The sequence below is a fragment of the Exiguobacterium sp. KRL4 genome (genome assembly GCF_001870785.1).
Lineage (GTDB): Bacteria > Bacillota > Bacilli > Exiguobacteriales > Exiguobacteriaceae > Exiguobacterium_A.
The window spans coordinates 1-56,502 of the sequence record NZ_MOLV01000004.1 but is presented as its reverse complement, the minus strand read 5'-3'; the positions used below and the strand labels follow the sequence as shown (position 1 = coordinate 56,502).

The following is a 56,502-nucleotide window of genomic DNA, read 5'->3' as shown; positions in this document are numbered from 1 at the left end:
TCCGTACTGTGCCATGACGGCGATAAAGGCAATACCATAATTTTTTTTCAAGTAAACGAGCGTGACGGCAACGCAGAAGAATAAGAAGCTTGCCGCGAACCACCACCAGTTCCCGTTTAAGATATTCTCATAATGCCAGGCTGCTTGATTTTTTAAACCGAAGAAGACTAACGCACAGACGACGATGGTTGGAATACTCCAAAACAATGCCCATTTCCGGATGAGTGGTGTAGCATTTTCATCCTTCGCCTTGTCCGCATAAAACAAGAGGAACATGGCACTGATGTACAGGACGGAGACAATCGCAAGTGCGACGACCGTCCAAGAGTAAAAGTTCGTGAACAGTTTCGTTCCGAGGAACTCGACCGTTTCGTTTGTCTTACGAATAAAACCACCTTGACTGATCGTCAGCGTCGTGGACATCGCAGCTGGAATCAACAGGCCAGTTGCTCCGTACAAAAACGTATAGAACATGCTGTCGTTTGAGCCGTAGTTCGCAAAGGCATAAAAACTACCACGAATCGCAATTAAGACCAAGACGATTGATGCGGGAACAAGTAACGCTGTTCCATAATAATACGCCGTATCCGGGAAGAATCCGACGAGTCCGACAAAGAAGAAGACGAAAAAGACGTTCGTCACTTCCCAGACCGGCGAAAGGTAACGTAAAATCAGACGGTTCGTCAGATGATCACGTTTTGTATACTTTGAATAGAACGCATAAAAACCGGCACCGAAGTCAATTGAGGCAACGATGAGATATCCATAAAGGAACGTCCAAAGTACGGTTATTCCAAGTGTTTGAATGTCCAACTCGTTCCCTCCTTATTTATTGTCGTCTGCAAACATCGCTTCACCAGGTGTATGATGATCATCCGCGAGTTCTTTGCCGACAGGATTATTTTTAAACATCCGGAGCAGGACGATCGTACAGATCGTTCCAAGCAACAGGTAAAGCAAACTGAATAAGATGAGCATTGGTCCGACGGCAGTTGACGTCGTCGCCGCATCGGCCGTTCTCATAATACCATAGAGTGTCCATGGCTGGCGTCCGATTTCCGCATACATCCAACCGGCTTCGATCGAGACGATGGCGAGTGGTCCACCAATGAAAATACCACGTAATAACCACTTGTTATACGGATTCAATTTCTTGAGACGGAACGCTAAGACGAACAAGGCTGAAATCGCCGCCAAATACATCCCGATTGATACCATGATATCAAAGAAATAATGGACAAACAGTGGAGCTTGATCTTCTTTTGCAAACTCATTTAATCCGATGACTTCCGTGTCCGGTGCTCCACCTGCGAGAATCGATAACGCATATGGAATCTTGACGGCACCTTTGATTTCATAACTTCCATCGGCTTGTTCATCTAAAATACCACCAAATATCAGCTCAGCTTCGCTGGTCGTTTCAAAATGCCACTCCGCTGCTGCTAATTTTTCTGGTTGGTATTTCGCCAGGTATTTCCCTGAGAAATCACCTACGAGTGCTGTCGAGAAGGCAAAAATCAAACCAGCCATGACTGTTAAGCGAAGGGCTTTTTTGTGATACGCCGTTTCAGCCGCAGATAACGTTTTTTTACGCAATAAATGGAAGGCTGCAATCGCTGCCAAGATAAAGGCGACTGTCAAATAAGCAGAAACGATGACGTGTGTCGCTTTTGTAGGTGTCGCCGTATTGAACATCGCTTTTAATGGTTCGATTTGCGTCAATGTCCCATTGACGATTTTAAAGCCTTCTGGTGAATTCATGAACGAGTTGACCGTCGTAATGAAAAACGCAGAGGCTGTCGCACCGATGACGACCGGAATCCCGATTAACCAGTGTAACCACGGGTTTTTGAATCGATCCCATGTATACAAATAAATACCGAGGAAAATCGCTTCAAAGAAAAACGCGAACGTTTCCATGAATAATGGCAACGCAATCGTTTGACCAGCTACTTGCATCAAGGAAGGCCATAAAAGTGATAACTGCAATCCAATCGCGGTTCCTGTCACGACACCTACCGCTACTGTTACGATATAACCGCGCGTCCAGCGTCGAGCTAACAGAATATAATCTGGATCTTTTCGTTTAATTCCAATGTACTCGGCTGCGAGTACCATCAATGGAACCCCTACCCCAATCGTCGCAAAGATGATGTGGAATGCTAATGTGAGCCCTGTCAATAATCGACTGAGCATTACTGGATCATTGAACATGTGTATAGCCCCCTCTTTCTAAACGTACTTCTATATATTGTTTATATCCGTATCATAGAGAACATAATCATTTGTGTCTGTTCTTAATGTTTGATGTAACAAATTGTTCACATATACTCGTGATTTATTTCACAAAACGTTCGAAAACTATTCCATTCCATAAAATGAAAGCCCTTTATCCGTTTTTTCATGAATAAAGGGCTGCTTGTCACGTATTTTGTTTAGACATACTCTCTGAAATAATGATCCAACAAGTTGATCACAAACGGGATGGCTTCTTCATCCGGATTGAGCGTCGGCTGGTGCAGTCCAGACGTCGCATTGTTGACGCCAAGCCAAAACATCATTCCCGGCACTTCTTTTAACATGAAGCCGAAATCTTCTCCTGTCATCGCAGCATCGCATTCGATGTACGTTGCATTCATCTTCACAAATGATGAAAATTTATTGACGACATTTTGATCATTAACGACCTCATAATACCGATTACCGAACTGTAAATCGATTTTGACACCAAATGAGGCTTCGATGCCGCGAACGATTTCCCGCACACGTTGTTCTAATTTCTCCATGTCCGTTCCGTTTAACGCACGCATCGTGCCGTCTAATAGGGCACGACCAGCGATGACATTTTCCCGAATGCCCGCTTCGACCTTGCCAATCGTAATGACACTACAGTTCATCGGATTGATCGATCGACTGACAATCGTCTGCAATTGCATGATCAGAGCCGCTTGCGCGACGACGGTGTCAATGGTCAAGTGCGGAAACGCCGCATGACCACTTTGCCCATAAATCGTAATGTGGACTTCGCGTGCACTCGCAAACAAAACACCTGGGCGACTGGCTATCGTTCCAACTGGATATTCTGGTGCAACATGTAAACCGTACATTTCGCTCGGTCGATATTTTTCGAATAACGGACTTTTGATCATCGGTTCAGCTCCACCTGGTCCTTCTTCCGCCGGCTGAAACAAGAAGACGACATCATCCATGACCGGAAGTTCAACAATCCGGCGTAATAAACCTAATGCGATCGAGGCATGGATATCATGTCCACATGCATGCATGAACCCTGGATGCTCTGAGCAAAACGGAAGTCCGGTTGCTTCTTCAATCGGTAATCCGTCAATATCCGCACGATAGCCAATTGTCCGGTTCCCTGTTAATCCTTTGACCCGAACGAATACGCCTGTCTCGAACGTATCATAGCTGACTCGATTTTCCGGATAGGACCGGATTTGATTTAAAATGAAAGCTTGCGTTTTGAACTCCTTGAATCCAGGTTCCGGTATTTTATGAAGTTCACGGCGCATTTCAATTGCGTATTCCATCTGACCGACTTCCTCCTTCTTCTTTTACGATGTCCCAAAACGCCTGGACCTGTTTTAATTCAAGCATCGATTCCGTTGATAGAATCCATGTGTCCCGCTTTAGAATTTTCCCGGATGATGTTTTGAGTGGAATTTGCATCACTTCATTCGCTTCGTGGATCGTCGATTCCGGTAAGATGGCAAATCCAATTCCGTGGAGAGCCATCTGCTTACATGTCTCAATTTGATCGACGACAAGTGTCCGGGCTGGTGGACTGGAAAAACGATCTTGCCACCATTCTAAAATTTCCTGGTAATATGTCGAGTCACTCTTAAACTGAATGAAAGGACGTTCTGTTTTCCGGAGTTGCTCTAATGATGTCAGTTCGCTATCAACAAGATACAATGGATCAGAAAACAGGCGTTCCTTCACGCCTTTCCAGTCCGGATTCCCCCGGATGATGCCGATATGAAAATGTTCTTCTAACATATGACGCATCATCTCACTCGACCACCCCGTGACGAGTTGGATCCGCACATGGGGATACCGTTCGACAAACCGTTTCAGGACACGGGGGAGCCAATACTGCCCCATGATCGAGGCAACGGCGATTCGGAGCGTCCCATAGACGGCTCCTTCTTCTGCGGTCAGTTCACTTTTTAGTTCCAACTCTTTTCGGTTCATCTCTTTTGCAAGTCCGATGACCTTTTCCCCTTGAGGTGTGATACTTAATCCGCGAGACGAACGAATGAAAAGTTTCGTCGCCCAGCGTCGCTCGATCGCCACTAGCCGTTGGCTGAGGGCCGGTTGGGAGACGAAGAGACGTTCCGCTGCTCTTCGCATGTTCAATTCTTCCGATAACGTAATCAACATTTCCATTTCCGACACTTGCAATGTATGATTCGACTCCTCATGATATAAGATGGCATTAGTTTAACACGTTAGAGAGGAAGGTACATATGTCACGCTATCATTTTATGTTAATCGTCTCAACGATCGCGACTCTCGGGAGTCTATATTTTAGTGAGATTCGAGGTTTCATTCCCTGTCCGTTGTGTTGGTGGCAACGATTGTTCATGTATACGACGGCCATCTATTTACTCGTTTCGTTGTTCCGCAACCGACCAGTCGATGCCTTTTTCATCCGCTTGTATACGTTACTTGGTTTTGCGGTTGCGGCCTATCACGTCATATTGGAACGTTTGCCGGACGGAGAAGCCCTCTGTACGAATGGGTGTCTGATTAAATGGGTCAATTATTTTGGGTTCTTGACGATTCCGATGATGAGTCTGGTGGCATTTACGCTACTTGTCATCCTCGCCTTTTATCCCCAACAAAAAAACGCTCAATGAGCGTTTTTTTGTTCCCATGCGGTCGCCACGGTATAGGCGCTCGAAAAGGATAACTCCGATAATTGACCTTCTCCCTCACACCAGTCTCCGACGAAAGTAATCGTCCCTCCAGTGCCTTCGTTCATAAAACAAGGTAAAGCGATTTGTCCCATCTTCCATTTGATTTCTTGTACGATGGCCCGCTTCATTGTTCGCTCGACGGTTAACTGATCGCGCCATCCCGGATAATGTTGATCCAGCAAACGATGAATCTGTTTCACTTTTTTTGCGAGATAGTCTGGATTCCCGACATACTGATGCGCCAAATAAGCAACCACTTGTAAAACTTGTCCGTTTTTCGGTGCAATGCTTGGATCATAGTGGGATAAATCCGTTACGAATAGTTGATGCGTCCGGTCATAGACATATGAAAATGGTGTTTGGATATAAGGACTGAGACCAACATCATAGACCAATACTTCGACCGGTTCATAATAGGCGAACGGTTCGATGAAGGACTGAATCGGCGCCGGTAATGCCAATTTCCGCATATCGCGAGGCGGAAGGGCGAATATGACCCGATCAGCAGTCCACTCGTCTTTTTTTCGATCACGCAACAGATAACGTTGCTCAATTTCTTCAATCGCAGTAATTTTTGTTTTTCGATGGATCGTCCCCTCATTTTCTTGTAACACACGTTCCAGCTCAGTAATCAGTACTTGCCACCCCCCAGCAATGTATGAAACCGGTTTTCGCGTCCGAAATAGTTTCCGGTAATAATCAAAATAAACGACTGAAGGAATATTTTCCGGTTCTGTCGTAAAGAAATTACTTGAAGCTAAGTCAAGCATCAGACGCGAGACGTCCGCTTCTACGTTTTCTTGAGCCAACCATTGACCAATCGATACATCTGGTGTTCCCCGCTCGAGATGCAACACCGTTTTGACGACCTCCCATGTAAATCGGAGTTTATCCGTCCCACCGATGACTTCTGTTTTTAATAGTCCGATTGCATTCGCAGGCGCCGCCGTCAGATGACCTGCGAATTCATATTTCGCTTTGGTCGAAGAAAAATCGAGCCATGTGATCTCCAGCTTCAACGTCTTGATGATCGTCCGTAGGATGGACTGGTCACGCCCATAAATGGCATGGGCTCCGTAATTGAACGTAAAACCTTTGATGACTTGTGAGGTTGCCCGCCCGCCCAGTAGACCGGCATCATACAGATGGACCTGTTTTCCTTGACGCGCAAGTAACGCTGCAACTGATAAACCTGCTAACCCTCCACCGACAACAGCAATCGTCTCCACGTCCTTCACCTCCGACTTTCTCAACAGTTGTCTGATCTTGTAGTCCTTTTCCCGATTTTAGACGAAAAAAACGACAGCAGATGCTATCGTTTCTTACGTGATGTGACTTATTTCCACCATGTGTCGAGCGGTGAAACAGGCATATGATGTTTATGACCTACACGTTTATATTGTGCTTCTAATTTAGCTTGGCTTTCCGCTGAAATCTGCTTACCTTCCAAATAATCATCAATTTCATCGTATGTCATCCCTAAAGCTTGTTCATCCGGCAATCCTGGTTGATCGTCCTCCAAATCAGCTGTCGGCACTTTCTCAATCAATCCGTCAGGTGCTTTTAAATGACGTAGCAACTGTTTTCCTTGCCGTTTATTCAATCCTGTCAATGGCGTCAAGTCGCAGGCACCATCTCCATGTTTCGTATAGAATCCGGTCACGAATTCTGCTGCATGATCCGTCCCGACGACTAAACAACCGAAGTGTGCTGCTAAATCATACTGTGCCTTCATCCGTTCACGAGCTTTTGTATTTCCTTTACTGAAATCCGACAGAACCTGACCAGTTGCTTGTTCGAATGAAGCCATCGAGGCAGCGACGGCTGGTTTGATATCGACACGCAATGCGTGATCCGGTCGAATGAACGATAAAGCGAGTTGCGCATCGGATTCATCCTGCTGTTGACCGTGAGGCAGGCGGACGGCATAAAACTGATAGTCTCGCTCCGTCTCATCTCGTAACTCTTCGATCGCGAGCTGGCATAAACGTCCTGCTAATGATGAATCTTGTCCACCTGAAATCCCGAGCACAAACCCTTTTGCTCCCGTGTGCACAAGATACTCTTTTAAAAATTGAATCCGTTGTTTAATTTCGTCTTCAGCCATGATGACCGATTTGACTCCAGTCACTTGAATGATCTCCTGTTGCATGAAACCGTCACTCTCCTTCAGCGTTTGGCTTAACTTATTTTACAATTTCATTTTGACCCGTCGTAACCGATGCAGCCGCACCTTCCACCTGTCGAATCGTTGAGACCTCGATTTTTTCTGGATTACTTGAAGCCGGAAGTTCAATGCTTACTTCGTAACGCCTCGTCCCCAGTGCTTCAAAACGTTCCTGTTCAATCGCTTGGGTAAATACCTGTTCTTCTGAGAACGTATACAAAACTTTTTCGTTGTCATCTTTGACGATCAATTCAAATCGTTGGGATGTCGGAAACGTTATTGTCAGGTTCTCATCGTTAGGATTCTTCAACAACACGATTGCTTCCACTACTGTCGGCTTCGTTTGCTTTGCAGATACCGTGATTTCAACTGGTTGCTCCAAAACATCGCTTTTTGTCGTTTGTCCAGGCTGCTTCTGTTGTTCTTGCTGACTGCAGCCGACCATGATCAATGTCAGTATACATAAACAGGATAACCGGGTGATCCATTTCAAAACAACGCCCCCTTTCTACTTCTTCTACTGCCGATTTTAGCACAAAAAAGAGGTAGGATAAGGTTTGACCTTATCCTACCTCTTTGCTTCCTACGTTAGGCAACTGGAATCGTTACATTCGCTTTTGTCATGGAAAACAATTGTTCGATCCCCGTCACGAACAATTCGTCGCAAATCGCGTCCGTCGCAGTAGCTGGTGCGACAAGTGTGATCGTCCGACTGTCCATTGTTTCGATCGTCACGAATACACCTGTCGCCGTCCGTTCTTTGTATCCTACCGCTAAATCTGTTTCAGCAAAAAGTATCATATCCCCGAATCTCCTTTGTTATGTCAGATGTCAGTCAAACCAAAATAGCTGTTTGAAATCGAATCAGTTATTGTGATTTCACTTTATCAAACCGGTAAAAACATCAGGAAATTCTCGTTCGACATTTCGTGTCAAAACTTTATTACAAAAGATACAACCATTTTTTTACACATTCAATTAGTTGGCACATACATCTTAAAATTGGCGGTTTATCAACATATTTCAATTCCATTTCAAAACCATTACAAAATAATATTCATTTTTTTCCAATTATCTTAATCGACAGGGAAAATATACCTAGACAACCTATGTGTTATTTTGTCGAATGGTTCTTCTTACGCTCTTTTTTTCAAGTTCTCATGAACCTTCACCGGTCATTCGATTCATTTGTTGCCACACCGTCCCTAGTGCTTCTTCCCCACTCTCGATTCGAGCCAAAGCCAATTCAGCTTGTAGCGCCACTTCATATTCACGATCTTGAACCGCTTCCGTTAATCGTGGAATCGATTGTTCTGTCCCAACATCAAATAAAAAGCGTGCTGCTCGCCAACGCACTAATTTGTTTTTATCAGTCAGCGCCTCAATCATCATTGGTTCCGCTTCAGGTAACGCCCAGTCGGAAATCGTATCTCCAGCCGTTCGGCGCACACTACTTGACGGATCGTGTAACGCATTCGTGATGTATTCTAATAACTCAAGTCGACTCTCTTCAAACATCCCGAGCTTGACGACAGCCTGTCTTCTGATTTGCATTTTTTCATCCTGGAGCATTTTAGCGTAGGCAGGCACCCATTTCAGATCAATTGGTAACTCATCCAACGCTGCAAATCGTTGTTTCCAATCAGCTGAAGTTAACGTTTCCCCATCAAACGTCACTTCTTCTCCTGAAGCAATCGTTTTTAAGCGTTCAATTCGCTCCTGAGGGTAAGCCACTTCAATTTCTTGAGCGACTTCCGCTAAACTGTCATCTAAATCCCCATAGCGTGGTGCTTGCTCTACCCACCGACGATCGCTGATGACGTTTTTGACATAGGGTTGAACAAATAAAGCCGCTTCACGGAATCGTTCAGGTAAACCATGTCGTTTTTCTTCCAGACCTTTGACCCCTTTCAGTTGCATCGGGACACCTAAAATAAACTGGACGAATAAATGAACCGGTTCAAACGCTGCATCCGTTTCATGTTGTTCGACATCGCTGAGTACTTCGCCAAAGGCACGACGAATCTCAATGACAAGTGTTCGCCAGTCGTATTTCGGAAAACGTTCGACGGCTAAAAAGTCGCTCACCTGGTAGACCGATTTGATGCCTGGTATGTCCAGTAACTTTGCGATATGCTCTGGCGCTCCAAACGTATGTTCAAATGTTTGGCCCTTTTCAGAAAATGTCTCATCGACGATCACTTTCATATTGTTTGGACTTGGTGTTGGTTCGATTGCTATAATCTTCATCTTGATCCCTCCCCCATTCATCATTCAGAAATTCACTTCAAATTGCAACGTAAACGCTTTTCTACGCTGCGAGGTTTCGTGAACTACTCACCACTTATTTGCTTCACAAATTGAAGTGGGAGCTTCTTGGGAAGATCGTACTTTTACTAGCTACGGTTATTTACCAAGCTCATCGGGTGGTTCCCACCCTGAAGGGTTTTCAGTCTGCTAACAGCAACAAGTTGATACTCGCATTAATATCTCTGTCATGATGAGCGCCGCAAGTACACGTCCATTCGCGTACATCGATCGTTTTCTTCTCGCCTTTTACTCCACAAGAAGAACAGATTTGAGTAGAGGCGAACCATTGATCCGCTTTGATAAGTGTTCGTCCATAGAATGTGCATTTGTATTCTAACTGTCGGACTAACTCATACCAACTGACATCTCCAATCGATTTGGCGATCTTATGATTCTTCATCATGTTCTTCGACTTGAGCGTCTCGACGACGAGGACTTGGTTATCGTCAACGATCCGTTTCGACAGCTTATGAAGAAAATCTTTACGTTGATTTGCAATCTTTTCATGCTTCTTGGCGAGGATCCTCCTCGCCTTCTCTCGGTTCTTACTCCCGATTTTCTTGCGGGACAAGGCGCGTTGCGCCTTCTTTATCTTCTCTTCGGACTTTCGAAGGAAACGAGGATTGTCAACCTTCTCAGAAACCCACTCATCATTCGTCAGGATGGCGAAATGCTCCAAACCAAGGTCGATTCCTACTTTATTCTTGGCTGGAACCCACTGCTCTTCGGCTTGATCGACAAGGATAGAGATGAAGAATTTCCGGGTCTTCGTCATCGAGACCGTCGCGGACTTGATCACACCCTCGAACGGACGATGTTGCTTCAACTTCACAAAACCGATTTTAGGAAGTTTCACCTTACGATCTTCGATACGGATGCTACCCTTTAGATTGTTTGTTGTGTAAGATGCACGGTCGTTGTGCTTCGATTTGAATTTCGGAAACCCGACAGACTGATTTCGAAAAAAGTTGTGATACGCCCTGTTTAAGTCCATCTGAGCGTTCGCAAGAGAAAGACTGTCGACTTCTTTTAGGAAAGGGAATTCAGGCTTGTACTTTGCTGGGGTTGGGAGCTTCTGCTTCGCGTCAGGATTGAGCTTCGAATCTTCATACAATCGGATCCGCTCTTCGAGCATCTTATTGTAGACGAAACGGACACAACCGAACGTCTTCACGAAATATTCTTGTTGTGGTTTCGTCGGATAGAGTCGAAACTTGTACGCCTTCAGCAAAGCAATCACTCCTTTCCTTGTTTTTCGATATAGTGTCTGATGACGTCGATTGTCGCACCTCCGGTCGTCACTAGACAGTAATTTCGAGACCAGAACATTTCTTTCCATAGTTGTTTCTTGACATGCGGAAAGTCTCGTTTGATCAGTCGACTGCTTGCACTCTTGTAAGCGTTCAGAAACTTTGACATCTCCGTGTTCGGGTGTGCTTTGAACAGCACATGGATATGATCGCCGTCATGATGCCACTCGTTCAGCGTGATATGATACGACGCGCCGATTCGTTCGAACGTCTGTTTCGCGAACTCCGAGATGGCGTCATCGATCACTTTACGTCTGTATTTCACTACTAGGACAAGGTGATAATTCAGAAGGAAGACTGAATGTTTATTTGTGTCCATTTTCATTGATATATCAGTCCTTTTGGTTAGTCACACTGATTTTATCAAATGATTGCAGTCTTGCCAAGACGAGCGATTCATCTCCCACCTACGCTTGGCTTCGCCCCGGTACGCTTAGAGGTGGGAGAATTCTCGCTAAATTTAGTTAAAAAAGATAACGCCCACCCTTCGGTGAACGTTTGACTGTACGTTTAAAAAGAGGTTTATTGAGCAAACGCCTCTTCGACGATGTCACAAAAAGCGTCCGGTGTTTCCAGCATCCCCATATGACTGCTACTTGTCGAACGGAACATAATCCGATCACTTTGAGGGGCAAAGGCACTTGCTTCGGAAATCAAGGGATCGTTTGTACCATGAACGATCACACCACGGACCTTCGTTTGACGCAACGTATCTGTTAAATCTTTTCGATCCCGCATCGCAGCTAACGCCCGGATTGCCCCTTCGACAGTCATCATGTAACCGATCTCTTTTGCTTCCGAGATAATCATTGGGTCCGCATCTTCTGCGAACAGCCCAGGTACTAAACCGTCAACGAATTCACGAACACCGATACCTGACACCCGGTTGATGTTTTGATTTCGTTTTTGTTTTGCTTCTTCCGTATCTGCTTTTGCGGTCGAGTAGACTAAACCAAAACCAGATAGTTTTTCAGCATACATCTCGACAATCGACGCGACGATGTATCCACCAAACGAATGCCCGATTAAGATTGGTTGCTCAATCCCTCTTCGTTCCAAGTCTTTCATCACCCATGTCGCAAACCCTTCGATCGTATCTGGTCCAACCGATTCCCCTTCGTGTCCCGGTAATGCGAGTACAAGCACATCAAACGATAAGCGAAGTCGTGCTTCGACTCGGTTAAAATAATCAGTTCCTCCAGCAAATCCGTGTAATAAGACAAGTGTTTTTTTTGACATTCAACTAGTCATCCCTTCCATTCCGATGCAAGCATGCGGTAAATCGTTAAATCCATGAACCGTCCGTGACTGTACGCGTAGTCTTCAAGCAGTCCTTCTGCTTGAAATCCTAACTTTTGGACGAGTGCATTGGATGCAATATTTTCAGGTGCGACGAGGGCGCTGATTCGGTGCAAGGCGAAATCTTCGAATCCATGTGTCAGCACGGCACGAGCTGCTTCAGAAGCTACCCCTTGTTGCCAATACTCTTGGCTAACCTCAAATCCAATTTCTGCACGATGGTATTGGGTCAACCAATTGTGAAACCCAATCGTCCCTACTAATTGATTGGTCTCCTGATCGGCGATTGCCCATCGGATCGCCTTACCTTGCGTAAACTGTTCTTTAAAATAACTGATGACGTTTTTGGCTTCGTATACGGTGACTAATGGATCGGATCCATAATAATACATCACGTCATCATCTGATAAGATTTTAAATAAATCGCGCGCATCCCTGTTTTCTAACTCTCTTAAAATAAAACGTTCTGTTTTCAGTTCCGGGAATGGTTTTCGTAATCCCCACATACCCTATCACCTCTTTTTTATATTATGCCCGTTTTCAAAGGGAAATATCCTTTTCGCTCTATAGAAGTTTTGCTACTATTGAAATAATGAAGTTACTTATCAAGGAAGGAAGTTTCCTATCATGTCTAGTTCACTGCTCTACTTGTATGAAGATGCGGAAAACCACCGATTGACGATGTCCGGTGTTTCGTTTTCTGACTTTACCCTGTCTATCGACTCAAAACGTCCGCTACTCGTTTCGGGAGCGGCCTTCAAATCCGCTAAACAATCTTTCCGAACTGCTTTTCATTATGTCGAAGGGCACGAAGTCGAACAGTTTGCCCAATCGAGCGATGTCGAACGCTCTCCTTTGAGTACCATCGATATCCGTTCTTCACATTCACTCGACACATTAACAGACGTCGAAATCGCGGAACTGCTATTTTTAATGCATATGAAACGTGGTATGCCTAGTCCGTTCCTGGCATCCGTCGGAAACGAGTGGGCCTATTTCAGCGAACAAGACAGCATGCAAGCAACGGTTTACTTAAAAGACTGGTCTACGATCGAACATGTTCTCTCTTTACTAATCCAACGAAAAATCCGACGAGAATTCCGTGTTCTGTCTGCTTCTCCTCTCACTGCCGAAATCATCATCAACCTTCGTCATCTGCTGCATGAAGGCGTTTTGATTGATTTTGCGAACGTTAAACAGTCTGTGTTCACGCGACAAATCACCATTCCCGTTTATGTCGCCGGAAGATATGAAGATATGACGGTCTTAAAAGAAGATCTTGATACAAATAAAGAATCGATTGTAAAACGTGGTGAACTGATTCACCGTAAAAAAAACTGGATTTTTGAGTTACAATGACCCTTTGCATCTTCGTCGCTCCATGACAAGATGCTTTTTTCATATTTTTCTGAAGAGAGCTCCGCCTCATTTTTTGTCCAATCGTTTACATGACAATAACATTACCGAATCATTCGAATTTTCACATAAATTAAAGCTGGCATCTTGAGCAGACTTCGTTATAATGAGATTAACCTTTTGGAAGTTAGAAGTTGGAACGGTTTTTCTTACGATTTATTTCAGCAATGCATTAACCGAAGGAGGAATTTAGCATGGATCAGTTAAAAGTGAACGGAATCGGTTCATTCACCAAGTTTGCGACGAACGGAAACATTCTGAAGTTAAAGGATGCCGCGACAGGCGAACTGAAAGTGTCCTTGAATGAAGCGAGCTCAATGACTATTTCACCAATTGATGAAGAAACAGGATTATTCATTATCCGTGGTCAGCAACAGGAACCTTTAGTGGAACTGACCCTCCCTCGTCAATCGTGCGAAGTCGTTCACGCTTGGCTACTCCATAAATTGAGACGACAAAAGAAAGGTCGTTTCATGGCATCTAGCTAAATACTTGTTCCTCTAGTTTACCATGCGTCAATTGATTTGTTGCGTCCGTCCTCTTCATAAGTCAGGAGACTCTGGCTTGAAGAGGGCGTTTTTGTATGGCAAAATAGACGGCACCTGTTGAGGAATCGTCTACGTCATGATAGTCTTGCAAAATTAACAGTAAAAGAATTGACGACCCTCCATGAAAAAGTAGCTCCTTAAAGAAATGAATATTCTAAAAATTCTTTCATCACTTTTTAGCAAGTGGTATATTTGGATGAGATTATTGAAAAACAGGAGGTAACATATATGTTGAACCGAAAAGATATTTTTGCTTTAGGATTCATGATTTTCGCTTTATTTTTTGGTGCCGGTAACTTAATTTTCCCTCCTGAGCTTGGTGCCTTAGCGGGCACACAATTTTTACCAGCCATGCTCGGTTTTATCGTCACTGGTGTCGGATTGCCGTTAGTCGGATTAATTGCCGTCGCCTGGGTCGGCGGTGGGATCAGTACACTTGCAAATCCGTTGCCTAAATTCGTCGGCGCTTTATTGACATTTGCGCTGTATGTCGCCATCGGTCCGTTTTTCGGAATTCCACGGACTTCTGTCGTCACCTACGAGCTCGGTGTCGTCCCGTTTTTAAGTGGACCAAGCCAGACGAGTTTAATGGTTTCTTCTTCGCTCTTCTTTTTAGTGACGTTATACCTTGTCCTGAAACCCGGCAAGTTGCTTGATATCATCGGCCGGTTCATCACACCTTTGTTGCTTATCGCACTTGCCACGCTAAGTATTAGCAGTATCATAAACCCTTTGTCTACTGTTCAACGACCGGCACCGGGCTATGCTAGTTTTACAGACGCCTTTATCCAAGGATTCCTGCAAGGATATTTGACGCTTGACGCCTTAGGAGCACTCGTGTTCGGAGTGATTATCTTGCATACGTTACACGCGCGTGGTCTGAAACATCGGACGGCTCAGTTGAAGACAGTCACAAGAGCTGGTTTAATTGCTGCCGTATCACTGACTCTTGTCTACACCGGACTCGGATTCATCGGTCGAAACAGTTTTGGTGCCGTCGGGTCTGTCGATGGTCCGTCTTTGTTGCAACAATATGCCGATAATACGTTTGGGACGATTGGCCTGATTATTTTAGGAATCGCCATTTTACTCGCCTGTCTGACGACATCCGTGGGTCTTGTCACCGCTTTTTCTGAATACTTGATGTCATTCTCAAGTCGACTTTCGCTCCCCGTCACCGGAACCATTACGACCGTGTCAGGCTTTACGATCTCGATTTTCGGTCTTAACACGTTACTCACCATCGCAATCCCTGTATTGATGTTCCTTTATCCAATCGTCATCGTCTTGATCGGATTAACGTTCGTCCGCTCATTCTTAAAAAAAACATCACTCGTTTACCAAACGACTTTATTCGTGACTGCGTTGTTTTCGTTAGTGAGCGCCTTAACTTCTTTAAAGGTCTTACCGGGTATCTTGATTAATGTCTACAAAATTTTTCCGTTGACTGAACAAAATTTAGCTTGGCTTTTGCCCGCTTTAATTACATTTGCTATCAGTTCATCGATTGGACACGTTTCTAGTCATTCGATTCCTGAAAAACGTATTGGCTAGTGATGCCGCTTTCATCGCTATGGTATGATAAACAAAATGATTTTTTACTGGAGGCGTCGCTTTAATGGATAAGATCGCTTGGATTACCGATAGTATGGCTTTTTTCCCACCCGGGGAAGCAGAAAAAATCGGAATCCACGTAGTACCAACGTTAATCATCATCAATGGAGAATCCTATCGTGAATACGTTGATCTTTCAGTCGAACAACTTGATGCAAAGATGCGTCAAGATTCTTCCGTTGTCCCAACCACTTCACAACCTTCTTTTGGTGAGTTAGTCGAACTTTACGAACGCCTGCAGGCTGAAGGTTATGATTATGCCTATGCAGTACACATCACAAGTGGCTTAAGCGGGACATATGCTAGTTCTGTCGCCGCTGCAGATGCCGTCGGATTTAAACTGTATGCGGTTGATTCTTATACAGGTGGTGCCAATCAACAAGAAATGTTACGTATTTCGATGCAATTAGCTCAAGCCGGTAAACGACCAGAAGAAGTGATGGCTGTTTTGGATCAATTCAAGCATCAGTCCCATTTCTATTTGATCATCGGTAACATGGAGACGATGCGCCGAAGTGGTCGTGTCTCGAGCAGCCAGTTTTTGCTGGCAAATATGTTGAACATCAAGCCGATTGTCAAGTTCGACGAAGTCGGTAAACTTGTTCCTTTCAAGAAGGTTCGCTCTATCAAAAAAGCCTTTCATGAAATGACATCAGAAATCGTCACACAAGTGGAACGATCCGGTTTATACAAACAGACGCTTTATATCGGTCATACACTCGCCTTGTCTGCCGCTGAACAGCTGCGGGACACGATTCAGTCGAAGCTGCCACACCTCTCCATTGAAATCACACAATTTGGTCCTTCTATTTTGACTCATGCTGGATCGGAAACAGTTGGTGTCTTTTGGTTTGATGACATTCCTGTTTCGTTGTAATGAAAATCCCCCTCTACCGTCAGAATTGACTGGTCAAGGGGGATTTTGTTGTTTTTCTTAAGCATCCGTTTCCGCTTGAGATTGTCTAAACACTTCGTCAAGCATGCCAGCTTCATCGGTTGTCTGTTCAATCGGCTGATACGATTGCTTCATGCGTGGGCCCCAGACTTCCGCCGGGTAGACAGACCATGCTATCTGTTCAACTTCCTCTAGATAACTTAACGTGGTATCCAAGGAGGCTGTTTGTTGCTGTTGGCGCAACCAGTTCGTATAGCGTTTATCGGGTTTTCCTTCTTTTAATAAGAGGGTACCGCTTTCAAGGATTGCCCATTTCGGTTTAGCATCAATCTGAAACAGTTCAAGGTGTCGGAATTCGTCAAACGACCGGCATGTGAACGGAATCAGATAGTTTTTTTCAACGAGTCGTTTTAATCGTAGATGTGTTCGCATCGTCATAAATCGTTTTTCTTGACCGATTCGTTCCACCAATAGCGTCGGTACGGATAGTGTTTTCATCGTTTTCTCATCGATTAATAAACTGTGATCGATATCAATTAGTAACATATGGGTGCCCCTTTTTACGTCGAGACGAGATAAACGCATAAGATAAACCTAGTATAAACGCCGCAAAACAGAATCCACCGACGACATCTGAGAAATAATGTACGTTCAGAATGATTCGTGACGCACCCATCGCAAGAATCAACACACTTAATACTGTACCTAGTATGATTTTTCCGGCGCGATTTAAAAAGCGCCAACTGAGTATGAGAAAACCACCGTATACGGCAAATGCCATCGATGAATGACCGCTCGGAAAACTGTATCCCACTCCTCCGACCAGTTCATTAAGTGAAGGGCGGTCTCGGACAAAGATTACTTTCGCCACTTGGTTCAACACGGCTACTGCTGCAAATGACAACACGTACCAGATACTTCCGATCCGGTCGCGCCAGAGGTAGTAACTGATCAGCGTCAAGATTAATGTGACGGTCACTGCTCCAACCCCTGATCCTAACTGGGTGAACCAACTCACATAATCCGCCGGGACTTGTTTGGACATTATGTTTGATAACTGGGCGTCAAATAAAAAATAGCCGGTCAACCGAATCGAAATTGCAATACTGATGAAGATGACAAATGCGATTCCAGAAAGAACTAACGCATGCTGATTTAATTTCATTTAGTACGTGCCCTTTCGCTGTTCCAGCTCTTCTGCCGAGTAGTCTTCCTTGTCACGCAGTCGGTGTGCCAGTCGTCCGGACGCATTCGCAGCAATCGCAGCGACGATATCGTCCATGAACGTGTTGACTCGACCGTCATCCACTTTTGTATCCAGTTCTTTGATGATACCGATTTTTGCTTTATCCAGATATCCAAACGTCGTCACGGCGATTGATCCGTACGTGTTGACGGCACCGATTGCAATCGTCTCATCTACGCCAAACAGTCCTTCATCACTGCGGATGATCGATAGAAGAGGTTCAGATAACAACCCTTTTTCCGCTAAGATGTCCAGTTCCGCTCCTACGAGGATTGCATGTTGGAGTTCACGTTTCTCAAGAACACGTTCGACAGAACTGACACATGTTTCAAGTGTTAATTCAATCGTATACGGAGCCTGCATCTGGTAGACGATTTCAGCAATCGCATGAATCGTCACCCCTCGTTCATGCAGTTTATCAATCGCTGCTTGTTTGACTTCCTTTGAATGTGCTTTTTTTTTCATGACCAAATCCACCTCTCTGACAAAGTTCTTCACAAGTATACACGGATTCCTACACTCTCCTCAAACTTCTTTGACATCACGCAGATAATCAGTCATGATTATCCTGTAAAGCGTTATCATTTCAGGGGAAAGTAGGGGATTTTCGATGAACATCGGGGTAGTTTTGTTTCCATCGAAACAGATTCAAGATTTTGCGAACTCATACCGGAAACGGTACGATTCCAAGTATGCGTTAATCACACCACACATTACGATGCGGGAGCGGATCAGTGTCGACGATGCCGAGCTCGAAACGATTGTTGCTGCACTCAATGAGGTAGCTTCGCAAACAAAACCAGTCTCCCTTCATATCCAAGGAGCACGTTCTTTCCATCCAACGAATAATGTCTTATTTTTAAAAGTCATGCCGACGGATGAGCTGGAACAACTTCACCGGGCACTACATGCTGGTGATCTCGCGCATACACCAAAATACGATTTCTTGCCTCACATCACAATCGGTCAAGACTTATCCGACGTCGAATTATTTGATGTTCTCGAACGATTGAAAATGGAAGATATCCGTTTCCAAGAAGATGTCACCAAGATGGCTCTGCTTTATGAACTGGAAAACGGTTCATGGAGTGTGTACGAAACGTTCCGATTTACAGGTCAATAACATCAAACTTCCCGGTCGAACTTGCGACCGGGAAGTTTTAATTCAGGCAATACGCCATACGCATTTGCTTGTTCTTCTAATTCCTCATGATGTGGTTCCACATATTTGATTGGGTTGATGCGAGCGACCGGTTCTGTTTTCCGCTCCAAATCGACTCTGACTTGACGATTTACATATTGTACAACCGTAAAATCCACTTGATACATATGACTTCCCTCCCCTTCATCTTCAGCTTGTTATTGTCTTATTCCCAAAATATCTTCAAGAAAAACAAAAAAACCAAGGTTTCCCTTGGCTTTAGCTGATAAGTTAAGATTTTAGAGTGAGTTCGATCTTATTATAGGATATGGAATCCGCTATCGACGTGAAGAATTTCACCTGTCACACCACTCGACATTTGCGAAAGTAAGAACAATCCACTTTGACCGATCTGCTCTGTTGTGACGTTTCGATGAAGAGGTGCACGTTCTTCGATGCTCTCAAGAATCGAATTGAAATCACCGACTCCTTTTGCAGAAACCGTCCGAATCGGACCAGCTGAAATCGCATTGACACGAACGCCTTGTTTCCCGTACTCTGCTGCTAAGTAACGAACACTCGCATCAAGCGCTGCTTTAGCGACACCCATGACGTTATAATTCGGAACCATCTTTTCACCACCAAGATATGTCAACGTGATGACCGACGCATCTTCCGTGAAAAAGTCTTTTGCCGCTTTGACGACAGCTGTCAAACTAAACGCTGAGATATCAAGAGCTTGTGCAAACTGTTCGCGTGTGACAGATGAAAATTCGCCGCGTAAGGCTTCTTTGTCTGCAAACGCAATCGAATGTGCAATCCCGGAAATCTGCCCGTGATCCGCATGAATCGTCTGGAAGACCTGTTCGATTTCTTCATCACTCGTGACATCACATGTATAGTAAGTAGCCGGTCGTGAAAGTTCTTGACCTAACTTTTCGAGTGGTGCCTTGAAGCGCTCTCCGACGTACGTAAATGCAAGGCTTGCCCCTGCTGCATCAAGAGCACGTGCGATTCCCCACGCGATTGATCGTTGATTGATGACACCCATTACAACATACGTCTTCCCCTCAAGTGAAGGATAAATATTCATTATGAGTTCCCCCTTAAATTAGTACCTGGTAATAACACCTATGTCTAGGTTACAAAAACGTAACGCTTCTGTCAACCATCGCTCTTGATATTGCGATTTTGATAAATTACGGTAATATAGAAAGAGACAGAAAGTAGGGATGGAATGAACCGTTTTAAATCATTTACACAACGTTATGATAACACATTGCTTTTTTTGCTCGGTTGTTTGATGGTCATCAGCGTTCTGGCGATCTACACCGCTCAGCCGTTTTTGCAAGGAGCGATTAGTGAAATCAACTTTACCGCAAAACAAATTCAATGGTACGTGATCGGCTTCATCGCACTTTCCGTTGTCATCCTCATTGATTATGAGCAACTGAAGCGTTTTCACTGGTACTTATACGGTGCTGGGATCGTCTCCTTGATCGGTCTCGTCGTCTTACGTGGTACTCCTTTAGTCGCAAACATCAAAGGAGCGTATGGCTGGTATCAGTTTCCGGTCATCGGAACCGTTCAGCCGGCTGAATTCATGAAGTTTTTCCTGATCGTTACGCTAGCTGCGGTCATCTCGGAACACAATGCCCGTTACGTCCAGCATGAACGTGATTTATTACTGCTGATCAAGATGGTCGCGATCACCTTGCTTCCGTTAGCGTTGATCATCATTCAACCCGATCTAGGAATCGGCTTGATTTTGTGCGTTATCTTAGCCTGCGCGATGTTACTGTCCGGATTAAACTGGAAATGGTTACTTAGTATGTTCGGTTTGTTTGCCGTGGCGATCGTCGGCTTCTTTTATCTGTTTTATTTCCAAAATGATTTACTCGCAACATTTTTCCCTGGACACGCCATGAACCGCATCATGGCTTGGTTACAACCGTTTGAGTATGCAGATGACCTTTCCTACCAACTCGTTCAGTCGATTAATGCCATCGGTTCGGGACAGATGTTTGGTGTCGGATATGGGAAACTACAAGTTTCCGTACCAGAACTGCACACGGACTTTATCTTCACGGCCATCTCGGCCCACTATGGATTCATCGGAGCCGCTGTCGTCTTGATCATCCTGTTCTTATTCATCTACCGGTTGATTCAAATCGCACTCGAAACAGCCGATCCGTTTGGTACGTATATCGTGACCGGGTATGTCGCGATGTTTACATTCCAGATTTTCCAAAACATCGGGATGACGATGGGCGTGTTACCGATTACCGGTTTGCCACTTCCTTTCATCAGTTACGGAGGATCCACGATGATCGTCAACTTAGTTGGACTTGGTCTGATTATGGCGATTGCTTCTCAATCTCGTATCTCGATGTTTGATGAAGATTAAATCAAAAGAGTGGATTCCGAAATTGGAATCCACTCTTTTTCGTTTACAGACGTAAATCATCCGGTAAAGGGGCTTCAAACCGCATTACCTCTCCTGTTCTCGGATGGGGAAACGACGCTGACGCACTGTGTAAGGCTTGCCGTGGAATCAAGGGTGTTCCTTTGTACATCGTATCGCCGACTAACGGATGACCAAGAGCCGCCAGATGGACACGAATTTGATGGGTTCTCCCTGTCTCGAGTTTGATGGTCAGTTGAGACAATTCACGGGAAAAGGCAGACAGTGGTTCACTTGTTAAGATATGCGTGACGGCATGCTGACCATCTTCTCGAACCATTCGCTCCATGAACGAGTGATCGGTTTGTCCGATTGGAAGATTAATCGTTTGCGGCGTGATTTGTCCTTCGATCAACGCGATGTAACGTCGGTCAAGTAAACCCGTTTGTTGCATCTTACTTAATTGATGATGGGCAAGCGCATGTTTTGCAAAGACGACCAGTCCACTCGTGTCCCGGTCCAATCGATTGACGATATGAATCGCGTACGGTATCTGATGTTGTTGATAATACCCAAGTACAAAATTCGAAAGTGACCGTTCCGGATGAAGGCGTGACGGTATCGATGCCATGCCCGGTGGTTTATTGACGATCAGGAGCCAATCATCTTCGAACAAAATCTCTAGTTCCCCGCTTGTCGCGTGCATGTCGGATGCCGGAGCTTCCTCTGGAAATCGGACGTGAATCCGGTCTCCCGCATGAACGATTTCATTGACGATGACATGTTCGCCATTTCGTAGTATCTCACCATGATGCTTGATCGAAACAAGCATCTTTCGCGAAATATGCAGGCGGGTCGTACAAAAATGACCGACACTCCACCCGTCTTGCTGCTTTGTGACTTGTTCTTCTAATTGAAATGCCATAACGTTACCCCGTTTAGTTAACTTCCATCTTCTTCTAAAAATGATTCACGTACCCGTTGCCAAAATGGGAACGAGCGGAATCGTGCAAATTTTACTTTTTTATCGGAGACCCGACAACGAATCGATGTGACGTTTTGATGGACGATCGACGCATAATGATCATACGTCAATTGAAAATCAATCGGATTGACTGGTCGGATTTCGACATCATGATGTTTCGGCAACAACATCGGGGAACCAATCGTTCGATACACCCGGTTATTGATCGATGCCATCTCCGTAATTTGAATCGCCTCGAGTGCCGGGTGAACGATTGCCCCACCTAATGCTTTATTATATGCCGTTGAGCCGGACGGTGTGGAAATACATAGACCGTCTCCCCGAAACGTTTCAAAATACTCCCCACGAATCGATAAATCACAAACAAGCGTCTGATTAAAGCTTTTGATCGTACACTCGTTCAATGCCAACAATTTATTCGTTGATCCGTCAGCATAGTCAATCGATAGTTCAAGTAATGGGTATTCGACAGTTGCAATGTTGTTCGCTGCAATGTGTTGAATCAATTCGTCCATTTCTTCCGGTCGCCAGTCGGCGTAAAAACCAAGATGACCGGTATGGATCCCGACAAGTGTGATCTCTTCGACTTGATCTAAATAAGAATGAAAGGCTTGTAACATCGTCCCATCCCCACCGATTGAGATGACGATTTCCGGAGTAACGGTGTCTCGATGACTTCCCCGTTCAATTAACGCCTGTTCCAACTGTTCTTTTAGCATATGGGAACGTTCATCGCCCCGCGCCGTAACCGCAAAACGCATCGTCATCCTCCTACTCTTTTGATCGATTCTTTGCTTCGCTTGCTTGACGCTCGTGTAAGACGACTTGAGCATCTTGTATCTCAACCTTCAGTTGGCTCATCTCCGCATCAAGTAAAAAAGCTGCTTCAGCTGCGCGCCGCAACCGTTCTCTTGTTTCTTCCGGAATATTGCCTTGGTACTTATAGTTTAGCGAGTGTTCGATCGTCGCCCAAAAATTCATCGCGAGTGTCCGGATTTGAATCTCGACGAGCGTCGGAATTTCTCCTTCGATCGTTTGGACCGGATAGGCGATGATGATGTGGTATGAACGATACCCACTTTCTTTTTTTTGTGTTATATAGTTTCGTTCTTCGACGATCTTGAAGTCGCCCCGTGAACGCAACAATTCTAAGACATGGATGATATCATCTACGAATTGGCACATGATGCGTAGACCGGCGATATCTTGCATATCTTGTTCTAGTAGCTCGATATCAATTGCTTTTCGTTCCGCTTTTTGTAAGATGCTTTTTACAGGTTTGACACGTCCTGTGACAAATTCAATCGGTGAATGTTCCCCACGTTGTTGAAATTGTTTTCGAATGGCTTTTAATTTTACTTTCAGTTCATCCACTGCGATTTGATAAGGTGCGAGAAATAAGTCCCAATTTTCTTTTGTCATCGTCATTGTCACCACTTTTAGTCTAAATTGTTAGTTCGATTCGTTCCACTACACCATTCATGGTATCATATTTTCAAGCATTCAACTAGAAAGGTGTGGTCACAAATGAGACAAGAAATGGAAATTGAATTTAAAAATCTATTAGTCGAAACGGAATACCACCAGTTGATGGAGCGATACAGCACATCTGGATCATCCGTTTGGCAGGCAAATGATTATTTTGATACCCCGACATTCGAACTTCGAAGCCATGGTGCGGCATTACGTATCCGTGAAAAAAAATCAGGTCTCGTCTTGACCTTAAAAGAACCGAAAGACGATGGATTACTCGAAACCCACGTGACGTTGTCTGAAACAGAGGCTGAGGATCTATTTCAATATGGTCTCATCCACTCGAGTGCAATGAAACAACAATTAGAGAAATTTAATTTGACGACTTCCCTTGAACATTTAGGTCGTTTAGAAACAGAGCGGTTCGAGAAACAACTCGACACTGGACTGCTCGTCTTAGATAAAAGCCGCTACTTAGGCGTGACCGATTATGAACTTGAATTTGAAGTAACCGATTATACGGCAGGCAAACAAGCTTTTCATGAATTGCTTGAATCAAATGGGATTCCTACGCGTGAAACCAAAAATAAAATCGTCCGTTTCATGGACCTTAAAGCGCTTTCACGTTAATCGTGTAGAAATGTACAAGCAAAACCTTTGCTCTTTCTTTTTTTTCGTTGCTAAAATAGGGTAACGATATTAATAGAAAAGGGGTGAACGGATGGAACACGAACAATGCAACGGATCATATTGTTCATTGGACGAACCATCAATTCAACAACCGACGAAACCGCTAGAAATTTATCATTTTCTAGACGTCACACAAACGGATGGTTTACGGTTGATTCCCGTTCTCAAGAAATTAGAATTAGAATACGGTCATTTATTCCGTCTTCGGACGATCGCGACGATTCCTTGTGCCCCTTCACGATCAGCATGTGACATGTCACCACTGTTGATTTTAAAAGCGATTGAGTTACAAGGAAAAACATTCGGCATGCGTTTCATGCGTCGGTTACGTATGTTGCATAATGTCGAAGGTGAAAGTGCCTATTCACGCGCCTCTCTGATGCGTTTAGCGGAAGCCTTAACCGAATTTGGTCTGGATTTAGCGGAATTCCATCGTGACATCGAATCAGATACCATCCAATTGATGCTCGAAAAAGAAACGGAGCTCGTTACGGATTGGGATGTACGTATTCTCCCGACACTTGCTTTTGTTGGGGATGAGGAAGCGATTAAGGCGGAAGGCCATTATGAATATTTGATTTATGTATCGATTCTGAATGAATTGTTAGAACAACCGTTTGAGAAGCAGGCAAAACCTCCTCTCGAACAGTTCTTGAGACGGTATGATACAGCAACAACTTCTGAAATTGCCTTCATTTATGATGCAACAGAAGCTCAAGTGGAACATGAGTTAAAAAAATTAATGCTTCAGCAAAAATGTGTCTCCCTCACGTACTGTGATGGTAAAGTATGGCGTCATTTAAAAGACTCCGCCCATGCTTAACCTAAAAAAACCGTTTCCGCGATCAGAAATCGCGGAAACGGTTTTTTTATTTTATGACCACTGGATGGGGGAAAAAGAGAACCATCAGGGGAATGTGATCCTCTTCACATTCTCAGTATAAACCGGCTCTTCTGTTTTATCCAGCACTTTGTTCAAAAATTCACAAATTCGTCATTCTCCGAGCAACGCTTCGAATTCATCCAACACTCGCTCAAATTGGCGAAGAGCCGCTTCGACTGGGGCTTTTGTCGTCATATCGACTCCAGCCGCTTTTAAGACCTCAATCGGATAATCACTTGATCCTGCTTTTAGGAAATTGTTGATGTAACGATCAACAGCAGGCTGTCCTTCTTCTAGAATTTGTGATGTCAATGCTGCAGCGGCAGAGATGCCTGTCGCATATTGGTACACGTAATAGTTGTAGTAGAAATGCGGGATCCGCGCCCACTCTAAACCAATTTCTTCGTCTAGTACGATGCCATCACCAAAATATGTCTGATTGAGCGTATAATACGTTTTCGTCAAGAATTCTGGAGTCAACGCTTGTCCAAGACGTGCTGCTTCATGAATTTGATGTTCAAATTCAGCAAACATCGTCTGACGGAACAACGTACCACGGAACGTTTCCAACTGGTTGTTCAGCAAATACATTTTTTCATTTTTATCTGTGACTCGTTTCAATAAATAATCATTCAGCAACGCTTCATTTGTCGTAGAAGCCACTTCTGCCACAAAAATCGAGTAGTCTCCATACGCATATGGTTGGTTCTGACGCGTATAGTAACTATGAACGGAATGACCAAATTCATGCGCCAAGGTAAACAAGTTATTAACGTTGTCTTGCCAGTTCATCAAGATGAACGGTTGCGTATCGTAAGCTCCTGACGAGTATGCGCCACTCCGTTTACCACGTGTTTCACGTACATCGACCCATCGTTTTTCAAGACCATCTTCTAGAATATGCTTATATTCAGCGCCTAACGGGGCTAACCCTTCCACCATCAATTGTTTGGCTTCCTCATATGTGACCTTCATCTCGACTTCATTGACGAGTGGTGTATACATATCATAGACATGCAACTCATCCAGACCTAAAATCTGTTTCCGTAAGGCCACGTAACGATGGAGTAATGGCAGATGCTCATGGACCGCTTCGATCAAACCATCATAGACTTGTTCAGGAATCGTATTTCCGTGTAACGCTGATTCGCGTGCTGTTTTGAAATGGCGGACTTCTGCATAAAAGTTATCTTTTTTGATGGATCCTGCTAACGTCGAAGCCAAAGTATTCGTATACTGACCGTACGTACTATACATCGCTTTAAACGCCGCCTCACGAACGGAACGATCCTTCGACTCCATGAACGTGATGAACCGTCCGTGCGTCAATTCTGTTTCTATTCCATCTTCTCCCTTGATTTTCGGGAACTTCATGTCAGCATTATTGAGCATCCCAAACGTCGTTCCTGATTGACCCAGTACTTCTCCTGCTTTTGCGAGAATCGCTTCTTCCGCTTCCGACAGGACATGCTCACGTTCTCGGTTCAATTCGTCAAATGCATGACGATAGAGCGCAAGATCCGGATTTTTGTCTAAATACGAAGCGATCGTTTCTTCCGGGACTTCTAACAATTCCGGTGTCATGAAGGCTAACGTAGCACCGATTTGAGAAGCAAGTGTCCGAGCCCGATCATTCATCGCTTGATAAAAGCTATCCGCCGTATTCTCATCGTAACGCATGTGGGCGTATGTATAGAGCTTATGCAGGCGTCTTGAAATCTCATCACGTAATTGTAATCCTTCAAACAAAATTTTATCTGTCTGCGCAAGACGCCCTTTGTATTCGACAAGTAACGGTAACATCGCTTTGACCGATTCAAACTCCTCTTCCCATGCTTCGTTCGTTTCGTAAATGGATTCTAAATTCCACGTTTCTTCGACATTGACATCACTTCGTGTTAATACTTCTGCCATTTTAATCACTCCTTTACTTCATTTATACCTGTTTCCCTTTCGACAAACAAACGAAGCGCACCTGCTAACTTTTGATCTTCTGCCAAACGAACTGTCAAATCAGAAGGACGTTCCTCTAAAACTTCAGGAAGATAAAGTTGAACATATCGTATGCTTGCTGTCCACTCCTGAACAAGACGTTTCAATCGATTCTTGTCATATCGAATGCGACACAGATGAAAGCAGTTTTTCAGAAAAAGAGTCAGTCGTTCGGATGAATAGTCTCCATTCAAATGAACGTAGGCGGCAGTCTGGAGCTCAAACGGATGTACGTGGAGTGGCGTTAAGGAAGACAAAGGTAAAAAGCAGTAGGAAGGTAACGTAGAGACACAAAGGTGTGCACGATACATGGGAAGATGCAGAAAGGCACGAGGAAACGAAGAAAAAAAGGACGCATCCGATAATTTTTGATCAGTGTAGACCATAATCGTTCCGGGAACTTGCGGGGAGGAACATGTGGTGTTAAAAATTGTTGGCAGGTTAAAGGCACTTGTTGACAGAGTACGACTCGTCTGGAAAACGGTAGCGGATTCGTATACCGGACAATCCGTCCCTTCTCGATTACGTCAATGTAACCATGGACTGTGAAGGCTTCTTTCATCCATCCGTCCAGCTTAAGGAATGGTCCTTCCTTCTCACGAAAACCAATCCACCGGACTTCATATCCGTTGTCTGAATCAAGCATCAATCTTCGTATCCATTCATCGGCCGTCATCTTCGAACGTTGGATTTCAATTCCGATCGCCCCCGGCTGTAATAACAAATCAAATCGGCGTCGCCCGCGAATCGCTTCCAGTTCGACATCAAAATCCAGTTGCTCAAAATAACTCGCCAACCGTTTTTTCCAAGCAGCATGTTCGGACGACTCTCCTGTACATGCGGTCAAGTGGACAAAATGAAGCCGTTTATTCCCTTGCCGCACACGAAGTCGTGTCCGGCAATAAGGGCAAAACAGCTTTTTTGTCACTAACGTGTCTATCGTCTCCAACTGACTATTGATACGGTTTCCTTGCTCATCGATTGCTTCAAACATCTTTAGCCTCCCGATTGCTCAAATCCTTCAGAGTAACGGTGAAAATAAACGAGAAATCGATTCAATCAAACGTTGGCGAAAACTTCGTCGCATAAAGACGTTGCGTTCAACTTGAGTCGAGTTCGAAAAATCTTCATAAAAATCACGTGTGAGTTCATGAACGGAGTTTGTACCATATAAAAAGGCATTTACTTCAAAGTTCAGATGAAAACTTCTTAAGTCCATATTAGCTGTCCCAATCGTCGCAATCGCATCATCGACGACGATGACTTTCGAATGCATGAATCCTTTATTGTATTCATAGATTTTCACACCCGCTAACAAAAGGTCATCAAAATAAGAACGACTCGCATAAAAAACGATTTTATGATCAGGAAAACTCGGTAAAAGAATTCGAACATCGATACCAGACATCGCCGCTGTTTTTAACGCCGTCATCAAGTCTTCATCTGGAATCAAATATGGAGAAGCGATATAAACAGAGTGCCTTGCTTCCGTAATCAATCCAAAATATAACGATTTCATCGTTTCATGGGGTTCATCCGGTCCACTCGCGATGATTTGTACGCCTCCTGTTGCCTCCTCCATCACTTCAAGTGGTTTCATATAGTATGGGGTGAACAAACGCTCTCCGGTCATGTAGTACCAATCCTGAAGGAAAATCAACTGTAGTTCTGATACGGCTTCTCCACGAACAATCAGATGGGTATCGCGCCAAAAACCAAACGCTTTATCTTTACCCATGTATTCATCCCCTACGTTTATCCCCCCTGTAAAAGCAACCGTCCCATCGATGACCACGATTTTCCGGTGGTTCCGGTAATTGGATTTACTTGAGATGAAGGGTAGAACGACCGGGAAAAATGCATGCACTTCGACCCCTGCATCTTTCATCTTTTTGAAGTACGCTTTATCCGTCGAAAAACAACCTACTGCATCATACAAAAATCGAACTTCCACCCCAGCTTGGACACGCTCTATTAACGCCGCCTGTAATTCAAGCGCCAGTTCATCGTCACGGACAATATAATATTCCAAGTGAATGTGGTGTTCTGCCTGACGAATTTCTGCCAACAGTAACGGAAACTTTTCTTGACCGTTCGTCAGTACCTTCGTATGGGTATTATACGAAATTGGTAGTCGGCTGATGGAATCGATAAGTTTCACAACTTTTGCATAATGACCGTGTTTGAACACCGGATTGTGTACACCATGATCAAACTGGGTACGATACTTAATGTAAGACTCTTCATCGAGCATCGCTTTCAGACGAAACATTCTTTTTCGTCTATAATTTTGACCAAAGGTGAAATACACGAACACACCTACGACAGGAAGCGCCATCATGACAAGCGCCCAGACAAGAGTGCGTTCTGGATTTCGATTTTCAAGTAAAATGATGACGAAGACACTCAGGACGACCAGAATGATGACAAGGGATAACCACCCCACCATGTAGACACTCCAGTAGTAAGAAAGAAACCCGATCAGACTGACCGTTAAGAGTAACGTCATAAGTAATTGGACACGTCGTAACATGGTATCCCCTCCTTTGATTTGATCTTGTATACACTTTATGTAGAAGGGACGATTCAAAATGAAAACGTATCTAGTGACTGGTGCAACAAGTGGTATTGGTGAAGCGACAGCCTTACAACTGATTCAAGAAGGACATACGGTCCTTGCTCTCGGACGAAACGAAACAAAAGGACGCGACTTAGAAACAAACGGCCACGGACGACTTTTCTTTTTCCAAGTGGACTTGGCGGTTCCTTCTGAAATCGAACGCTTTTTTGAAACAACAAAAGAAGATTTCCCGACGATTGACGGAATCTTCAACAACGCGGGTACATTCGGAAAACCGGTCGCACCGGAACGTGTGACCGATCAACAAACAGAAGTCTTTCAAGTCAATTATCATGCGCCGGAACAAATCATTCAACGTGCCGCGAAACGGCTGAGTCGGGGTGCCTCGATCGTCAATAATAGCGCGATTGTCGGACACGTCAAATTTCCAGCGATGCTCTTACCTTATGCTTCCTCTAAAAGCGCCCTCTTAACCCTTACGAAAACGTACGCAGCTCGGTTTCATGGAAAGTATCGATTTAATGCCATTTGTCCGGGTCCTGTCGATACGAAGCTAAGCCATTCCCTTTATGGTGGAAAAGAGAAGTTTGACTTGGCGATGAAACATCATTTGCGTGGACATGCTGCCCATCCATCAGAAATTGCCGAAGTCGTCTGTTTTTTATTGTCGGACAAGGCCAGTTATATCAACGGACAAACATTAATCGTTGATGGCGGTTATACGTTAACTTAATACGACAGAAGAAAGGACTGCTTGCTGACGAATCAGAGCAGTCCTTTTTTTGTGTGTTGTTGTCAGTTCGGAAACTGTTTGCGGATGAACGTAAAGACATCGTTCGCCACAATCAATTTTCCATATTCCGCTACCGGATGGATTTTCTGTTCACTAAAGTTCAAGTACTCTGCAATCAAGCTCATCACATTTTCCTGTTCTTCCACTTCTGTTTCTTCTTTAAAGTGAAGGTGAAGCAGGTACAGTCCATCTTTTTGATAAAGGGACGTAGTGAGTTCTTCGAAGATCGGTGCTTCTGCATATTGGCTAAGGGCAATGATATGCTCGAAATCGGTTGTTTCAAATAAGACGTCTTGACTGAGTTCTGTTTCTTTCTCTTCCGCATCAGACATCGCGGAACGGAGTAGGGAATCCAGTTCCTCTTCATCAACCTGTTCACCGTCAACCGACGTTTTCGCGATTGTAACGGTTACTTCTAAACCTTTTTCAAATGCCTGTACTTGTATCCATAGTGGACCTTCGAAGGAGATGGACTCTTTTTCATTCGCTTCATCCATCATCTGCCAGAATAACTGTTCTCCACGCTCACGATTGTACCAAATCTCGTCCCGGGCAAAGCCGCGGCGTTCGATATCCGTGTACGTAATGAAGAACTTGACTGTGTTGTCATTGACGCGTTCGATTTTCAATATGTCCACTCCTTTCCTCTCGCTCTTATATATAGTATACGAACGAGCACTTCACATAGATTCAAAAGAATCACTAAAACATATAGGGTATATTCCTTTGTTATCTTTATTTTAACCTTTTTAGGCGGTAACAAAAAGCACACTGCTCAGAAAGCAGCGTGCTCGTTACAAATTACTCATTGACAAGGCGCTGAGCTTCTAGTAATTGGAAGGTGCGGACTTTTCGTGGCAAGAAGCGACGAATCTCATCCTCATTGTATCCAACTTGAAGACGCTTTTCGTCGATTAGAATTGGACGGCGTAACAAACCTGGATATTCTTGAATTAAATCATACAAGTGTTGTAACGATAAGTTTTCTACCGATACATCTAATTTTGAAAAGACTTTTGAACGGGTCGAGATAATTTCATCTGTTCCGTCCTCAGTCATACGAAGGATCTGTTTGATTTCATCAAGCGACAACGGTTCTGAGAAAATATTACGTTCCACAAATGGGATTTCATGTTCTTCAAGCCATGCGCGTGCTTTACGACAAGAAGTACAGCTTGGTGAAGTATAGAGTGTTACCATTGAAAAACATCCTCCCCCTGATTTACATCAAGTCTCCTGTGATGACACACAGCAGCTGATGATTCTATTACTTGATCGTCTACATGAATTTTTACTTAACAGCCAATATGTTTTGAGATGAAAGAACTTTTCGTAAAAAAACTTGCTGGAGCCACCAGGTGGCTTCAGCAAGCTGGCGTGTGATCAAAGGGTTGAGAAATCGTCTCTTTTGCTTTCGGGAGTTTAATTTCTTTTAGTTTCTTTTCGAAAATATCCCGCAAAAGGCGCTTTTTCAACTTTTTCTTTTTATCACGTTCTTTCATATCCGACACCTCACTCGGTCCGAAAAAAGAACAGTTAACCAACGAAAGCTAAATTATCATCTTCTACATTAATTAGTATACCACGTTTACCTATTTTCTATTCCTACTTCAAGCAATTAATTATGTGAGATTGTCGATTTCCATTATGTAAATAGTTGCAATTACTTGCAACATCCCGTAAAGTGTATAGAAATACTTACTCATGAAAGGAGTTTTTTCATCATGTCCGTTACACTCGTTACGATCATCGAACATCCGATTGCTCAAAAATATTTAGAACGATCTGGATTAAATCATGCAATCTCCGTCGCAGAACAGGCCCTGACGCTGGCTACGCAGCGTGGCTTAGACGCAGATACTGCGACGAAGGCTGCACTTCTTCATGACATCGGGCATTACGAATGGTATACAGACGGTACGTGGAACTACGACTTATATCGTCAAAACGATATCCATGCCATCAAAGGAGCAGAACGGGCTCATAAACTATTGATTCGTCTTGGAGAAGAACCAGAACGAGCAAAAGAAATTGCTCTTGCTGTCCTCTTACACACGGATTCATACTTGCCGCCCGGTACCATCAATCGGACCCCATTACAGCAACTCGTCCATGAGGCAGATACACTCGAAGAACAGCCTGGTGGTCTTCATCATTACGAAAAAATTTCTTTTGAAGAAGCCGTCCAACGACTTCATGCCATTGACTCTGTCGTTCACCGATTCAACAACCTTCCACGAATCGCTTCCGAAAATTAAAAAAAGGCATTCCCGAATAATTCAGGAATGCCTTTTGATTTGGTTTAAACGAGTTGGGCTTGATAGGCTTCGAGTTCAGCATCCGTCATCGAGACAAAATGACCCGGCTCGATTTCACGTAGTGGTGGGATACTCGAGTCTTCACTCGATTTCCCGACCGCACCACCTGTTGGGCGGTCATAGATGATCCGCTTACGTGTGCGCTCATGCTCCGGATCCGGAAGTGGAATCGCGGATAAAAGCGATTTCGTGTAGGCATGCACTGGATTTTCATAAAGACGATCCGCATCACATAACTCTACGAGGTGACCTTGATACATCACACCAATCCGGTCTGAGATATATTTGACCATCGATAAATCGTGGGCAATGAAAAGATACGTCAGACTACGATCACGTTGAAGCTGTTTCATCAAGTTGACGACCTGAGCTTGAATCGATACATCAAGTGCAGAGATCGGCTCATCGGCAATGATGAAATCTGGTTCGACTGCTAACGCACGGGCAATCCCGATCCGTTGGCGTTGTCCACCCGAAAATTCATGAGGATAACGGCTAGCGTGTTCTTTTGTCAGACCAACAGTTTCAAGTAAATCGTACACACGGTTATTCCGCTCATCTTTTGATGTAGCAAGACCATGAATATCGATTCCTTCAGCAATAATATCTCCGACCGTCATCCGTGGGTTTAACGATGCATATGGATCTTGGAAAATCATCTGCATCGAACGGTTGAATTTTAATTTTTCTTTGCGTGATTTTTTAGCGTGAACATTTTCACCTTTGAAAAGGACTTCTCCGTCTGTTGCATCGTACAGACCGATGATGGAACGTCCTGTCGTCGACTTACCACAACCGGACTCTCCAACAAGACCAAGTACTTCCCCTTCATAGATGTCAAACGATAATCCGTCGACAGCTTTGACGACACGACCGCGCCCGATGTTAAAGTGTTGTTTTAAGTTTTTTACTTCAAGTAATTTACTACGTTTCTCCATTACTTTAGACCGCCTTTCAGAAGCGATTTCGCGAATGTGCTATCTGGACGATATTTCAGCGCAAGATCGCGGATGGCTACTGGTGGTTCTACATAAGGTGCTTGTGGGTGTAACAACCACGTTGCTGCTTCATGTGTGTCAGTGATCGGGAAGAACGGAGGTTCTTTCTCGAAATCAATCTTCATCGCATATTGGTTACGTGGTGCAAAGGCATCGCCGACCGGTGGATGAAGTAAGTTTGGTGGTGTTCCAGGAATCGCCGGCAAGTCTTGCGAGCGATCGTCAGACGGACGGGGCATCGAACCGAGTAATCCCCATGTGTACGGATGACGCGGCTCATAGAAAATTTCATCGACCGTTCCTTTTTCAATCAATTTCCCTGCGTACATAACGGCTACACGGTCTGCCATGTTCGCCACGACACCAAGATCGTGTGTGATGAAGATGATAGCTGTACCCGTTTTTTGTTGAATGTCTTTTAACAATTCAAGAATCTGTGCTTGAATCGTTACATCCAGTGCTGTTGTTGGCTCATCGGCAATCAAGACCTTCGGATTACATGCTAACGCGATCGCGATTACGATCCGTTGACGCATACCACCTGATAGTTGGTGCGGATATTGCTTAAGGCGCGCTTCCGGATTCGGAATCCCGACGAGTGTCAATAACTCAAGTGTCCGTTTTTTTGCATCATCACCTGTCAAACCTTGGTGACGCTTCAATCCTTCAGCAATTTGTTTGTAGATCGTCATCGTTGGGTTAAGTGATGTCATCGGATCTTGGAAGATCATCGCAATATCACGCCCACGAACCTTTTGCATTTCTTTGTCTGATAACTTAACCAAGTCACGGCCTTCAAACATGATTTCACCTTTCGTGATCTCACCAGGAGGATTCGGAATCAAACGCATGATTGCTTTTGACGTAACCGATTTACCAGAACCTGATTCACCTACGATGGCAAGTGTTTCGCCCTTTTTTAAATCAAACGATACGCCACGGACGGCTTGAACCGTCCCAGCATACGTATGGAAAGCGACGGTCAAGTCGCGTACTGATAAAATAGTTTCCATTGTGGATGAACTCCTCTCTTATTTCCGTTAGCGACGTAGACGTGGATCAAACGCGTCACGTAATCCGTCTGCCAGCATGTTAAAGCTGATCATGACGAGTACGAGCACTGTCGATGGTATGACGAGCAAGTAAGGGAATGTTTTAAGTTCTTTATACCCTTCATTGATCAACGTACCAAGTGACGGTTGTGGTGGAGCGAGACCAAGTCCAATAAAGCTAAGGAAGGCTTCGAAGAAAATCGCACCAGGAATCGTGAACATCAGTGAAATGATGATCGTACCAAGAGTATTTGGAATCAAATGTTTGAATACTAAACGTGCGCTAGAAGCACCAAGTGTACGGGCTGCAAGAACAAATTCCTGGTTCTTAAGTTTCAGGATCTGTCCACGTACGAGTCGACTCATCCCAATCCAACCGGTAATCGTCATCGCGAGGATGATGGTCGTTATCCCCGGCTCAAGAATCAAGATGAACAAAATGATCAAGATCAAGTTTGGAATACCTGTCAAGATTTCAGCAATCCGTTGCATGATGTTATCTACTCGTCCACCATAATAAGCAGAAATCCCGCCGTACGTGACACCAACAATAACGTCAATAATCGCCGCTACGAGACCGATGAACAATGAAACACGTGTCCCTTCCCAGACACGTGACCATAAGTCACGTCCGAGATGGTCCGTACCAAACCAGAAGTTTTCTTCAACTTGTTTTGTTTCATAGAAGTCAATCGGCTTTTCACCAAGTGTTGCCATTCCGTCAAACCCGGCCCATTCGAGACCTGCGATTTTTGGCGGAAGTTTAGCTTGTGTGATCGTTTGTTCATATGCATCTCTACCAGAGATCATCGGTCCAAAGATCGCTAACAATCCAATGATGATGATGATTGCAAGGGACAGAATCGCCGCTTTGTTTTTACGAAGACGTGTCCAGGCATCCTGCCAGAAGTTTAAACTTTTCCCGGCAATTCGTTCTCCAGCTTGTTCATTAAATTCTACTGGTTGGAACAACGACGAGTCGAACTGTTCCGCTTTTGCGTTTGAATTTTGCTCTGCCATTATTCACTACCCCCCAAACGAATCCGTGGATCAACGACACCGTACAGAATATCGACGATCAAAATCATCAAGATGAACACTGCTGAGAAGAAGAGTGTCGTTCCCATGATGACTGTATAGTCATTTTGTGTGATGGATGATACGAACAACTCACCAAGACCTGGTACCGCAAAGATTTTCTCAATGACGAATGTCCCTGTAATCAAGGCTGCCGTCATTGGTCCAAGAATCGTGATTGCCGGGATCAAAGCGTTCCGTACCATGTGTTTCCATGTGATCGATTGGCCATCTAGGCCTTTTGCCCTAGCAAGCGTCACGTAATCTTGACCCGTGACCTCAAGCATTTCTGTCCGTACGAATCGTGCGATCGAGGCAGTTACGCCAAGCGACAAGGAGACCGTAGGAAGAATCGTATGTGCTGGACTTTCCCAGAAGGCAACTGGCAATACGCCCCATTTCACTCCGATATAATATTGAAGAAGTGACGCAAATACGAATGATGGCACTGAAATTCCGAGTACTGAGATGAACATCGCGCCGTAATCGACTGCTGTATTGTGGCGAAGTGCCGCAACAACACCTAGAACAAGACCGAGTAAGACACCTAAGACAAGTGCTTGGATACCTAATTGAGCAGATGGTCCGATACGTTCCATGATTAAGTCAGTCACTGGACGGCTATCGTACTTAAATGATACTCCAAGATCACCTTGGAATAAGTTAACCATGTACGATGCGTAGCGTTGTGGAAGCGGATCATTCAAGTTGTACTTATCCCGAAGGATATCTAACTGTTCAGGCGAAAGTTTCTCCTGGTTTTGGAACGGTGAACCCGGTAACAGATCCATTAGGAAGAAAGTGAACGAAGCGATGAGTAAAAACGTTAGTACGCCGTAAACAAGGCGTTGAGCTAAATAACGGCCCATAGATGGCACCCCCTATAAAGATTTTCTGTTTTTTTCGAAACATCAATAAAATCAGTATGACCCAAAATTGTCGGAACATTCAAGAATTTTGTCGTAAAAATTAAAATTCTTTTTATTTTGGTCTGATCGATGCCCCCCTGGCAGCTGTTTTTTCACAGTTAACCAATATTTCAGAATTTTTCGTTTGATTCCATTATACTTTGCTAACAAAGTAATTAGAACATCTTTTTTACGAAAAGTTCACATTTCCTTAAAAATGAGTTCCCATTCAGAAAAATTCGTATAAAACAGGAGCGTTCCTTGAATAGGTTTCAAGGACGCTCCAATTTTCAATTACTTCACATCAACATATTTGTACTGGAAATCAGCACCAAATACTTGGCGGTTGAAGTCTTTGACTGATGGACGACTCAAGTAAGCTGCACCTGCTTGGTAGATCGGTGCAATGGCTTGGTCTTTTTCAATCAATTGTGACTCAGCTTGTTTAAAGAGATCAAGACGTTTGGCGACATCTGATTCATCGTTGGCTGCATTTAACAATTTATCGTAAGCAGACGATTTATACTTGATGTCATTTTGACTGTTTGTTGACTCAAAAATCGACAAGTTTGACATTGGATCTTGATAATCCGGACCCCAAAGTGCATACGACATTTGGTAGTCGCCTTTTGCTTCTAGATCCAGCTTGTTTTTGAACGGTTGTTGTTTGATTGTAACCGTGACGTTTGGAAGGTTTTGTTCAATCTGACCTTTCATGTACTCACTGATTTTTTTCGCATCTTCGCTGTCGAATGACAAGAGCTCGATCGTTGCTTTTTTGTCTCCATTTGCTTTTTTCCAAAGATCAGCTGCTTCTTTTGCATCCCGATCAAACCAGTTGATGTCGCTTGTGTAGTCTTTACCGGCGTCATCTTTGATGAAATCTTTTGGAATGAAACTTGTTGTCGGAATCGAACCGTTCGCAAGAAGTGTGTCCGTGATGCCTTTTGGATCAATCGCACGTGCGATTGCTTTACGGGCATCGACATCTTTCATCGTCGCGTCTTCATTGTTGAATTTCAAGTACGCGATTGAAGAACGAAGCGCTGTCTTGAACTCAGGTTTTGATTCATACGTCGCGACTTGCTCGGATGTGAGTCCTGCATAATCAATCTCATCCGTATCATAAAGGTTAGCGACCGTCGATGTATCTTTGACGACACTGATTGAGACTTCATCTAATTTGACCGCATCTTTATCCCAGTAGTTTTCGTTTTTCGTCAGGACACGTTTTGAATCCGTTTTCCATGATGTCCAAACGAAAGGACCGTTGTAGAGCAATTTATCAGGTTGAAGCGAGAAATCTTTTTTATTTTTGTTGTAGAAGTCTTCACTGATTGGTGTATACGTTCCGAATGATGTGAGTGACAAGAAGTATGGTGCTGGACGTTCCAGTTTTACTTCAAGTGTCTTATCGTCAATCGCTTTGACACCTAGCTCGTCAACTGGTTTTTTACCTTGTGAGACATCTGAACCGTTTTTGACCGTATCAAAGATATAGGCATAACCTGAAGCTGTTTTTGGATCAACGGCACGTTTCCATGCAAATTCAAAATCTTGGGCTTTGACAGGTGTACCGTCTGACCATTTTGAATCACGAAGTGTAAACGTGTATGTGAGGTTATCACTTGAGATATCTGTTTTTTCTGCGAGTGCCGGAATCGCTTTACCGTCTTTATCTAATCGGTAGAGCCCCTCCATCGTGTTTCCGATCATGTTGAATGCGACAGCATCCGTTGCCTGTGCTGGGTCGACCGTCGTAATATCAGACGTATCTGTCAATCGTAAAACTTTTTTCCCTTCAGAAGAACCTGCATCTTTATCTCCGCTACCTGTCGAACATCCTGCAAGCACAACGCTTCCTGCAAGCATCACTGATACCGCGAGACCGACTGTTTTTTTATTCATCGGTGAGTCATCTCCTTTTTGATTTTAAAAACCGCTACAAATAGACGATTTTTTAAACATCTCGTCGAAACTGCCACAACGTTCCCCAAAACGCATTGACCTAGTTTCCAAAACTTAAACGAAGTGATAAATTGATTTTATGTGAGAATAACAATAACGTCAAGTGAATAGTCACACTATTTACTATTTTATATATTCTAAATAGTACATAGTCGTAACAAACTGTTGCTTTGCGTATAATGAAATTATCATCTTGGTGTAGGAGGTTCATCATGTCAGCTAAACTATTACGCCCGCTTTTAATTGCTTTGGTTTTAACAGCAGCCTATACGATTTGGGCCGTCGTCACGGATGCTACCCATTCATTTTTCTATCATTTGTCGGGTGGTTTGTTCATTTCTGGTTTTCTACTGCTCGCCATCGGCTTTTTCTCCAACATGTCGGCCAATGGTTTTTTTAAAGGCATAACAGCCGGCTTCAAAAAACAACGGGAAGCTAAATTACGCGAAGTGGATGGCGATTATTACGAAGACGAAGATGAAGAAGAGGAGCTTCTTCAAGAAAAACGAAAGCGGGCTTCAGGTCGGACAGCACCTTATTTATCGAGTGGGTTTATATGTATCCTCGTCTCCCTCCTATTATCATTTGTTTAATGGAATTTAGGATGACGACTGAAACGAAGATATGGTAAAGTAAGAGGAACGATATATGAGAACACAGAGAAGAAGAGTAGTAAATCCGGCAGTCACTTATAGAGAGTCCATGGATGGTGGAAATGGATAGTCGACGCGGATCGAATGGACTTCGGAGTGGCTGATTCGAAATGATGTAGAATCAGACGGGTTTGCCCGTTACAGCAAATGAGCGGCTAGTTTTCTAGCAACTTGGGTGGCAACGCGATGACTCGTCCCTTGAATAATTCAAGGGACGAGTCATCTTTTTTTATCTCAATTTTTGGAGGGATTTACATGAAAACGATTTTTTCAGGCATTAAACCAACTGGTACAGTGACACTTGGTAACTACATCGGAGCAATGAAACATTTTGTCAATTTACAAGACGAACATGACGCTTATTATTGTATCGTTGACCTTCATTCGATTACGGTCGAGATTGACCGGGTTGAATTGATGAACAACACACGTGCACTCGCTGCCCTCTATATCGCAAGCGGGCTCGACCCAGAGAAAGCAACGATTTTTGTCCAGTCGGAAGTCAAGGCACACGCTCAACTCGGTTGGATGTTGACATGCCTTTCCGGTATGGGTGAACTCGAACGGATGACACAATATAAGGACAAGTCGCAAGGTAAAGACCGGATTGGTGCGGGATTGTTTGTCTATCCGACCTTGATGGCAGCCGATATCCTCTTGTATGACGCGGAACTCGTTCCCGTGGGTGACGATCAAAAACAACATATTGAATTGACACGGGATTTGGCCCAACGTTTTAACAGTCGTTACTATGAGACCTTTAAAATGCCGGAGCCGGTCATCGCTGAAACCGGTGCCCGCATCATGAGCTTGACGACACCCGAGAAAAAGATGTCAAAAACGGATACGAATCCGAAAGGCTACATCTCGATGCTCGACGCACCGGACGTCATCCGCAAAAAAATTAAATCTGCCGTGACAGACTCGGAAGGCATCGTTCGATTCGATCGGGAACAGAAACCGGGTGTCTCCAACCTGCTTGAGATTTATTCATTACTCGCCGACATCCCAATCAAAGAGTTGGAAGCGAAGTATGACGGACTGAACTACGGTGTTTTCAAAGCAGATGTTGCAGAAGTCATCATCGCTGAACTCGAACCGATCCAAAAACGATACTATGACTTGATTGACTCGGAAGAACTCGACTTGATTTTAGATCAAGGACGGGATAAAGCAGAACTCGTCGCATCTCGGAAACTCGCAAAAGTCGAAAAAGCGATGGGCCTTCAACGCAAACGGGCAAAAGTTAAAAAATAATTTTTCTGACGTTGCTACTAACATCTCTTCTTATGTGTAAAGAAGAGATGTTTTTTCGTTCATGACAGACTAAAAAAACGCCCCCAAAAATGGGGACGCTCTTGTTTATTATTTCCCTTCGATTGAAGCCCATTTGTACGAGAAGTCTGCGCCGAAGTTATGTTCGACAATCCCTTTGACGTATGGTTTAACCATGAATGCACGTCCACGCTGATAAACAGGCGAGATCGCTGCAGAATCAAGAAGGATTTTCTCTGCTTCTTGAAGCTCAGACCAACGTTTTGTTGCATCTGTTTGTGTTTTCGCATCGTTGATGAGTTTGTCGTACTCTTTATCTGACCACTTACCACGGTTATATGGCCCGTCAGTCAAGAAGAGATCGAGGAACGTCATTGGATCTTGATAGTCAGGACCCCAGCCAGCGAATGAGAATTCAAAATCGCCTTTGTTTTCGAGATCCAGCTTGTTTTTGAACGGTTGTTGCTTGATTGTGACTTTCATACCTGCAAGGTTTTTCTCAAGCTCACCTTTCAAGAACTCACCGATTTTCTTCGCATCATCACTATCGTAGTTCAGAAGCTCAAGTTCAACCGATTTTTGACCGATTTCTTTTAAGCCCTCTTCCCACAGTTTTTTCGCTTCGTCTGCATTGTACTCATTGAATGTCGGGTACTTTTCACGGAAGTCTTTTCCGTCTTCATCCTTCGCGAAATCTTTTGGTACTAGGAAGTTTGCAGGGATTGAACCGTTCGCCAAGATGACGTCTGTGATTCCTTTTTTGTTGTAACCCATGTCGATCGCACGACGGATTTTTTCGTTGTTTAATGCTTTGACTTTCGTATTCAAGTAAAGGTAGAAGATTGTTGACTCACCTTTAGTTTTGAACTCTTCGTTATCTTGATACTGGGCAACGAACTCTGATGAAAGACCAGCACGGTCGATGTCACCTTTTTCGTAAAGATTGACGGCAGTTGATGTCTCTTTAACGACTTTTACGTTAATTGTGTTCAACTTGACGCTGTCTTTATCCCAGTAGTTATCGTTTTTGACCATTTTCCAGCCTTGTTCACGTGTCCACTCTGTTAATTTGAATGGTCCGTTGTAAAGTGATTTATCTGCAGTTGAACCGAAGTCCTTACCGATTTTCTTCGATAATTCTTCTGATTTCGGCATGAATGGACCGAATCCAGTTAACCCGAGGAAGTAATCAGCAGGTGCTTTCAATTTCACTTCGAATGTTTTATCGTCGACAGCTTTGACGCCGACTGCATCACGCTCGCCTTTTTTCGTGTTGTATTCTTCAGCACCATCGATGTTGTAGAAGACGTATGCATATTGAGAAGCGTTTTCTGGGTTCAGAACTTCTTTCCACGCATATTCGAAATCTTTAGCAGTGATCGGTGTACCGTCCGACCATTTTGCATCACGTAGCTTGAATGTGTACGTCAACTTATCGTCTGAAACCGTATGACTTTCTGCAATACCTGGTGTTGGTTGTTGCTTGTCATCCAAACGATAAAGACCTTCCATCGTGTTGTTCAAGACGTTGAACGACACGGCATCCGTAGAAGTTGTTGGGTTAAGTGTCGGAATATCCGCACTTTCAATCAAGTTTAGCGTCTGCTCACTTGATTTCTTGTCCGAACTCTTATCGCCCGATGATGTGTCATTTGAATCCGTCGTCGAACAAGCTGCGAGGAACGCGCTTGAAACGAGAGCTACAGATGTAGCCAGAGCAAAACTTTTCTTTTTCATGATACGATGACCCCCCCTAAAATTTCCAAAGCTAGCAATCTGAGGTTTTTGAACGAAAAAAAAAGTCGTTATCTCTATTCGAACAAAACCCTTCGTTACAAATAGTTTACAATGTTCTGATAATTTTGCAAACCTTTTATCCGATTTTTCTAAATATTTTTTTCAAAACGCCGTCAAAACCAGCTGCTATTTCATTTTTATTTTGCATTTTTTGAAAAACCCATAACCCTATTTCACTAAAAAAAAGCAATTTCAACGGTCGACTGAACCGTTAAAATCACTTTTTTGATCTTATGCATGATACCGTTTGAAAACAAGTGAAGCGTTATGTCCACCAAATCCTAACGAGTTACTGAGGGCATATTCAAGTTCCCATGCCCGGCTTCCTTCACGTACGTAATCAAGATCACAACCTTCACTAGGTTGTTCCAAGTGAATCGTCGGATGGATGGTTTGCTCTTGAAGCGATTTGATCGCCGCGATTGCTTCCACTCCGCCGGCCGCACCAAGCAAGTGACCAATCATCGATTTTGTCGAATTGATGGCTAGTTTTTTAGCATGTTCTCCAAATACCGTATGAATCGCCTTTGTTTCAAGCACATCATTCATCGGTGTGCTCGTGCCGTGCGCATTGATGTATTGAACTTCAAGCGGTTCGATACCGGCGTCTTGAATCGCCATCGCCATTGCGCGCGCTCCTCCGTCACCATCCGGGTCTGGTGCCGTGATATGGTAAGCATCTGCCGTCAGACCGTATCCGCTGACTTCTGCATAAATCGTTGCCCCACGAGCCATCGCATGCTCATATTCTTCAAGAACTAAGATTCCAGCCCCTTCGCCCATGACGAATCCGTCACGTCCTTCATCGAAGGGACGGCTGGCTGTATTCGGATCATGATTCGTCGACATCGCTTTATTGGCGCAAAAACCAGCAAACGATAGATTCGTGATCGGGGCTTCCGCTCCACCAGCAATCATCACGTCGGCGTCTCCCCGCTCGATGACACGTAACGCTTCCCCAATCGCATTTGTTCCTGAAGCACAGGCTGTAACCGAACAGTTATTTGGACCTTTTGCTCCTGTATAAATCGAGACTTGTCCACTCGCCATGTTCGGAATCATCATCGGAATGAAGAATGGGCTGACACGACGATGCCCGCGTTCAAAATAAATCTTTGCTTGTTTTTCAATCGTCTCGACTCCGCCAATTCCAGATCCGATCCAGACACCGATTCGTTCCGCATTGGCTTTGACGTCAAGACCAGAATCCTTAACGGCTTCCATACTCGCGACAAGCGAATAATGGACAAACCGATCCATCTTGCGTGCCTCTTTTGCTTCAATGAATTCTGTAATCTCAAACCCCTGTAATTCACCCGTCACTTTTGTTGGGTATTCATCGATATCCAACCGTTCCATTGGACGAATCCCGTTTTCTCCTGCTTTTAATGCCTGCCAAAATGTCTCGACATCATTTCCAATTGGTGTTAATGCGCCCATACCGGTTACTACTACACGCTTTCTCATCATCTTATGTGTTCTCCCCTTTAGTCCAAGTAATATAAGCAGCTCCCCAAGTCAATCCAGCACCAAACCCAGCCAGGACGAGTGTCGTCCCTGGTTGAAGTCGTCCTTGTCGACGCGCTTCTTCTAACGCAAGCGGAATCGATGCAGCAGATGTATTGGCATGTTCGTCAATCGTCACGATGACTTTCTGTTCCTCGATCCCTAACCGTTCACGTGCCGCTTCGATAATCCGTAAGTTCGCTTGATGCGGAATCAACAAATCGAGTTCTGCGAGTGACCCGTTTGCTTTATGAATGACTTTTTCGACGATGTCCGGTAATTTTCGTACCGCAAACTTAAAAACTTCCCGACCATTCATTTCAATTGGACCATCTAACTCTTTAAACAGAAGATGTGCCCCGCGACCATCTGTTCCAAGCTCAAAGGCATTTAAACCCTGTTGTTCTGTCGGACCGAGTACAACTGCTCCAGCACCATCCCCGAACAGAATCGCGGTCGATCGGTCTGACCAGTCGACGATACTCGACATCTTTTCTGCTCCGATGACGAGGGCATATTTCGACGTTGTCGCCGCCATCATACTCGCTGCCGTTTGTAAGGCAAAAATGAATCCGCTGCAAGCCGCGCTGATATCAAAGGCTGTTGCGCCTAACGCACCGATTCGGTCTTGGACGATACAAGCCGTCGAAGGAAATGCACGCCCTGTTGCCGTCCCGACTACGATCAATCCGATGTCATCTGCCGTCAAGTTCGCATCTGCCAATGCTTTTTGAGCTGCTTCCGTTGCAAGATCCGTTACATCTGTCGTTTCGTCGGCGATATGTCGTGCTCCGATTCCTGTTCGTGTCCGGATCCATTCATCACTCGTATCAAGCGTTGCCGCTAAATCATCATTGGTGATGCGACGTTCGGGTAACGAGGTCCCTAGTCCTACAATTCCAATATTCATGTAGTTGCTCCTTTAAAATTAGTATCTGGTACTAATATAAAGCGTTAATCTGATTTTGTCAAAGAGAAAAGAAGGTTCTGTTTCCAGAGGACCTTCTTTTCGGTAACGCTTATTGTTCTGAATCTGCTAACGTCCGGACGACTTCCATGACCATCTTCGCCGAATTGATCGAAGCAATCTCTAAAAATTCGTCAAACGATAAGGATGCTTCTTCATCGGCACTGTCCGAAATCGAACGTGTCACGACGAACGGCACATTGAATTGATGACAGACTTGCGCAATCGGTGCCGCTTCCATCTCGACTGCCGCGACATCCGGAAAGTTCGTTTTGATGGCGTTCGAGCGTTCCGTATCATGAATGAAGGAATCTCCCGTCACGATCAAACCATGTACGACACGAATCGCTTCCATCCGTTCAATGACGGCTTCTGCCGTCGCAATGAGTTTCGGATCTGCCGTATAGGCAGCAGGCATTCCTGGTACTTGCCCGTACTCATAACCAAATGCTGTCACATCGACGTCATGATGACGGACTTCTGTCGAGACGACGACATCGCCCACTTTCAGACCTGCTCTGAATCCCCCTGCTGATCCTGTGTTGATGACGGCACTTGGCTTGAAATGATCAAGTAACAGTGTGGTCCCGATCGCCGCATTGACTTTCCCAATACCGGACTTCAAGATGACGACGGGTACACTGTTCAGTAATCCCTCATAAAAATGATAATTGGCGATCACCGTATCTTTTCGTTCCGATAATTCATTACGAAGTAAGTTGACTTCCTCTTCCATCGCGCCGATGATTGCGATTGGCATGTCGATTCCCCCAGTCAAACAGAAAACCGGATTGCTCCGGCTCCTGTCAGTTCTTATTTATTTAATCGATGTGATTTTGACAGCAAAGTCTCCACCTGGTGCTTGAACGGATACTTTTTCACCTACGCTGTGACCAAATAAACTTTTGGCGATAGGTGATTCGTTTGAGATTTTTCCAGTGAATGGATCTGCTTCCGCACTCCCAACGATAGTATACGTCTCTTCTTCATCATCTTCCAAGATCAAGAATGTAACCGTCGTTCCAATACCCACGACAGAGATATCTTTTTCATCTTCTGAGATGATCGCGAAGTTCCGTAACATCTCTTCCAACTGAGCAATCCGTCCTTCAACCATCGCTTGTTCTTCTTTTGCTGAATCATATTCCGCGTTTTCCGACAAGTCACCAAATGAACGAGCAATCTTAATGTTTTCAACAACTTCTTTTCGGCGGACTGACTTCAATTCGTTTAATTCACTTTCAATCTTGGCTTTCCCTTCAAGCGTCATATAATACTGTTTTTCTGCCATTTTTGTCACGCTCCTTTTTATTCCACTAGTATAGTATATTCACATCTTTTTTGGAATCAATATCCTCTTTCGTCAAGTGCCGACCGGTAATCCAGAATCGCCCGGATCTTCGTGACGAGTAAATCGATGGCCACGTGGTTTTCTCCGCCTTCAGGAACGATGATATCCGCATACCGTTTTGTCGGTTCACAAAACTGAAGATGCATCGGACGAACGACTTTCGTATACTGTTCGACGACCGAGTCGATCGAACGGCCCCGTTCATTCATGTCACGTTGCATCCGACGGAGGATCCGAACATCTGCATCCGTGTCGACGAAAACTTTAATATCCATCAATTCCCGTAAACGTTCATCTTCAAGCGCTAAAATTCCTTCGACGATGATGACGTCACGGGGGTCAAGTGTGATCGTTTCTTCTGCTCGTGTATGTGCGACATAATCGTAGACCGGTTTTTCGACTGCCTGATTTTCGCGTAATGCTTTGATATGTTCGATCAATAAATCATTATCGAAGGCAAATGGATGATCATAGTTCGTTTGGTAACGTTCTTCCATGGATAACTCACTTTGGTCCTTATAGTAAGCATCTTGCTCAATCATGACGATGGATTCACTTGGAAATGCCTCGACAAGCGAACGTGCGACCGTCGTCTTCCCTGAACCTGTTCCTCCAGCCACACCAATTACAACCGGTTTTTGCATTGAATTCGTACCTCCATCATTCATTCCGACTTCACTTTCCGACTGACGGACACACCGTCTCCGAGTGGGAAAATCGTCGTATCATATTGGTCTTGCTCCATCATCCATGCCGTAAACTCTTTGACAAGACGAACCAGACGCCGTCTTCTCCGGTCAAAGGTTTTTGGATCCGTTTCGAGTACGTCACCATGCAAAAACAGATTATCCGTGTATAAAACTCCGCCTATTGGCACTAGTCGCCCATAACCGTTAAAGAATTTTTTATACTGTCCTTTGGCCGCATCGATGAATACGGCATCAAACTCCTGATCAAGTGTTTCGGCTAATTCTACTGCATCGGCAAAAACGATGTCAATCCGATCTGCGACATCCGACCGTTCAATGAACATTTTCGCTTCGGCATATCGTTTGGCATTTCGTTCAACCGTCGTGATGTGGGCATCCGGTAAGGCACGAGCCATCCGGATTGCACTGTAACCAATCGCTGTTCCGAGTTCGAGGATTCGTTTCGGTTGTTGTAACGTCAACAACGATAATAAGACTTCCGATCCCGTCAGTTCAATGATTGGAATGTGGTGCTCTTTCGCGTATGTTTCCATTTCCTGCAACAACGGATCACGTTGCCGGATCATTCCTTCGACATACGCTGTAAAATCATTCATTCAGAATTCACTCCTTCTGCGCATAAACAGGTTGACCGGGAACGAACATACCGTCCCCGATCAACCCCTGTTCACTGCTCTTTACTTGCTTCGTATTCGACCCATTCCGGTTTATACTTGACGACATTTCGTTGGTGCTCCTCGTATGTTTCTTCGTAGAGGATTTGACCACGTGGATTTTTATCACTTGGTGGTCGGGCGAAGAAGTAGACATATTTTGTCTCGTTTGGATTAAGAACGGCGAGGATTGAATCTTCGCTGACGGTCGATATCGGACCAATCGGAATACCTTCGTATTTATACGTATTGTATTTCGAATTGTTCTCAAGATCTTTTAACGTCGTCAGTGCTGTATTTTCTCCCGTACCGTACCAGACCGTTGGATCCGATTGGAGTTTCATTCCGTCGTTGAGGCGATTCGTGAAGACACCGGCAATTTCGCGACGATCGTCTGGCGTCGCCGCTTCCCGCTCGACCATTGATCCGAGACTCAACACTTCATGGAAGGTCATACCCGATTTGTTGATCGTATCCGCATTCGCATCATAAATCTTTTCCATCTCGTCTAACATCGTTTCTGCGATTTGATTGATACTCTTTCCTTTGTCGAACTCATATGTCGCTGGGAACAGGTATCCTTCTAACGAGTAGAGGACCCCTTCTTTCGTCACTTCATCCGTCAACATCGGATACTTTTCAATCAAACTTTTGATATACGCCTCATCCGTCAAGGATTTTCGAATCGAATCCGCCTTAAAGCCCGTCGCTTTTGCGATGATGGCAATTTGTCGGTCCATCGTAATCCCTTCAGGAATCGTTACTTTGACATCCGCTGCTTTCATGATTGTTCCGGTCTTCAACTCATTGATGATTTCGTCTGGTGTCATCGCTTGTGTCAAGGTATACGTCCCTGCTTGGAATGACGATTCATTCTTGTAGCGGACGTAATAACGGAAAATCGTTTCGTTAGCGATTAAATCCTTTTCTTTGAGAATACTTGAAATCGTACTTGTTCCGGCGCCAAGCGGAATTTCGACTTTGACGGACTTCGTCGCTCCTTCGTTGACCGGTTCAAGTGAACTCTTTAAAAAGATGTAGATGGCTGCTCCTGCTACTAAGAAAATCGTGAACAACACTGAAAGGATGATCAGCGTAATCCGGCGCGATGTCCGGCGGCGCTTCTGTTCTGTTTCAGCATTTTTCTTCCATTCATTCTCCATCGGTTCCTCCTTCTTCTCTTAAAACAAGGTGACATCGAAAGAGCATTGCTCTCACGACGTCACCTTATGCACGAGTCGGTTTAGTCAAGCTCGTCTTCTAATGTATTGAATACTTCTTCAATCTCATCCCATGTTTCTGCATCGTCTTCTGCGATCGGAACAAGATTAAAATCGTTATCTCCATCACCATATTCGTCTAGTTCATAGACAAAGATGTCGACTTCTTCTGCTTCATCATAATCCGCACCGATTGGCTCGAGGAAAATGTATGTTTTGTTCGAACGTGGACTTTCATAACGTAAACGCTCCGCAAACTCAAAATCATTACCTTCGCCATCGGGAATTACGTACCGTGTTGGTTCATTCTGTTGCATCATTCATCCGCTCCTTTAATGCAGTCTCGAGTTCGTCCCAAGTCTGCTCATCGTTTTCATCAATCAGGCTCAGCTCAAAATCGTCTTCGCCTTCTCCAAACTCGTCGATTTCACAGATGATCAGATCATCTGCGCCCTCTTCCGGGTGACCGATCATCTCAAGAAAGAGATACGTTTTACCGGTTCGTTCACTGACATAACGGTACCACTCTTCGAAAAGATGTTCGCCACCGTCTTCATCAGGAAAGAGATACTGCCGTTTTTCTTCCGACATCTCATTTCCTCCTTATCGATTTGCCCGATCCAAATAAGATTGTAGGATCATGACTGCCGCCATCTTATCGATGACGAGTTTCCGTTTTTTCCGACTGACATCTGCATCAATCAGCATACGTTCTGCCTGCATCGTCGTCAGCCGTTCATCGACGAGGACGCTCGCAAGACCAGTATGTGCCTCGATTTCACGCGCAAACGCTTCACTGGCCTCTGCTCGCGGTCCAATCGACCCATTCATGTTTTTAGGATGTCCGATGACGATGATTTCGACACCGTACTCCTTAATAATTACCTCGAGCCGTTTAAAGGCGACAGGATAGTCCGGCTCCGTCCATTTGATGGTCTCGATCCCTTGCGCCGTCCAGCCCATCAAATCACTTACCGCAACACCAATCGTCTTTGAACCGACATCAAGTCCGATCGCACGCTTCATTTTTTGTCTCCACTCTCCGATAAATAAGATTTCACGAGTTCTTCTAGTAGTTCATCACGTTCAATCTTTCGGATCATATTACGTGCATCGTTATGACGAGGAATGTAAGCAGGATCCCCGGAAAGAAGATATCCGACGATCTGGTTGATCGGATGATAGCCTTTTTCTTCTAAAGCATGATAGACCGTCAACAACACTTCACGTGTCGCTGCTTTACTATCGTCTTCTGGAAAATTAAATTTCATCGTTTGATCCATCTGACTCACGTTAATCACCTCTTTCATTTACACTACTTCTCTATTATGCCAGTGATTGCACGTAATGTGAAGTAAACGCAAGCGCTTCGTTCAATTTTGCAGGATCTTTTCCGCCCGCCTGTGCCATATCCGGACGGCCGCCGCCGCCGCCGCCGCAACGTGTTGCGACTTCCTTGATCAGTTTACCTGCGTGATACCCTTGATCGATCAAGTCTTTTGAGACACTCGCAACGAGATTGACCTTATCGCCTTGTGCACTTCCAAGAACGATGATTGCTGAACCGAGGCTACCTTTTAGTTCGTCCATCATGCCACGGAGAGCGTCCATGTCTTGGACGTCGACTTGTTTAGCAAGGACTTGAACGCCGTTGATTTGTTCGACATCACCTTTGAGTGACGCTGCTTCGATGTTCGACAACTTCGCTTGTAACGATTCGTTTGTGCGTTCCGTTTCACGAAGTTGGAGTTGGAGCGCTTCGATCCGTCCTGGAACTTCCGCTGTTTTCGTTTTCAGTACACGTGCCGCCTGCTCGAGTGTCTGCAAGTGACCGTTCATGACGTGATACGCACCTGCACCTGTGACCGCTTCGATCCGACGTGTCCCAGCACCGATACCGGACTCGGAAACAATCTTGAACAGACCAATTTCTGCTGTGTTCTTGACATGAATTCCGCCGCATAATTCGATCGAGTACGTTCCCGCTGAAACGACACGAACCGTCTCACCATATTTTTCACCAAACAAAGCCATTGCACCTTTTGCTTTTGCATCAGCAATATTCATCTCTTCGATTTCAACAGCGAGTGATGCCCAGATTGCTTGGTTGACATCTTGTTCGATCGTCGTTAATTCTTCTGCCGTCACTGCACCAAAATGCGAGAAATCAAAACGAAGACGTTCCGCTGATACAAGCGAACCCGCTTGATTGACGTGTGTACCAAGCGTATCCTTCAGGGCTTTATGCAACAAATGAGTCGCTGTGTGGTTTTTCGTGATTGCCTGACGTGACGAGGCTTCGACCGTTGCCCGGACCGTTGCATCAGCCAACGCGATCCCTGTCCGGACGATGACCGTATGCAAGTTTTGTCCATTTGGTGCTTTTTGAACATCTTTGACATCCAGTACAAAGTCTGCACCGACGATGGTTCCTGTATCCGCGACTTCTCCACCACTCTCCGCATAAAACGGTGTGATATCTAATAAGAGTTGTGCTTCTTCTCCTGCAGCGACTTCTGTCACTCGTTCTCCATCATGCAGTAAAGCAATGATTTTCGCATCCGTCTCAAGGTCCGTATAACCAATGAATTGACTCGGAACGGTTAACGTCGCGAGGACTTCCGATTGTTGCTGCATCGAACCACCCTCTTCACGGGCAGCACGGGCACGCTTCCGTTGCTCATCCATCGCCCGTTTGAAACCTTCTTCATCGACGGACATCTGGTGGTCTTCTGCGTATTCGACCGTCAGCTCGAGCGGGAAGCCATACGTATCATACAGGCGGAATGCATCTTCGCCACTAATTGTATGTTCGCCATTACTTTTAGCCGTTTGTGCCACTGTATTCAAGATGGCCAGACCATCATGTAACGTCTCATGGAACCGCTCTTCTTCGTTTTTGATGACACGTTTGATGAAGTCTGCTTTCTCCGGTACTTGTGGATAGAAGTCCACCATGACACTCCCGACCGTATCAACGAGTTCATGCATGAACGGACGTTCGATGCCAAGCATCTTCGCATAACGGACGGCACGACGGAGCAGACGGCGTAAGACATAACCACGCCCTTCATTTGAAGGCAATGCCCCATCTCCAATCGCGAAGGCTACTGTCCGGATGTGGTCGGCTATGACTTTAAACGCCACATCGAGTTTCGCATCTTCCCGGTACGTTTTTCCACTGAGTGCTTCTGTTTTATGGATGATCGGCATGAACAAGTCCGTATCGAAGTTCGTTGGCACATCCTGCATGACACTTGCCATCCGTTCGAGTCCCATCCCTGTATCGATGTTTTTTCGTGGCAATTCTGTATAGTTGCCATGTCCGTCATGGTTGTACTGACTGAAGACGATGTTCCAAATTTCAAGGTACCGTTCGTTTTCGCCCCCCGGATACAATTCGGAATCGTTTGGATCGTCACCAAATGCCGGTCCACGGTCAAAGAAAATCTCCGTATTCGGACCGGATGGACCTTCTCCGATTTCCCAGAAGTTATCTTCTAGCGGGATGATGCGTTCAGCCGGCACACCCAGTTCGAGCCAAATTTGAAGCGCTGCATCGTCTTCCGGATGAATCGTCACGGAAAGACGGTCCGGATCAAGGCCGTACCAGTCATCACTCGTCAACAGTTCCCAGCCCCATTTGATCGCGTCTTCACGGAAGTAATCGCCGACGGAAAAGTTTCCGAGCATCTCGAAAAACGTATGGTGACGGGCTGTTTTCCCGACGTTTTCGATATCATTCGTCCGAATCGATTTTTGAGCATTGACGATTCGTGGATTCTCTGGAATGACACGTCCATCAAAATATTTTTTTAAGGTCGCAACACCTGAGTTGATCCAAAGTAATGTTGGATCTTCAATCGGGACGAGCGACGCGCTTGGCTCGATTGCATGCCCTTTTGATTGGAAAAAATCGAGATACATCTGACGGATTTGTGCACCTGTCAATGGCTTTAATGGTTTCATCGAAAATACCCCCGAATTGATTAGTTTATCCTGAACGCAAAAAAACGATACATTCATCCCTGAAAAGGGACGAAAGCATCGCTCTCGTGGTACCACCCTCGTTCGTAAAGACAGTTCCTCTCTTTACCTCGAAAAATCCAATAACGGAGATTACCCGCAAGTGTTTGCACTCGACTCCGGAAGGAGCTTCAGACGAATCGTCATGGAGATGGTTGCAGCAACTCCATCTCTCTCTGGTACATGAACAATTCATCTTACTTAACTTCCATCAACGTTTTGCGTCCATTCATCTAACGTGATTATTACCTATCTGACGCATCCAGTCAAGTCTTTGTCATCCCGCCCAGTCGTTCAATCAGCCGGGTCCGTCGACGTGGTTCTTCCTCCTGCGACGCTTTGTAAAAGGCGCGTGGATCACCAAATAACAGCAAACTGGCTTTTGCCCGTGTCACAGCCGTATAAATCAGATTCCGAGAATGTTTGAAGGCACCTGTGAAGAAAACAGGCATCAAGACGATTGGAAATTCCGACCCTTGCGCTTTATGAATCGTAATCGCATAGGCATGTGTGAACTGATCCCAGTCACTCCGGTTGTATTCGACTTCTGTCTGATCAAAACGAGCAATGATTTTATCGACCTTATCGACGTTTTCTTTTGCAAAAAAGATATTGACGATTTCCCCGATATCTCCGTTATAGACGTTTTCTTCCGCGTTATTGACGAGTTGGAGAATCTTATCACCACTCCGGTAAATGCGTGTCCCTTGTTTGACTTCCCGTTTCTTTGGCGCTTCCGGATTATAGACTTGTTGGAGGACGATGTTCAGTTCGTCAATCCCGACTTGTCCCCGGTAGGTCGGCGCTAAAATTTGGACATCGAACTTCGAATACCCTTTCGCCAGTGCTTTTTCTGCAAAAGCCGCGATGCCACGCAAGGATTCTTGCGGCGCCAGTGAATAGAACCGGCGATCGGACAACGGAGCAAGTAAATCCGCCGAGGTGACACGGTTTTTCAAGTCATGGGCCAGGCGAAGGATCGACGAATCCTCGGCTTGGCGATGGACGACATTTAATCGGACGACCGGAATCCCGTCCGTATCCATCAAATCCGCCAAGACTTGTCCAGGTCCGACCGATGGTAGTTGATCGCGGTCCCCGACAAATAAAATCTTCATTCCGTTCGGTACTGCTCGTAACAGACTCGATAACAGATAAATATCGATCATCGACGATTCATCGATGATCAACACCTTTCCTGTGATCGGTTGATCTTCGTTTAATTGAAAGTTCGTTCCATCATATTTCAAGAGACGATGGATCGTCATCGCCGGAACGTCCGTTGCCTCCGACAGACGTTTCGCCGCTCGTCCGGTCGGCGCGACGAGGACATACGGATAGACCTCACCTGATTTGACCTGACTTTTTTCAAGTGGCCAGTCATGAATCTCCTGTAACGCGTGCAGGATTCCCTTGATGACTGTCGTTTTTCCGGTACCTGGACCACCTGTCAACACCATCAGCGGGGCTTTAACCGCGAGTTCAATTGCCTCCCGCTGTTGGACGGCATATTCCATTCCAAAACGTTCCTCCAGTTGACCAATCGCCGACAAGATCGTTGCGACATCGACTTCTTGTTCTGACCCATTGGCCATGACGCGGGCCAACTCCTTTGCAGCCCGGACTTCAGCATAAAAAATCGTTGGTAAGTACAAACAGCCCTCTTCGAGTTTGACCTTATCTTCCGTCAATAATAATTCGATTGCTTGTTCGAGCCGTTCGCCCGGGTCTTCACCCAGTAGACGAGGGGCCCGCTGCAACAAGGATTCGACCGTCGCGAAGGCATGCCCTTCCGCTGCCTCTTGCTCTAGAATATGCATGATGGAAGCTGCGACACGTTCCGGATGTAAACCGACGAGACCGAGATGCGAGGCAATCTGATCCGCTGTTTTAAACCCGATTCCACTGACTTCATACATCAAGGAATACGGATTTTCACGAATTCGTGCCATCGCGTCTCCTTCGTAAGCGGCATAAATCTTCGCCGCTAATTTTGGTGTGACGTCAAACGGGGCTAAAAAGAGCATCAATTGATCGACCCCATATAACGTCGCCAGTCGACTAAAAATCACATCGGCCTGTTTTTGTTTGAGACCCGGAACGCGGTCCAATGCCTTGCTGTCTTTTAGGATGACATCAATCGCGTCCTCACCTAAGGCGTCGACGATATTTTTCGCTGTTTTCGGACCAATGCCGGTAAACGAACCATTTGTCAAAAAACGGACTGCCGCATGTTTCGTCATCGGGACCGACCGGCGAATCAGCTCTGCTTTTAATTGTTTGCCGAATCGGGGATGGTCGATCAACCGTCCAAAGGCTTGATACGTCCCGCCGAGTTCGATCCCGACGCCTGTCCCCGTGACGACAAGTTCCGTTTCTTTTAATTCAAAGTTCTTTTCTTTGATTGTGATCAAGACGATCGAATGGGCCTCTTCTTCGGAGGAAAACAGCACACGTTTGACTCGACCTACTACATGATGGGGGTGCTCCATCGCTCCACCTACTTTCTTCACTCCAGTTCTCTGCCATTATCATAGCATTCGTTTAGTCGATTTTAAATGAGGGAAACGTACCTTGAATTAATTTTCGATAGGAGGAACGGATAATGGGACGTCTACCGATTGCCGGATTATGTGAATTAGTACTAGAAGTCGAGGACATGGAGCGTGCTGTCGCCTTTTGGAATGGAATACTTGGGATTCCAATCGTCGAACAGTGGGCGCCCGAGGACGCTGAACCAAGTCAGGAGCAAGCAAAAACCGACGGATCTTGGGCAACTTGGCTTTACATCGGTGGAAACACACGACTGGGGCTTTGGCTCAAACGTGACTTCACGATGGAAGAACGGACCGTCAAACGACTTCCCGTCACGGAATGGGACAGTTTATATGATGAAGGGGGCATGCATGTCCACTGTGCCTTTTATATCGAAAAAGACAAGTTTGACGAGGCACTTGAATTTTTACGTGCGGCTTCGATTGCCGTCAAGATTCGTGAGTGGGATGAACAAGAAACCTCAAACGACAAAGAGTATTCTGCTTACTTCAAAGATACCGAACAGAACGTCATCGAATTGTACACCAAAAACATGGACGAAGCGTACGAAGATTTTTCCGGTCCTCCATTACGTGTCGTCCGCGAAGTCGGACACTAAAAAAAAACTCGCCGTTTCTCCGATTGACTGAACTGAGCCCTAGAGTTTGGACAGTTTAATAAAAGCACCCTTAACGTTTTAAGCTGCTATGAGATGGCTTCGGTATTGTACCGGAGTCATCTTTTGTAGCTATTCACTGTGTTCGCGATTGTAATATTCTACACACAAACGACACACACATC

At 44.9% G+C, this 56,502-nt stretch carries 61 protein-coding genes and 2 other annotated features (1 of these 63 only partly in view); of the genes, 14 read left to right on the top strand and 47 right to left on the bottom strand.

What is annotated here, in order from left to right; all coding sequences use genetic code 11:
* From BLD48_RS02640 to BLD48_RS02625, 4 genes are all read right to left on the bottom strand, one after another.
* A protein-coding gene (locus BLD48_RS02640) for a cytochrome d ubiquinol oxidase subunit II (protein ID WP_014970818.1) crosses the window boundary here: on the bottom strand, positions 1-813 show its 5' portion. The gene continues 210 nt to the left of window position 1, outside the view; only the first 813 of its 1,023 coding nucleotides appear in the window; the start codon lies at positions 811-813; its stop codon lies off the left edge, out of view.
* Between the two features lie 12 nt (positions 814-825).
* Positions 826-2,214 (bottom strand): cytochrome ubiquinol oxidase subunit I, encoded by a 1,389-nt coding sequence (locus BLD48_RS02635; protein ID WP_071498848.1) that lies wholly within the window; start codon positions 2,212-2,214, stop codon positions 826-828.
* A gap of 221 nt (positions 2,215-2,435) precedes the next feature.
* Positions 2,436-3,548 carry an N-acetyldiaminopimelate deacetylase gene (locus BLD48_RS02630; RefSeq protein ID WP_014970821.1) on the bottom strand — a complete coding sequence of 371 codons (1,113 nt, stop codon included), beginning with the start codon at positions 3,546-3,548 and terminating at the stop codon, positions 2,436-2,438.
* Positions 3,532-4,422 (bottom strand): transcriptional regulator CcpC, encoded by an 891-nt coding sequence (locus BLD48_RS02625; RefSeq protein WP_071498847.1) that lies wholly within the window; start codon positions 4,420-4,422, stop codon positions 3,532-3,534. Before BLD48_RS02625 ends, BLD48_RS02630 begins: the two co-directional genes overlap by 17 nt.
* Before the next feature lie 65 nt (positions 4,423-4,487).
* On the opposite strand from BLD48_RS02625, the gene BLD48_RS02620 reads away from it, so the two are divergent.
* A complete protein-coding gene (locus tag BLD48_RS02620) occupies positions 4,488-4,880 on the top strand; it encodes a disulfide bond formation protein B (protein WP_071498846.1) in 393 nt (130 codons plus the stop codon).
* Here the strand turns inward: BLD48_RS02620 and BLD48_RS02615 are convergent.
* The 9 genes from BLD48_RS02615 to BLD48_RS02575 form a co-directional block, all read right to left on the bottom strand.
* Positions 4,874-6,169, bottom strand: coding sequence for a protoporphyrinogen/coproporphyrinogen oxidase (locus BLD48_RS02615; RefSeq protein ID WP_161487687.1), 1,296 nt, complete (start codon positions 6,167-6,169; stop codon positions 4,874-4,876). The two genes, BLD48_RS02620 and BLD48_RS02615, sit on opposite strands and share 7 nt — an antisense overlap.
* Before the next feature lie 107 nt (positions 6,170-6,276).
* A complete protein-coding gene (gene nadE / locus BLD48_RS02610; RefSeq protein WP_071498844.1) occupies positions 6,277-7,092 on the bottom strand; it encodes an ammonia-dependent NAD(+) synthetase in 816 nt (271 codons plus the stop codon).
* A 34-nt stretch (positions 7,093-7,126) separates the two neighbouring features.
* On the bottom strand, positions 7,127-7,600 hold the full coding sequence (locus BLD48_RS02605; RefSeq protein WP_071498843.1) for a BsuPI-related putative proteinase inhibitor: 474 nt from the start codon (positions 7,598-7,600) through the stop codon (positions 7,127-7,129).
* A gap of 95 nt (positions 7,601-7,695) precedes the next feature.
* On the bottom strand, positions 7,696-7,908 hold the full coding sequence (locus BLD48_RS02600; protein ID WP_071498842.1) for a hypothetical protein: 213 nt from the start codon (positions 7,906-7,908) through the stop codon (positions 7,696-7,698).
* 357 nt (positions 7,909-8,265) lie between these two features.
* Complete coding sequence (locus tag BLD48_RS02595) at positions 8,266-9,357, bottom strand: virulence factor (RefSeq protein ID WP_071498841.1); 1,092 nt, start codon at positions 9,355-9,357, stop codon at positions 8,266-8,268.
* A 199-nt stretch (positions 9,358-9,556) separates the two neighbouring features.
* Positions 9,557-10,648: an IS200/IS605 family element RNA-guided endonuclease TnpB gene (gene tnpB, locus BLD48_RS02590; RefSeq protein WP_071498840.1), complete on the bottom strand. Its 1,092-nt coding sequence runs from the start codon at positions 10,646-10,648 to the stop codon at positions 9,557-9,559.
* 5 nt (positions 10,649-10,653) lie between these two features.
* Positions 10,654-11,052: an IS200/IS605 family transposase gene (gene tnpA / locus BLD48_RS02585; RefSeq protein WP_071498839.1), complete on the bottom strand. Its 399-nt coding sequence runs from the start codon at positions 11,050-11,052 to the stop codon at positions 10,654-10,656.
* A 197-nt stretch (positions 11,053-11,249) separates the two neighbouring features.
* A complete protein-coding gene (locus tag BLD48_RS02580; RefSeq protein WP_071498838.1) occupies positions 11,250-11,966 on the bottom strand; it encodes an alpha/beta fold hydrolase in 717 nt (238 codons plus the stop codon).
* 8 nt (positions 11,967-11,974) lie between these two features.
* Complete coding sequence (locus BLD48_RS02575) at positions 11,975-12,532, bottom strand: GNAT family N-acetyltransferase (RefSeq protein WP_071498837.1); 558 nt, start codon at positions 12,530-12,532, stop codon at positions 11,975-11,977.
* 121 nt (positions 12,533-12,653) lie between these two features.
* Between BLD48_RS02575 and BLD48_RS02570 the strand changes: the two genes are divergently transcribed.
* From BLD48_RS02570 to BLD48_RS02555, 4 genes are all read left to right on the top strand, one after another.
* Positions 12,654-13,385, top strand: a complete 732-nt coding sequence (locus BLD48_RS02570; RefSeq protein WP_071498836.1) for a hypothetical protein — start codon at positions 12,654-12,656, stop codon at positions 13,383-13,385.
* Positions 13,386-13,636: 251 nt separating this feature from the next.
* Positions 13,637-13,930 carry a hypothetical protein gene (locus tag BLD48_RS02565; protein WP_071498835.1) on the top strand — a complete coding sequence of 98 codons (294 nt, stop codon included), beginning with the start codon at positions 13,637-13,639 and terminating at the stop codon, positions 13,928-13,930.
* 288 nt (positions 13,931-14,218) lie between these two features.
* Positions 14,219-15,544 (top strand): branched-chain amino acid transport system II carrier protein, encoded by a 1,326-nt coding sequence (brnQ, locus tag BLD48_RS02560; protein ID WP_071498834.1) that lies wholly within the window; start codon positions 14,219-14,221, stop codon positions 15,542-15,544.
* Between the two features lie 64 nt (positions 15,545-15,608).
* The gene (locus BLD48_RS02555) at positions 15,609-16,481 is read left to right on the top strand and encodes a DegV family protein (RefSeq protein WP_071498833.1); all 873 of its coding nucleotides are present in this window, start codon (positions 15,609-15,611) and stop codon (positions 16,479-16,481) included.
* A gap of 57 nt (positions 16,482-16,538) precedes the next feature.
* Here the strand turns inward: BLD48_RS02555 and BLD48_RS02550 are convergent, their stop codons facing one another.
* From BLD48_RS02550 to BLD48_RS02540, 3 genes are read right to left on the bottom strand one after another with little or no spacing between them, the layout of a single operon-like run.
* Complete coding sequence (locus BLD48_RS02550) at positions 16,539-17,045, bottom strand: HAD family hydrolase (RefSeq protein WP_071498832.1); 507 nt, start codon at positions 17,043-17,045, stop codon at positions 16,539-16,541.
* A complete protein-coding gene (locus BLD48_RS02545; protein ID WP_071498831.1) occupies positions 17,032-17,664 on the bottom strand; it encodes a phosphatase PAP2 family protein in 633 nt (210 codons plus the stop codon). The genes BLD48_RS02550 and BLD48_RS02545 overlap by 14 nt, the downstream gene beginning before the upstream one ends.
* On the bottom strand, positions 17,665-18,210 hold the full coding sequence (locus BLD48_RS02540; protein ID WP_071498830.1) for a phosphatidylglycerophosphatase A family protein: 546 nt from the start codon (positions 18,208-18,210) through the stop codon (positions 17,665-17,667). It lies immediately after the preceding gene.
* A gap of 145 nt (positions 18,211-18,355) precedes the next feature.
* On the opposite strand from BLD48_RS02540, the gene BLD48_RS02535 reads away from it, so the two are divergent.
* Positions 18,356-18,868, top strand: coding sequence for a YjcG family protein (locus BLD48_RS02535; RefSeq protein ID WP_071498829.1), 513 nt, complete (start codon positions 18,356-18,358; stop codon positions 18,866-18,868).
* A 2-nt stretch (positions 18,869-18,870) separates the two neighbouring features.
* Here the strand turns inward: BLD48_RS02535 and BLD48_RS02530 are convergent, their stop codons facing one another.
* Positions 18,871-19,074, bottom strand: a complete 204-nt coding sequence (locus BLD48_RS02530) for a hypothetical protein (RefSeq protein ID WP_071498828.1) — start codon at positions 19,072-19,074, stop codon at positions 18,871-18,873.
* A 131-nt stretch (positions 19,075-19,205) separates the two neighbouring features.
* Positions 19,206-19,979, bottom strand: a complete 774-nt coding sequence (fabI, locus tag BLD48_RS02525; RefSeq protein ID WP_071498827.1) for an enoyl-ACP reductase FabI — start codon at positions 19,977-19,979, stop codon at positions 19,206-19,208.
* A gap of 144 nt (positions 19,980-20,123) precedes the next feature.
* Between fabI and BLD48_RS02520 the strand changes: the two genes are divergently transcribed.
* Positions 20,124-21,293, top strand: a complete 1,170-nt coding sequence (locus BLD48_RS02520) for an FtsW/RodA/SpoVE family cell cycle protein (RefSeq protein ID WP_071498826.1) — start codon at positions 20,124-20,126, stop codon at positions 21,291-21,293.
* Between the two features lie 43 nt (positions 21,294-21,336).
* Here BLD48_RS02520 and BLD48_RS02515 read toward each other — a convergent pair whose 3' ends face one another.
* The 3 genes from BLD48_RS02515 to yjbM are packed head-to-tail and all read right to left on the bottom strand — an operon-like array spanning position 21,337 to position 23,697.
* Complete coding sequence (locus BLD48_RS02515; protein WP_071498825.1) at positions 21,337-22,215, bottom strand: RluA family pseudouridine synthase; 879 nt, start codon at positions 22,213-22,215, stop codon at positions 21,337-21,339.
* Between the two features lie 17 nt (positions 22,216-22,232).
* On the bottom strand, positions 22,233-23,036 hold the full coding sequence (locus tag BLD48_RS02510) for an NAD kinase (protein ID WP_014970840.1): 804 nt from the start codon (positions 23,034-23,036) through the stop codon (positions 22,233-22,235).
* Positions 23,037-23,046: 10 nt separating this feature from the next.
* The gene (gene yjbM / locus BLD48_RS02505) at positions 23,047-23,697 is read right to left on the bottom strand and encodes a GTP diphosphokinase (protein WP_071499086.1); all 651 of its coding nucleotides are present in this window, start codon (positions 23,695-23,697) and stop codon (positions 23,047-23,049) included.
* A 105-nt stretch (positions 23,698-23,802) separates the two neighbouring features.
* Here yjbM and BLD48_RS02500 point away from each other — a divergent pair, with 105 nt between their 5' ends.
* Together BLD48_RS02500 and BLD48_RS02495 are read left to right on the top strand one after the other, a co-directional pair.
* Entirely contained in the window at positions 23,803-24,378 is a 576-nt protein-coding gene (locus BLD48_RS02500; RefSeq protein ID WP_236629921.1) for a CYTH domain-containing protein, read from the top strand.
* Positions 24,379-24,469: 91 nt separating this feature from the next.
* Positions 24,470-25,261: a DsbA family protein gene (locus BLD48_RS02495; protein ID WP_014970843.1), complete on the top strand. Its 792-nt coding sequence runs from the start codon at positions 24,470-24,472 to the stop codon at positions 25,259-25,261.
* 171 nt (positions 25,262-25,432) lie between these two features.
* Here BLD48_RS02495 and pepF read toward each other — a convergent pair whose 3' ends face one another.
* From pepF to cls, 4 genes are all read right to left on the bottom strand, one after another.
* A complete protein-coding gene (gene pepF, locus BLD48_RS02490) occupies positions 25,433-27,235 on the bottom strand; it encodes an oligoendopeptidase F (RefSeq protein ID WP_071498824.1) in 1,803 nt (600 codons plus the stop codon).
* Positions 27,236-27,240: 5 nt separating this feature from the next.
* Positions 27,241-27,420 carry a hypothetical protein gene (locus BLD48_RS16450; RefSeq protein WP_236629920.1) on the bottom strand — a complete coding sequence of 60 codons (180 nt, stop codon included), beginning with the start codon at positions 27,418-27,420 and terminating at the stop codon, positions 27,241-27,243.
* Positions 27,421-27,557: 137 nt separating this feature from the next.
* Positions 27,558-28,307, bottom strand: a complete 750-nt coding sequence (locus BLD48_RS02485) for a competence protein CoiA family protein (RefSeq protein ID WP_236629919.1) — start codon at positions 28,305-28,307, stop codon at positions 27,558-27,560.
* Between the two features lie 27 nt (positions 28,308-28,334).
* On the bottom strand, positions 28,335-29,846 hold the full coding sequence (cls, locus tag BLD48_RS02480) for a cardiolipin synthase (RefSeq protein WP_071498823.1): 1,512 nt from the start codon (positions 29,844-29,846) through the stop codon (positions 28,335-28,337).
* 58 nt (positions 29,847-29,904) lie between these two features.
* Here cls and BLD48_RS02475 point away from each other — a divergent pair, with 58 nt between their 5' ends.
* Positions 29,905-30,627, top strand: a complete 723-nt coding sequence (locus tag BLD48_RS02475; protein WP_071498822.1) for an SDR family NAD(P)-dependent oxidoreductase — start codon at positions 29,905-29,907, stop codon at positions 30,625-30,627.
* Between the two features lie 62 nt (positions 30,628-30,689).
* On the opposite strand, the gene mecA is transcribed toward BLD48_RS02475, so the two are convergent.
* From mecA to BLD48_RS16355, 3 genes are all read right to left on the bottom strand, one after another.
* Positions 30,690-31,325, bottom strand: a complete 636-nt coding sequence (gene mecA, locus BLD48_RS02470; RefSeq protein ID WP_369825737.1) for an adaptor protein MecA — start codon at positions 31,323-31,325, stop codon at positions 30,690-30,692.
* A gap of 163 nt (positions 31,326-31,488) precedes the next feature.
* Positions 31,489-31,887 (bottom strand): transcriptional regulator SpxA, encoded by a 399-nt coding sequence (gene spxA, locus BLD48_RS02465; RefSeq protein WP_012370920.1) that lies wholly within the window; start codon positions 31,885-31,887, stop codon positions 31,489-31,491.
* Between the two features lie 164 nt (positions 31,888-32,051).
* The gene (locus BLD48_RS16355; RefSeq protein ID WP_012370921.1) at positions 32,052-32,189 is read right to left on the bottom strand and encodes a hypothetical protein; all 138 of its coding nucleotides are present in this window, start codon (positions 32,187-32,189) and stop codon (positions 32,052-32,054) included.
* 219 nt (positions 32,190-32,408) lie between these two features.
* On the opposite strand from BLD48_RS16355, the gene BLD48_RS02460 reads away from it, so the two are divergent.
* Positions 32,409-32,945, top strand: a complete 537-nt coding sequence (locus BLD48_RS02460) for an HD domain-containing protein (RefSeq protein ID WP_201723131.1) — start codon at positions 32,409-32,411, stop codon at positions 32,943-32,945.
* A 44-nt stretch (positions 32,946-32,989) separates the two neighbouring features.
* Here the strand turns inward: BLD48_RS02460 and BLD48_RS02455 are convergent, their stop codons facing one another.
* From BLD48_RS02455 to BLD48_RS02435, 5 genes are all read right to left on the bottom strand, one after another.
* Positions 32,990-33,943 (bottom strand): ABC transporter ATP-binding protein, encoded by a 954-nt coding sequence (locus BLD48_RS02455; protein ID WP_071498819.1) that lies wholly within the window; start codon positions 33,941-33,943, stop codon positions 32,990-32,992.
* Entirely contained in the window at positions 33,943-35,016 is a 1,074-nt protein-coding gene (locus BLD48_RS02450; protein WP_014970851.1) for an ABC transporter ATP-binding protein, read from the bottom strand. The genes BLD48_RS02455 and BLD48_RS02450 overlap by 1 nt, the downstream gene beginning before the upstream one ends.
* Positions 35,017-35,043: 27 nt before the next feature.
* Complete coding sequence (gene opp3C / locus BLD48_RS02445) at positions 35,044-36,075, bottom strand: oligopeptide ABC transporter permease (RefSeq protein ID WP_071498818.1); 1,032 nt, start codon at positions 36,073-36,075, stop codon at positions 35,044-35,046.
* Positions 36,075-37,001, bottom strand: a complete 927-nt coding sequence (gene opp3b, locus BLD48_RS02440; RefSeq protein ID WP_014970853.1) for an oligopeptide ABC transporter permease — start codon at positions 36,999-37,001, stop codon at positions 36,075-36,077. Before opp3b ends, opp3C begins: the two co-directional genes overlap by 1 nt.
* A gap of 333 nt (positions 37,002-37,334) precedes the next feature.
* Positions 37,335-38,948 carry a peptide ABC transporter substrate-binding protein gene (locus tag BLD48_RS02435; protein WP_071498817.1) on the bottom strand — a complete coding sequence of 538 codons (1,614 nt, stop codon included), beginning with the start codon at positions 38,946-38,948 and terminating at the stop codon, positions 37,335-37,337.
* Between the two features lie 272 nt (positions 38,949-39,220).
* On the opposite strand from BLD48_RS02435, the gene BLD48_RS02430 reads away from it, so the two are divergent.
* Positions 39,221-39,601 carry a DUF3899 domain-containing protein gene (locus BLD48_RS02430; RefSeq protein WP_071498816.1) on the top strand — a complete coding sequence of 127 codons (381 nt, stop codon included), beginning with the start codon at positions 39,221-39,223 and terminating at the stop codon, positions 39,599-39,601.
* 57 nt (positions 39,602-39,658) lie between these two features.
* Positions 39,659-39,863: a binding site (T-box leader), on the top strand.
* A gap of 53 nt (positions 39,864-39,916) precedes the next feature.
* Positions 39,917-40,918 (top strand): tryptophan--tRNA ligase, encoded by a 1,002-nt coding sequence (trpS, locus tag BLD48_RS02425; RefSeq protein ID WP_071498815.1) that lies wholly within the window; start codon positions 39,917-39,919, stop codon positions 40,916-40,918.
* Positions 40,919-41,026: 108 nt separating this feature from the next.
* On the opposite strand, the gene BLD48_RS02420 is transcribed toward trpS, so the two are convergent.
* From BLD48_RS02420 to recD2, 14 genes are all read right to left on the bottom strand, one after another.
* Positions 41,027-42,673 carry a peptide ABC transporter substrate-binding protein gene (locus tag BLD48_RS02420; protein WP_071498814.1) on the bottom strand — a complete coding sequence of 549 codons (1,647 nt, stop codon included), beginning with the start codon at positions 42,671-42,673 and terminating at the stop codon, positions 41,027-41,029.
* Positions 42,674-42,964: 291 nt separating this feature from the next.
* Positions 42,965-44,203, bottom strand: a complete 1,239-nt coding sequence (gene fabF / locus BLD48_RS02415; RefSeq protein ID WP_071498813.1) for a beta-ketoacyl-ACP synthase II — start codon at positions 44,201-44,203, stop codon at positions 42,965-42,967.
* 1 nt (position 44,204) lies between these two features.
* Entirely contained in the window at positions 44,205-45,149 is a 945-nt protein-coding gene (locus BLD48_RS02410; RefSeq protein ID WP_071498812.1) for a beta-ketoacyl-ACP synthase III, read from the bottom strand.
* A 109-nt stretch (positions 45,150-45,258) separates the two neighbouring features.
* Complete coding sequence (gene mtnN / locus BLD48_RS02405; protein ID WP_071498811.1) at positions 45,259-45,966, bottom strand: 5'-methylthioadenosine/S-adenosylhomocysteine nucleosidase; 708 nt, start codon at positions 45,964-45,966, stop codon at positions 45,259-45,261.
* 57 nt (positions 45,967-46,023) lie between these two features.
* The gene (gene greA / locus BLD48_RS02400) at positions 46,024-46,497 is read right to left on the bottom strand and encodes a transcription elongation factor GreA (RefSeq protein WP_071498810.1); all 474 of its coding nucleotides are present in this window, start codon (positions 46,495-46,497) and stop codon (positions 46,024-46,026) included.
* Positions 46,498-46,553: 56 nt separating this feature from the next.
* Positions 46,554-47,201, bottom strand: coding sequence for a uridine kinase (gene udk, locus BLD48_RS02395; protein ID WP_071498809.1), 648 nt, complete (start codon positions 47,199-47,201; stop codon positions 46,554-46,556).
* A 20-nt stretch (positions 47,202-47,221) separates the two neighbouring features.
* The gene (locus tag BLD48_RS02390; RefSeq protein WP_071498808.1) at positions 47,222-47,863 is read right to left on the bottom strand and encodes an O-methyltransferase; all 642 of its coding nucleotides are present in this window, start codon (positions 47,861-47,863) and stop codon (positions 47,222-47,224) included.
* A gap of 71 nt (positions 47,864-47,934) precedes the next feature.
* Positions 47,935-49,083 carry an endolytic transglycosylase MltG gene (gene mltG, locus BLD48_RS02385; RefSeq protein WP_071498807.1) on the bottom strand — a complete coding sequence of 383 codons (1,149 nt, stop codon included), beginning with the start codon at positions 49,081-49,083 and terminating at the stop codon, positions 47,935-47,937.
* Positions 49,084-49,163: 80 nt separating this feature from the next.
* The gene (locus BLD48_RS02380) at positions 49,164-49,460 is read right to left on the bottom strand and encodes a DUF1292 domain-containing protein (RefSeq protein WP_236629918.1); all 297 of its coding nucleotides are present in this window, start codon (positions 49,458-49,460) and stop codon (positions 49,164-49,166) included.
* A complete protein-coding gene (locus BLD48_RS02375; RefSeq protein ID WP_014970868.1) occupies positions 49,444-49,731 on the bottom strand; it encodes a DUF1292 domain-containing protein in 288 nt (95 codons plus the stop codon). The genes BLD48_RS02380 and BLD48_RS02375 overlap by 17 nt, the downstream gene beginning before the upstream one ends.
* A 12-nt stretch (positions 49,732-49,743) precedes the next feature.
* Entirely contained in the window at positions 49,744-50,166 is a 423-nt protein-coding gene (gene ruvX / locus BLD48_RS02370; protein ID WP_071498806.1) for a Holliday junction resolvase RuvX, read from the bottom strand.
* Complete coding sequence (locus BLD48_RS02365; protein ID WP_026829929.1) at positions 50,163-50,432, bottom strand: IreB family regulatory phosphoprotein; 270 nt, start codon at positions 50,430-50,432, stop codon at positions 50,163-50,165. The genes ruvX and BLD48_RS02365 overlap by 4 nt, the downstream gene beginning before the upstream one ends.
* Positions 50,433-50,466: 34 nt before the next feature.
* Positions 50,467-53,109, bottom strand: a complete 2,643-nt coding sequence (alaS, locus tag BLD48_RS02360) for an alanine--tRNA ligase (protein WP_071498805.1) — start codon at positions 53,107-53,109, stop codon at positions 50,467-50,469.
* A gap of 62 nt (positions 53,110-53,171) precedes the next feature.
* Positions 53,172-53,390, bottom strand: a binding site (T-box leader).
* A 42-nt stretch (positions 53,391-53,432) separates the two neighbouring features.
* Positions 53,433-55,679 carry an SF1B family DNA helicase RecD2 gene (gene recD2 / locus BLD48_RS02355; RefSeq protein ID WP_236629917.1) on the bottom strand — a complete coding sequence of 749 codons (2,247 nt, stop codon included), beginning with the start codon at positions 55,677-55,679 and terminating at the stop codon, positions 53,433-53,435.
* 92 nt (positions 55,680-55,771) lie between these two features.
* On the opposite strand from recD2, the gene BLD48_RS02350 reads away from it, so the two are divergent.
* Positions 55,772-56,320 carry a VOC family protein gene (locus BLD48_RS02350; RefSeq protein WP_071498803.1) on the top strand — a complete coding sequence of 183 codons (549 nt, stop codon included), beginning with the start codon at positions 55,772-55,774 and terminating at the stop codon, positions 56,318-56,320.
* Positions 56,321-56,502: the final 182 nt, after the last annotated feature.

What these genes read in the sequence shown, in the direction of transcription:
- BLD48_RS02635 (WP_071498848.1), bottom strand. Translation starts at nt 2,214, where the DNA reads ATGTTCAATGATCCAGTAATGCTCAGTCGATTATTGACAGGGCTCACA.
- BLD48_RS02630 (WP_014970821.1), bottom strand. Translation starts at nt 3,548, where the DNA reads ATGGAATACGCAATTGAAATGCGCCGTGAACTTCATAAAATACCGGAA.
- BLD48_RS02620 (WP_071498846.1), top strand. Translation starts at nt 4,488, where the DNA reads ATGTCACGCTATCATTTTATGTTAATCGTCTCAACGATCGCGACTCTC.
- nadE (WP_071498844.1), bottom strand. Translation starts at nt 7,092, where the DNA reads ATGCAACAGGAGATCATTCAAGTGACTGGAGTCAAATCGGTCATCATG.
- BLD48_RS02600 (WP_071498842.1), bottom strand. Translation starts at nt 7,908, where the DNA reads ATGATACTTTTTGCTGAAACAGATTTAGCGGTAGGATACAAAGAACGG.
- BLD48_RS02595 (WP_071498841.1), bottom strand. Translation starts at nt 9,357, where the DNA reads ATGAAGATTATAGCAATCGAACCAACACCAAGTCCAAACAATATGAAA.
- tnpA (WP_071498839.1), bottom strand. Translation starts at nt 11,052, where the DNA reads ATGAAAATGGACACAAATAAACATTCAGTCTTCCTTCTGAATTATCAC.
- BLD48_RS02580 (WP_071498838.1), bottom strand. Translation starts at nt 11,966, where the DNA reads ATGTCAAAAAAAACACTTGTCTTATTACACGGATTTGCTGGAGGAACT.
- BLD48_RS02575 (WP_071498837.1), bottom strand. Translation starts at nt 12,532, where the DNA reads ATGTGGGGATTACGAAAACCATTCCCGGAACTGAAAACAGAACGTTTT.
- BLD48_RS02570 (WP_071498836.1), top strand. Translation starts at nt 12,654, where the DNA reads ATGTCTAGTTCACTGCTCTACTTGTATGAAGATGCGGAAAACCACCGA.
- BLD48_RS02565 (WP_071498835.1), top strand. Translation starts at nt 13,637, where the DNA reads ATGGATCAGTTAAAAGTGAACGGAATCGGTTCATTCACCAAGTTTGCG.
- brnQ (WP_071498834.1), top strand. Translation starts at nt 14,219, where the DNA reads ATGTTGAACCGAAAAGATATTTTTGCTTTAGGATTCATGATTTTCGCT.
- BLD48_RS02555 (WP_071498833.1), top strand. Translation starts at nt 15,609, where the DNA reads ATGGATAAGATCGCTTGGATTACCGATAGTATGGCTTTTTTCCCACCC.
- BLD48_RS02550 (WP_071498832.1), bottom strand. Translation starts at nt 17,045, where the DNA reads ATGTTACTAATTGATATCGATCACAGTTTATTAATCGATGAGAAAACG.
- BLD48_RS02545 (WP_071498831.1), bottom strand. Translation starts at nt 17,664, where the DNA reads ATGAAATTAAATCAGCATGCGTTAGTTCTTTCTGGAATCGCATTTGTC.
- BLD48_RS02540 (WP_071498830.1), bottom strand. Translation starts at nt 18,210, where the DNA reads ATGAAAAAAAAAGCACATTCAAAGGAAGTCAAACAAGCAGCGATTGAT.
- BLD48_RS02535 (WP_071498829.1), top strand. Translation starts at nt 18,356, where the DNA reads ATGAACATCGGGGTAGTTTTGTTTCCATCGAAACAGATTCAAGATTTT.
- BLD48_RS02530 (WP_071498828.1), bottom strand. Translation starts at nt 19,074, where the DNA reads ATGTATCAAGTGGATTTTACGGTTGTACAATATGTAAATCGTCAAGTC.
- fabI (WP_071498827.1), bottom strand. Translation starts at nt 19,979, where the DNA reads ATGAATATTTATCCTTCACTTGAGGGGAAGACGTATGTTGTAATGGGT.
- BLD48_RS02520 (WP_071498826.1), top strand. Translation starts at nt 20,124, where the DNA reads ATGAACCGTTTTAAATCATTTACACAACGTTATGATAACACATTGCTT.
- BLD48_RS02515 (WP_071498825.1), bottom strand. Translation starts at nt 22,215, where the DNA reads ATGGCATTTCAATTAGAAGAACAAGTCACAAAGCAGCAAGACGGGTGG.
- BLD48_RS02510 (WP_014970840.1), bottom strand. Translation starts at nt 23,036, where the DNA reads ATGCGTTTTGCGGTTACGGCGCGGGGCGATGAACGTTCCCATATGCTA.
- yjbM (WP_071499086.1), bottom strand. Translation starts at nt 23,697, where the DNA reads ATGACAAAAGAAAATTGGGACTTATTTCTCGCACCTTATCAAATCGCA.
- BLD48_RS02500 (WP_236629921.1), top strand. Translation starts at nt 23,803, where the DNA reads ATGAGACAAGAAATGGAAATTGAATTTAAAAATCTATTAGTCGAAACG.
- BLD48_RS02495 (WP_014970843.1), top strand. Translation starts at nt 24,470, where the DNA reads ATGGAACACGAACAATGCAACGGATCATATTGTTCATTGGACGAACCA.
- pepF (WP_071498824.1), bottom strand. Translation starts at nt 27,235, where the DNA reads ATGGCAGAAGTATTAACACGAAGTGATGTCAATGTCGAAGAAACGTGG.
- BLD48_RS02485 (WP_236629919.1), bottom strand. Translation starts at nt 28,307, where the DNA reads ATGTTTGAAGCAATCGATGAGCAAGGAAACCGTATCAATAGTCAGTTG.
- cls (WP_071498823.1), bottom strand. Translation starts at nt 29,846, where the DNA reads ATGTTACGACGTGTCCAATTACTTATGACGTTACTCTTAACGGTCAGT.
- BLD48_RS02475 (WP_071498822.1), top strand. Translation starts at nt 29,905, where the DNA reads ATGAAAACGTATCTAGTGACTGGTGCAACAAGTGGTATTGGTGAAGCG.
- spxA (WP_012370920.1), bottom strand. Translation starts at nt 31,887, where the DNA reads ATGGTAACACTCTATACTTCACCAAGCTGTACTTCTTGTCGTAAAGCA.
- BLD48_RS16355 (WP_012370921.1), bottom strand. Translation starts at nt 32,189, where the DNA reads ATGAAAGAACGTGATAAAAAGAAAAAGTTGAAAAAGCGCCTTTTGCGG.
- BLD48_RS02455 (WP_071498819.1), bottom strand. Translation starts at nt 33,943, where the DNA reads ATGGAGAAACGTAGTAAATTACTTGAAGTAAAAAACTTAAAACAACAC.
- BLD48_RS02450 (WP_014970851.1), bottom strand. Translation starts at nt 35,016, where the DNA reads ATGGAAACTATTTTATCAGTACGCGACTTGACCGTCGCTTTCCATACG.
- opp3C (WP_071498818.1), bottom strand. Translation starts at nt 36,075, where the DNA reads ATGGCAGAGCAAAATTCAAACGCAAAAGCGGAACAGTTCGACTCGTCG.
- opp3b (WP_014970853.1), bottom strand. Translation starts at nt 37,001, where the DNA reads ATGGGCCGTTATTTAGCTCAACGCCTTGTTTACGGCGTACTAACGTTT.
- BLD48_RS02435 (WP_071498817.1), bottom strand. Translation starts at nt 38,948, where the DNA reads ATGAATAAAAAAACAGTCGGTCTCGCGGTATCAGTGATGCTTGCAGGA.
- BLD48_RS02430 (WP_071498816.1), top strand. Translation starts at nt 39,221, where the DNA reads ATGTCAGCTAAACTATTACGCCCGCTTTTAATTGCTTTGGTTTTAACA.
- trpS (WP_071498815.1), top strand. Translation starts at nt 39,917, where the DNA reads ATGAAAACGATTTTTTCAGGCATTAAACCAACTGGTACAGTGACACTT.
- BLD48_RS02420 (WP_071498814.1), bottom strand. Translation starts at nt 42,673, where the DNA reads ATGAAAAAGAAAAGTTTTGCTCTGGCTACATCTGTAGCTCTCGTTTCA.
- fabF (WP_071498813.1), bottom strand. Translation starts at nt 44,203, where the DNA reads ATGATGAGAAAGCGTGTAGTAGTAACCGGTATGGGCGCATTAACACCA.
- BLD48_RS02410 (WP_071498812.1), bottom strand. Translation starts at nt 45,149, where the DNA reads ATGAATATTGGAATTGTAGGACTAGGGACCTCGTTACCCGAACGTCGC.
- mtnN (WP_071498811.1), bottom strand. Translation starts at nt 45,966, where the DNA reads ATGCCAATCGCAATCATCGGCGCGATGGAAGAGGAAGTCAACTTACTT.
- greA (WP_071498810.1), bottom strand. Translation starts at nt 46,497, where the DNA reads ATGGCAGAAAAACAGTATTATATGACGCTTGAAGGGAAAGCCAAGATT.
- udk (WP_071498809.1), bottom strand. Translation starts at nt 47,201, where the DNA reads ATGCAAAAACCGGTTGTAATTGGTGTGGCTGGAGGAACAGGTTCAGGG.
- BLD48_RS02390 (WP_071498808.1), bottom strand. Translation starts at nt 47,863, where the DNA reads ATGAATGATTTTACAGCGTATGTCGAAGGAATGATCCGGCAACGTGAT.
- mltG (WP_071498807.1), bottom strand. Translation starts at nt 49,083, where the DNA reads ATGGAGAATGAATGGAAGAAAAATGCTGAAACAGAACAGAAGCGCCGC.
- BLD48_RS02380 (WP_236629918.1), bottom strand. Translation starts at nt 49,460, where the DNA reads ATGATGCAACAGAATGAACCAACACGGTACGTAATTCCCGATGGCGAA.
- BLD48_RS02375 (WP_014970868.1), bottom strand. Translation starts at nt 49,731, where the DNA reads ATGTCGGAAGAAAAACGGCAGTATCTCTTTCCTGATGAAGACGGTGGC.
- ruvX (WP_071498806.1), bottom strand. Translation starts at nt 50,166, where the DNA reads ATGAAGCGTGCGATCGGACTTGATGTCGGTTCAAAGACGATTGGTGTT.
- alaS (WP_071498805.1), bottom strand. Translation starts at nt 53,109, where the DNA reads ATGAAACCATTAAAGCCATTGACAGGTGCACAAATCCGTCAGATGTAT.
- BLD48_RS02350 (WP_071498803.1), top strand. Translation starts at nt 55,772, where the DNA reads ATGGGACGTCTACCGATTGCCGGATTATGTGAATTAGTACTAGAAGTC.